Annotated in this window: 57 protein-coding genes and 2 tRNA genes (1 of these 59 running past the window's edge); 39 read left to right on the top strand and 20 right to left on the bottom strand. The window is 68.6% G+C overall.

The annotated features are described in order from the left end of the window. Together ACZ1DY_RS37740 and ACZ1DY_RS37735 are read right to left on the bottom strand one after the other, a co-directional pair. Positions 1–1,201: the 5' portion of a GGDEF domain-containing protein gene (locus ACZ1DY_RS37740; protein ID WP_126736467.1), read on the bottom strand. It extends 548 nt beyond the left edge of the window; 1,201 of the gene's 1,749 nt are visible here — the first part of the coding sequence; its start codon is at positions 1,199–1,201; the stop codon falls past the left edge of the window. Between the two features lie 43 nt (positions 1,202–1,244). Further along, positions 1,245–1,316, bottom strand: a tRNA-Gln gene (locus ACZ1DY_RS37735). Positions 1,317–1,490: 174 nt separating this feature from the next. Here ACZ1DY_RS37735 and ACZ1DY_RS37730 point away from each other — a divergent pair. After that, positions 1,491–2,441 (top strand): acyl-CoA desaturase, encoded by a 951-nt coding sequence (locus ACZ1DY_RS37730; RefSeq protein ID WP_257484332.1) that lies wholly within the window; start codon positions 1,491–1,493, stop codon positions 2,439–2,441. Between the two features lie 98 nt (positions 2,442–2,539). Continuing rightward, positions 2,540–3,133, top strand: a complete 594-nt coding sequence (locus tag ACZ1DY_RS37725) for a TetR/AcrR family transcriptional regulator (RefSeq protein ID WP_037318732.1) — start codon at positions 2,540–2,542, stop codon at positions 3,131–3,133. A 2-nt stretch (positions 3,134–3,135) separates the two neighbouring features. On the opposite strand, the gene ACZ1DY_RS37720 is transcribed toward ACZ1DY_RS37725, so the two are convergent. After that, positions 3,136–3,528, bottom strand: a complete 393-nt coding sequence (locus ACZ1DY_RS37720) for an NUDIX hydrolase (protein WP_465482499.1) — start codon at positions 3,526–3,528, stop codon at positions 3,136–3,138. A 3-nt stretch (positions 3,529–3,531) separates the two neighbouring features. Beyond that, complete coding sequence (locus ACZ1DY_RS37715; RefSeq protein WP_465482498.1) at positions 3,532–4,053, bottom strand: isochorismatase family protein; 522 nt, start codon at positions 4,051–4,053, stop codon at positions 3,532–3,534. 32 nt (positions 4,054–4,085) lie between these two features. Between ACZ1DY_RS37715 and ACZ1DY_RS37710 the strand changes: the two genes are divergently transcribed. Beyond that, positions 4,086–4,811, top strand: a complete 726-nt coding sequence (locus ACZ1DY_RS37710) for an SDR family NAD(P)-dependent oxidoreductase (protein WP_465482497.1) — start codon at positions 4,086–4,088, stop codon at positions 4,809–4,811. On the opposite strand, the gene ACZ1DY_RS37705 is transcribed toward ACZ1DY_RS37710, so the two are convergent. From ACZ1DY_RS37705 to ACZ1DY_RS37695, 3 genes are read right to left on the bottom strand one after another with little or no spacing between them, the layout of a single operon-like run. Then, positions 4,808–5,992 (bottom strand): PQQ-dependent sugar dehydrogenase, encoded by a 1,185-nt coding sequence (locus ACZ1DY_RS37705; RefSeq protein ID WP_465482496.1) that lies wholly within the window; start codon positions 5,990–5,992, stop codon positions 4,808–4,810. The genes ACZ1DY_RS37710 and ACZ1DY_RS37705 overlap by 4 nt on opposite strands. Positions 5,993–6,013: 21 nt before the next feature. Further along, positions 6,014–6,676 carry a response regulator gene (locus ACZ1DY_RS37700; protein WP_257484337.1) on the bottom strand — a complete coding sequence of 221 codons (663 nt, stop codon included), beginning with the start codon at positions 6,674–6,676 and terminating at the stop codon, positions 6,014–6,016. Continuing rightward, entirely contained in the window at positions 6,673–7,839 is a 1,167-nt protein-coding gene (locus ACZ1DY_RS37695) for a sensor histidine kinase (RefSeq protein WP_465482495.1), read from the bottom strand. The genes ACZ1DY_RS37700 and ACZ1DY_RS37695 overlap by 4 nt, the downstream gene beginning before the upstream one ends. 131 nt (positions 7,840–7,970) lie before the next feature. Between ACZ1DY_RS37695 and ACZ1DY_RS37690 the strand changes: the two genes are divergently transcribed. Further along, a complete protein-coding gene (locus tag ACZ1DY_RS37690; RefSeq protein ID WP_465482494.1) occupies positions 7,971–8,600 on the top strand; it encodes a class I SAM-dependent methyltransferase in 630 nt (209 codons plus the stop codon). Here ACZ1DY_RS37690 and ACZ1DY_RS37685 read toward each other — a convergent pair. Next, positions 8,527–9,291 carry a helix-turn-helix transcriptional regulator gene (locus ACZ1DY_RS37685; protein ID WP_257484340.1) on the bottom strand — a complete coding sequence of 255 codons (765 nt, stop codon included), beginning with the start codon at positions 9,289–9,291 and terminating at the stop codon, positions 8,527–8,529. The two genes, ACZ1DY_RS37690 and ACZ1DY_RS37685, sit on opposite strands and share 74 nt — an antisense overlap. An 86-nt stretch (positions 9,292–9,377) precedes the next feature. Between ACZ1DY_RS37685 and ACZ1DY_RS37680 the strand changes: the two genes are divergently transcribed. The 9 genes from ACZ1DY_RS37680 to ACZ1DY_RS37640 all read left to right on the top strand — a co-directional run bounded on the left by ACZ1DY_RS37680 (position 9,378) and on the right by ACZ1DY_RS37640 (position 20,281). Continuing rightward, positions 9,378–10,292: an LLM class flavin-dependent oxidoreductase gene (locus ACZ1DY_RS37680; RefSeq protein WP_465482493.1), complete on the top strand. Its 915-nt coding sequence runs from the start codon at positions 9,378–9,380 to the stop codon at positions 10,290–10,292. A gap of 56 nt (positions 10,293–10,348) precedes the next feature. Then, entirely contained in the window at positions 10,349–13,903 is a 3,555-nt protein-coding gene (gene mfd / locus ACZ1DY_RS37675) for a transcription-repair coupling factor (protein WP_465485763.1), read from the top strand. Positions 13,904–14,059: 156 nt separating this feature from the next. Next, a complete protein-coding gene (locus tag ACZ1DY_RS37670) occupies positions 14,060–15,064 on the top strand; it encodes a hypothetical protein (RefSeq protein WP_465482492.1) in 1,005 nt (334 codons plus the stop codon). Beyond that, positions 15,061–15,984: a nucleoside triphosphate pyrophosphohydrolase gene (locus ACZ1DY_RS37665; RefSeq protein ID WP_465482491.1), complete on the top strand. Its 924-nt coding sequence runs from the start codon at positions 15,061–15,063 to the stop codon at positions 15,982–15,984. The genes ACZ1DY_RS37670 and ACZ1DY_RS37665 overlap by 4 nt, the downstream gene beginning before the upstream one ends. A gap of 182 nt (positions 15,985–16,166) precedes the next feature. Beyond that, complete coding sequence (locus tag ACZ1DY_RS37660) at positions 16,167–16,709, top strand: RNA polymerase sigma factor (RefSeq protein ID WP_465482490.1); 543 nt, start codon at positions 16,167–16,169, stop codon at positions 16,707–16,709. Further along, the gene (locus tag ACZ1DY_RS37655; protein ID WP_465482489.1) at positions 16,706–17,521 is read left to right on the top strand and encodes a zf-HC2 domain-containing protein; all 816 of its coding nucleotides are present in this window, start codon (positions 16,706–16,708) and stop codon (positions 17,519–17,521) included. Before ACZ1DY_RS37660 ends, ACZ1DY_RS37655 begins: the two co-directional genes overlap by 4 nt. Positions 17,522–17,538: 17 nt before the next feature. Further along, a complete protein-coding gene (locus ACZ1DY_RS37650) occupies positions 17,539–18,342 on the top strand; it encodes an ABC transporter ATP-binding protein (protein ID WP_257484345.1) in 804 nt (267 codons plus the stop codon). Then, positions 18,339–19,712 (top strand): hypothetical protein, encoded by a 1,374-nt coding sequence (locus ACZ1DY_RS37645; RefSeq protein WP_465482488.1) that lies wholly within the window; start codon positions 18,339–18,341, stop codon positions 19,710–19,712. The genes ACZ1DY_RS37650 and ACZ1DY_RS37645 overlap by 4 nt, the downstream gene beginning before the upstream one ends. An 8-nt stretch (positions 19,713–19,720) precedes the next feature. After that, positions 19,721–20,281 carry a hypothetical protein gene (locus tag ACZ1DY_RS37640; protein WP_465485762.1) on the top strand — a complete coding sequence of 187 codons (561 nt, stop codon included), beginning with the start codon at positions 19,721–19,723 and terminating at the stop codon, positions 20,279–20,281. A 16-nt stretch (positions 20,282–20,297) separates the two neighbouring features. Here the strand turns inward: ACZ1DY_RS37640 and ACZ1DY_RS37635 are convergent, their stop codons facing one another. Beyond that, the gene (locus ACZ1DY_RS37635) at positions 20,298–20,627 is read right to left on the bottom strand and encodes a putative quinol monooxygenase (protein WP_465482487.1); all 330 of its coding nucleotides are present in this window, start codon (positions 20,625–20,627) and stop codon (positions 20,298–20,300) included. Between the two features lie 64 nt (positions 20,628–20,691). Between ACZ1DY_RS37635 and ACZ1DY_RS37630 the strand changes: the two genes are divergently transcribed. Then, positions 20,692–21,051, top strand: coding sequence for a MerR family transcriptional regulator (locus tag ACZ1DY_RS37630; protein ID WP_465482486.1), 360 nt, complete (start codon positions 20,692–20,694; stop codon positions 21,049–21,051). Positions 21,052–21,165: 114 nt separating this feature from the next. On the opposite strand, the gene ACZ1DY_RS37625 is transcribed toward ACZ1DY_RS37630, so the two are convergent. Then, entirely contained in the window at positions 21,166–21,576 is a 411-nt protein-coding gene (locus ACZ1DY_RS37625; RefSeq protein WP_257484348.1) for a PPOX class F420-dependent oxidoreductase, read from the bottom strand. 129 nt (positions 21,577–21,705) lie between these two features. Here ACZ1DY_RS37625 and ACZ1DY_RS37620 point away from each other — a divergent pair, with 129 nt between their 5' ends. After that, entirely contained in the window at positions 21,706–22,410 is a 705-nt protein-coding gene (locus tag ACZ1DY_RS37620; protein ID WP_465482485.1) for a lysozyme family protein, read from the top strand. Here the strand turns inward: ACZ1DY_RS37620 and ACZ1DY_RS37615 are convergent. Further along, complete coding sequence (locus ACZ1DY_RS37615) at positions 22,383–23,303, bottom strand: NAD(P)/FAD-dependent oxidoreductase (protein ID WP_465482484.1); 921 nt, start codon at positions 23,301–23,303, stop codon at positions 22,383–22,385. The genes ACZ1DY_RS37620 and ACZ1DY_RS37615 overlap by 28 nt on opposite strands. Positions 23,304–23,357: 54 nt before the next feature. Here ACZ1DY_RS37615 and ACZ1DY_RS37610 point away from each other — a divergent pair, with 54 nt between their 5' ends. Then, a complete protein-coding gene (locus ACZ1DY_RS37610; protein WP_034305561.1) occupies positions 23,358–23,927 on the top strand; it encodes a helix-turn-helix domain-containing protein in 570 nt (189 codons plus the stop codon). A 30-nt stretch (positions 23,928–23,957) separates the two neighbouring features. Here the strand turns inward: ACZ1DY_RS37610 and ACZ1DY_RS37605 are convergent, their stop codons facing one another. Next, on the bottom strand, positions 23,958–24,371 hold the full coding sequence (locus tag ACZ1DY_RS37605; RefSeq protein WP_125674103.1) for a tetratricopeptide repeat protein: 414 nt from the start codon (positions 24,369–24,371) through the stop codon (positions 23,958–23,960). Between the two features lie 72 nt (positions 24,372–24,443). Between ACZ1DY_RS37605 and ACZ1DY_RS37600 the strand changes: the two genes are divergently transcribed. The 12 genes from ACZ1DY_RS37600 (at position 24,444) to ACZ1DY_RS37545 (ending at position 37,424) form a co-directional block, all read left to right on the top strand. Further along, positions 24,444–24,920 (top strand): VOC family protein, encoded by a 477-nt coding sequence (locus ACZ1DY_RS37600; protein WP_126736447.1) that lies wholly within the window; start codon positions 24,444–24,446, stop codon positions 24,918–24,920. Between the two features lie 160 nt (positions 24,921–25,080). Next, positions 25,081–26,367 carry a phosphopyruvate hydratase gene (gene eno / locus ACZ1DY_RS37595; RefSeq protein WP_126736446.1) on the top strand — a complete coding sequence of 429 codons (1,287 nt, stop codon included), beginning with the start codon at positions 25,081–25,083 and terminating at the stop codon, positions 26,365–26,367. A 186-nt stretch (positions 26,368–26,553) separates the two neighbouring features. Beyond that, positions 26,554–26,916, top strand: coding sequence for an FtsB family cell division protein (locus ACZ1DY_RS37590; protein WP_091598626.1), 363 nt, complete (start codon positions 26,554–26,556; stop codon positions 26,914–26,916). An 18-nt stretch (positions 26,917–26,934) separates the two neighbouring features. After that, positions 26,935–27,450 (top strand): DUF501 domain-containing protein, encoded by a 516-nt coding sequence (locus tag ACZ1DY_RS37585; RefSeq protein WP_185927323.1) that lies wholly within the window; start codon positions 26,935–26,937, stop codon positions 27,448–27,450. A 185-nt stretch (positions 27,451–27,635) separates the two neighbouring features. Then, on the top strand, positions 27,636–28,793 hold the full coding sequence (locus tag ACZ1DY_RS37580; protein WP_465482483.1) for a lytic transglycosylase domain-containing protein: 1,158 nt from the start codon (positions 27,636–27,638) through the stop codon (positions 28,791–28,793). A gap of 22 nt (positions 28,794–28,815) precedes the next feature. Next, positions 28,816–29,769 (top strand): Ppx/GppA phosphatase family protein, encoded by a 954-nt coding sequence (locus tag ACZ1DY_RS37575; RefSeq protein WP_037342450.1) that lies wholly within the window; start codon positions 28,816–28,818, stop codon positions 29,767–29,769. A gap of 257 nt (positions 29,770–30,026) precedes the next feature. Further along, positions 30,027–31,646, top strand: a complete 1,620-nt coding sequence (locus ACZ1DY_RS37570) for a peptide ABC transporter substrate-binding protein (RefSeq protein WP_465482482.1) — start codon at positions 30,027–30,029, stop codon at positions 31,644–31,646. A 116-nt stretch (positions 31,647–31,762) separates the two neighbouring features. Beyond that, positions 31,763–32,689 (top strand): ABC transporter permease, encoded by a 927-nt coding sequence (locus tag ACZ1DY_RS37565; protein ID WP_126736441.1) that lies wholly within the window; start codon positions 31,763–31,765, stop codon positions 32,687–32,689. Beyond that, positions 32,682–33,635: an ABC transporter permease gene (locus ACZ1DY_RS37560; RefSeq protein WP_192743503.1), complete on the top strand. Its 954-nt coding sequence runs from the start codon at positions 32,682–32,684 to the stop codon at positions 33,633–33,635. Before ACZ1DY_RS37565 ends, ACZ1DY_RS37560 begins: the two co-directional genes overlap by 8 nt. A gap of 6 nt (positions 33,636–33,641) precedes the next feature. Then, positions 33,642–34,634: an ABC transporter ATP-binding protein gene (locus tag ACZ1DY_RS37555; RefSeq protein ID WP_257484351.1), complete on the top strand. Its 993-nt coding sequence runs from the start codon at positions 33,642–33,644 to the stop codon at positions 34,632–34,634. Next, entirely contained in the window at positions 34,627–35,625 is a 999-nt protein-coding gene (locus ACZ1DY_RS37550; RefSeq protein WP_257484352.1) for an ABC transporter ATP-binding protein, read from the top strand. The genes ACZ1DY_RS37555 and ACZ1DY_RS37550 overlap by 8 nt, the downstream gene beginning before the upstream one ends. Before the next feature lie 98 nt (positions 35,626–35,723). Further along, complete coding sequence (locus ACZ1DY_RS37545) at positions 35,724–37,424, top strand: S8 family serine peptidase (RefSeq protein ID WP_465485761.1); 1,701 nt, start codon at positions 35,724–35,726, stop codon at positions 37,422–37,424. Positions 37,425–37,486: 62 nt separating this feature from the next. On the opposite strand, the gene ACZ1DY_RS37540 is transcribed toward ACZ1DY_RS37545, so the two are convergent. Then, entirely contained in the window at positions 37,487–38,983 is a 1,497-nt protein-coding gene (locus ACZ1DY_RS37540) for a S10 family peptidase (protein ID WP_192743499.1), read from the bottom strand. A 28-nt stretch (positions 38,984–39,011) separates the two neighbouring features. Between ACZ1DY_RS37540 and ACZ1DY_RS37535 the strand changes: the two genes are divergently transcribed. From ACZ1DY_RS37535 to ACZ1DY_RS37505, 7 genes are all read left to right on the top strand, one after another. After that, positions 39,012–39,692: an endonuclease V gene (locus ACZ1DY_RS37535; protein ID WP_465482481.1), complete on the top strand. Its 681-nt coding sequence runs from the start codon at positions 39,012–39,014 to the stop codon at positions 39,690–39,692. Beyond that, positions 39,689–40,381 (top strand): uracil-DNA glycosylase, encoded by a 693-nt coding sequence (locus tag ACZ1DY_RS37530; RefSeq protein WP_034305522.1) that lies wholly within the window; start codon positions 39,689–39,691, stop codon positions 40,379–40,381. The genes ACZ1DY_RS37535 and ACZ1DY_RS37530 overlap by 4 nt, the downstream gene beginning before the upstream one ends. 84 nt (positions 40,382–40,465) lie before the next feature. Continuing rightward, entirely contained in the window at positions 40,466–41,794 is a 1,329-nt protein-coding gene (locus ACZ1DY_RS37525) for an NAD(P)/FAD-dependent oxidoreductase (RefSeq protein ID WP_007028829.1), read from the top strand. Between the two features lie 131 nt (positions 41,795–41,925). Beyond that, positions 41,926–41,999: transfer RNA gene (locus ACZ1DY_RS37520), tRNA-Leu, on the top strand. 63 nt (positions 42,000–42,062) lie between these two features. After that, entirely contained in the window at positions 42,063–43,298 is a 1,236-nt protein-coding gene (locus ACZ1DY_RS37515) for a sulfite oxidase (protein WP_465482480.1), read from the top strand. 61 nt (positions 43,299–43,359) lie between these two features. Next, positions 43,360–43,779, top strand: a complete 420-nt coding sequence (locus tag ACZ1DY_RS37510; protein ID WP_257484356.1) for a winged helix-turn-helix domain-containing protein — start codon at positions 43,360–43,362, stop codon at positions 43,777–43,779. Between the two features lie 40 nt (positions 43,780–43,819). Beyond that, complete coding sequence (locus tag ACZ1DY_RS37505) at positions 43,820–44,656, top strand: alpha/beta fold hydrolase (RefSeq protein ID WP_465482479.1); 837 nt, start codon at positions 43,820–43,822, stop codon at positions 44,654–44,656. Between the two features lie 16 nt (positions 44,657–44,672). Here ACZ1DY_RS37505 and ACZ1DY_RS37500 read toward each other — a convergent pair whose 3' ends face one another. Beyond that, positions 44,673–45,320, bottom strand: coding sequence for a response regulator transcription factor (locus ACZ1DY_RS37500; protein ID WP_192744119.1), 648 nt, complete (start codon positions 45,318–45,320; stop codon positions 44,673–44,675). Between the two features lie 30 nt (positions 45,321–45,350). After that, a complete protein-coding gene (locus ACZ1DY_RS37495) occupies positions 45,351–46,550 on the bottom strand; it encodes a sensor histidine kinase (protein ID WP_465482478.1) in 1,200 nt (399 codons plus the stop codon). A gap of 223 nt (positions 46,551–46,773) precedes the next feature. Here ACZ1DY_RS37495 and ACZ1DY_RS37490 point away from each other — a divergent pair, with 223 nt between their 5' ends. Both ACZ1DY_RS37490 and ACZ1DY_RS37485 read left to right on the top strand, forming a co-directional pair. Beyond that, the gene (locus tag ACZ1DY_RS37490) at positions 46,774–47,325 is read left to right on the top strand and encodes a DUF4190 domain-containing protein (RefSeq protein WP_465485760.1); all 552 of its coding nucleotides are present in this window, start codon (positions 46,774–46,776) and stop codon (positions 47,323–47,325) included. Between the two features lie 77 nt (positions 47,326–47,402). Next, positions 47,403–48,530, top strand: coding sequence for an acyl-CoA dehydrogenase family protein (locus ACZ1DY_RS37485; RefSeq protein WP_465482477.1), 1,128 nt, complete (start codon positions 47,403–47,405; stop codon positions 48,528–48,530). Positions 48,531–48,639: 109 nt separating this feature from the next. Here the strand turns inward: ACZ1DY_RS37485 and ACZ1DY_RS37480 are convergent, their stop codons facing one another. Then, positions 48,640–49,086, bottom strand: coding sequence for a heavy metal-responsive transcriptional regulator (locus tag ACZ1DY_RS37480; RefSeq protein WP_465482476.1), 447 nt, complete (start codon positions 49,084–49,086; stop codon positions 48,640–48,642). A 129-nt stretch (positions 49,087–49,215) separates the two neighbouring features. Here ACZ1DY_RS37480 and ACZ1DY_RS37475 point away from each other — a divergent pair, with 129 nt between their 5' ends. Together ACZ1DY_RS37475 and ACZ1DY_RS37470 are read left to right on the top strand one after the other, a co-directional pair. Next, positions 49,216–50,013, top strand: a complete 798-nt coding sequence (locus ACZ1DY_RS37475; protein WP_126736495.1) for a TIGR03084 family metal-binding protein — start codon at positions 49,216–49,218, stop codon at positions 50,011–50,013. 97 nt (positions 50,014–50,110) lie between these two features. After that, complete coding sequence (locus ACZ1DY_RS37470) at positions 50,111–50,752, top strand: histidine phosphatase family protein (RefSeq protein WP_465482475.1); 642 nt, start codon at positions 50,111–50,113, stop codon at positions 50,750–50,752. Here the strand turns inward: ACZ1DY_RS37470 and ACZ1DY_RS37465 are convergent. The 4 genes from ACZ1DY_RS37465 to ACZ1DY_RS37450 all read right to left on the bottom strand — a co-directional run bounded on the left by ACZ1DY_RS37465 (position 50,749) and on the right by ACZ1DY_RS37450 (position 55,139). Next, a complete protein-coding gene (locus ACZ1DY_RS37465) occupies positions 50,749–51,954 on the bottom strand; it encodes a cytochrome P450 (protein ID WP_257484363.1) in 1,206 nt (401 codons plus the stop codon). The genes ACZ1DY_RS37470 and ACZ1DY_RS37465 overlap by 4 nt on opposite strands. A 35-nt stretch (positions 51,955–51,989) precedes the next feature. Further along, a complete protein-coding gene (locus ACZ1DY_RS37460; protein WP_126736427.1) occupies positions 51,990–52,694 on the bottom strand; it encodes a TetR/AcrR family transcriptional regulator in 705 nt (234 codons plus the stop codon). Between the two features lie 110 nt (positions 52,695–52,804). Then, positions 52,805–53,752 (bottom strand): CE1 family esterase, encoded by a 948-nt coding sequence (locus ACZ1DY_RS37455; RefSeq protein ID WP_257484364.1) that lies wholly within the window; start codon positions 53,750–53,752, stop codon positions 52,805–52,807. A gap of 145 nt (positions 53,753–53,897) precedes the next feature. Beyond that, complete coding sequence (locus ACZ1DY_RS37450; RefSeq protein ID WP_465482474.1) at positions 53,898–55,139, bottom strand: glycoside hydrolase family 3 N-terminal domain-containing protein; 1,242 nt, start codon at positions 55,137–55,139, stop codon at positions 53,898–53,900. Between the last annotated feature and the right edge of the window lie 143 nt (positions 55,140–55,282).

Genomic DNA, 55,282 nt, shown 5'->3' with positions numbered 1-55,282 from the left:
GGAGGGCCTGCTGGGTGATCGCGCCGTGCTCGGCGGACAGGCGTTCGTGTTCCCGGCGCGCGTTGAGCGTGGCGATCTGCGATTCCCGCAGCGACCACATCTCCGTTTCCAGGATGGTCGCGTAGTCGATCAGCGACTGGCTCGCCCCGGACGCGTAGTCCGGGGTGGTGTCGAGCCTGGCGAGCTCGCGGGCGAGGTTCAGCCGCATCGACGGCAGCGAACCGTCCTCGTTGTCCTCGCGGACCTCTTTGAGCACCTGCAGGGCGTCCTCGCGGCGGCCGTCGTTGTCCAGGCAGCGGGCCAGCGCGATGGCGATGATCTCGCGTTCGTGCGGGAACACCAGTTCCGGATGCAGCAGGGAGTTCAGCCGCTCGATATGCGACGAATCGGGCGACGCCAGCGCGGCGGCCGCGGCGAGCACGCCGACCTGGTCGATCGCGGGCACCCCCGCCTTGCGCGGGAAGAGCGACTCGGTGAACGGACCTTCGGCGGCCTGGGCCATCGACGCCGCGGTGCGGAACTTGTCCGCGCCCTCGTCGTAGCGCTCGATGCGCTCGAGCCGGAGACCCCAGCCCAGCAGCATCTTGACCCGGTTGATCAGCTGGAGCGCGATCTCGTGCGGGCTCGCGCTGTCGCGGATCGCCTGCGCGGCGCGGGCGATGGCCTCCTCGGCCGCCTCGTAGACGCCCAGCTGGTTCAGCACCAGCCAGCAGTCGACCAGGGTCGTGGACAGCATCCGGTCCCAGTTGCGCCTGCCGACCTGGCGGTCCGGGACCGCGGAATCGTCGAGGATGGCCAGCGCCCTGGCGATCTCGGTGAGGGCGGCGTCCTCCTGTTTGGCGATCACCAGCCGACGGCCGCGCATGGCGTGCGCGTCGGCCCGCATCAGCGCGAGACCGTGCCGCCTGGTGTGCGCGAGCATCTCGTCGAGCCGGGGCTCGGCTTCGGCGGCGAGGCCGCGGGTGACCAGCCTGGCCATCGCCGAGTAGCGCAGCAGCTGGGCGACCAGCAAGGGTTCGCCGCGGCGCTGCGTCTCGTCGAGGAGTTCGTCGAGGCTGGTGACGATGTCCAGCTGCTCGGCGAAGCTGACCCGCTGGATGGCCGCCCCGAGTTCGCGCGCGCGACCGTAAAGCCAGGCGTCGGACATCTCCGCAAGCGCCGGCCGCCTGCCACTGGTCGTCGCGTCCTCGGTCAGCCGCACACACCCCCACCGTTGAAAACGCCGCTGGTCATCTGTTCGTCTGCTCCGCCGCCAGGATTCGAACCTGAACTGTCAGAACCAAAATCTGAAGTGCTGCCGATTACACTACGGCGGATCGATCCTGGTCAGGATAGCCATGCCGGGGACCTCCGCGTGCGCCCGGGGGTTGCCTCACCTTCGCGGGCACTCCACAGCGGGCGAAACCTCCTGTACCGTAACTTACGGCATCGTAGGTAAGGTCACCCTTAGGGATACCCTCAAGGGCTGCTCGTAGAAAAGAAGTGACTGCATGACGGCTACCCTGGACCAGTCCCAGAAGCCCGCGAAGGGCCCCAAACCGGTCACCGAAGGACAGCGGTCGAGCGCTGTGCAGCTTTCGGTCTACCTGGGGGTCATCTTCCCGCTCGCCGCGTTGCTCGCGGCCGTCCCGTTCGCCTGGGGCTGGGGACTGACCTGGGTCGACGTCGGCCTGTTCGTGGTCTTCTACGCGATCAGCGGGCTCGGTATCACCGTTTCGTACCACCGCTACTTCACGCACGGCTCGTTCAAGGCCAAGCCGTGGCTGCGCGTCGCGATGGCGATCGCCGGCAGCATGGCAGTCCAGGGCCCCGTGATCACCTGGGTCGCCGATCACCGGCGCCACCACGCCTTCTCCGACCGCGACGGCGACCCGCATTCGCCGTGGCTGTTCGGCACTTCGCCGCTCGCCATCGCCAAGGGTTTCTGGCACGCGCACATGGGCTGGCTGTTCGACCGCGACCAGACCAACGCGGAGCGGTTCGCGCCGGACCTGGTGAAGGACCCGGCCATCAAGAAGGTCGACGACCTGTTCTGGCTGTGGAGCCTGCTCACCCTGGTGCTGCCCGCGATCCTCGGCGGACTCATCACCTGGTCGTTCTGGGGCGCGGTGACCGCGTTCTTCTGGGCCGGGCTGGTGCGCGTCTGCGTGCTGCACCACGTCACCTGGTCGGTCAACTCGGTCTGCCACATGATCGGCGAGCGCCCGTTCGCGGCCCGCGACAAATCGGCCAACTTCTGGCCGCTGGCGATCTTCTCCTTCGGCGAGTCGTGGCACAACCTGCACCACGCCGACCCCACGTCGGCGCGGCACGGTGTGCAGCGCGGTCAGATCGACATTTCCGCGCGGCTGATCTGGATCTTCGAGAAGTTCGGCTGGGCCCACGACGTGCGCTGGCCGACCCCGCAGCGTCTCGCGCGCATCGCCACTGAAAGCAAATAGCGAGGTCGCGTTAGTCTTCTGCGATGGCGGGGAGAAGGCGGACCAAACGTGAAGCGGTCACCGGGGCGCGTCCTGCCGCCCCGGTGGCCCGGGTGCGGATGACAGGGACCGAGCGCAGGCAGCAGCTGCTCAACGTCGCCAGAGCCCTGTTCGCGGAGAAGGGTTTCGAAGGCACGTCCATCGAGGAGATCGCGCATCGCGCGAACGTCTCCAAACCGGTGGTGTACGAGCATTTCGGCGGCAAGGAAGGCATCTACGCCGTCGTCGTCGACCGCGAGACCCAGCTGCTGCTGGACCGGATGGTCTCCACCCTCCACGGTGGACACCCGAGGGTGATGCTGGAGCAGGCGGCGATCGCGTTGCTCTCGTACGTCGAAGACTCGCACGACGGCTTCCGCATCCTGGTGCGGGATTCGCCGGTCGCGAGTTCGACGGGCACGTTCTCGACGGTGCTGAACGACATCGCCAGCCAGGTCGAGCACATCCTCGCGCAGCAGTTCGCCGCGCGCGGCTACGACGAGAAGCTGGCCGCGCTGTACGCGCAGGCGCTCGTCGGGATGGTCGCGCTCACCGGGCAGTGGTGGCTCGACGCCCGGAAGCCGAAGCGCGACGAGGTCGCCGCGCATCTGGTCAATCTGGCTTGGAACGGTCTGTCCAATTTGGAGCACAAGCCCAAGTTGCGGCTGTACTGAGTTCAGCGCAGGAGGCCGGTTTCCCGAAGGTGGTCGAAAATGATCTTGTCGACCGCGGACACCCGGTCCCTGTCCTCGTAGCCGAGCCACGCGACCTCGTCGATCTCGCTGCTGGCCGTGAGTGTTCCGCCGAATTCGGCCGTGTAGCAGGTCATCCGGACCAGGAGACCTGTCGCGTGGCCGTCGGCTTGCGCTTCGAAGACCCCGGCGGGCTCGATGCTCGCCGGATCGATCTCGACGGTCAGTTCCTCACGGATTTCGCGGATCAAGGTCTCCGTGTCGGTTTCGCCGGATTCGCGTTTGCCGCCGGGCAGATAGAACACGGACTTCCCGCGTGAGCGAGTGCTCAGGATCCGGCCGTCCCGCAGGTGCAGCCAAGCGATCTTGTCGATCATGGTTCAGCCCAGCGCCGCGGCGGTCTCGGCGGTCGTGAGCACTTCGCCCAGCCGCGGGAACACCTTCGTGACCGCCGATTCGTGGGAGATCGCCGCGATCCCCGCCATCGCGTCCGAAACGGCGATGGTCTCGTAGTCGTGGTCGATCGCGGCCCGCAGCGTCGATTCGACGCCGTATTCCGTGGCGATCCCGGCGAGCACCAGTGTCTTCACGCCGAGTCCGCGCAGGAGTTCGTCGAGTCCGGTGCGGTAGAAGGCGCCGATCGTGTTCTTGGTGATCAGGTGCTCGCCGTCGCGAGGCGTCAGTTCGGCGACCAGTTCGCTGCCGGGCGGCTGCTCCTCGACGCCCGGCCGGTGCGCGCGCACGTGGACGATCGGTGAGCCGGCCGCGCTGAAGGCCTCGCGCAGCAAGACCGCGTTCGCCACGACCTCGGTTCCTTCGATCGGAACGGTCTCCATCGCGACGATGCGGGTCTGGAGGTCGATCAGGACGAGCGCCGTCGTCGCCGGGTCGATCTTCGTCATGCGGGGAAGCCTAGTGTCCCTATCCTGGAGGTATGGGGAAGAACAGGGAAGTAGTGGTCACCGGCGGCGGAACCGGGATCGGGTACGCGGTCGCGGCGGCGTTCGCCGCGCGGGGTGACCGGGTGACGATCACCGGCCGTCGCGAACAGGTCCTCACCGAGGCCGCGGCGCTGCTCGGCGCGAACCCGGTCCCGTTCGACGCGGCCGATCCGGACGCGGTGGAACGGGCGCTGGCCGACTTGCCGGAGCGGGTCGACGTCCTGGTCAACAACGCGGGCGGGAACACCGATTTCCGGAACGGGCAGGCGGAAGACCTGAAATCCTTCGCGGCGAACTGGCAGGCCAACCTCGACGCGAACGTGTTCAGCGCCGTGCTGGTCACCCGTGCCTTGCGGGAAAGGTTCGCCGACGGCGCGCGGATCGTCACCATCGGCTCCATCGCCGCGCGGACGGGAGCGGGTTCCTACGGTGCGGCCAAGGCCGCGCTGGAGGCGTGGAACGTCGACGTGGCAAGGGAATTCGGGCCGCGCGGGATCACCGCGAACATCGTCGCGCCCGGACTGGTCGGGGACACCGAGTTCTTCCAGGGCAAGCTTTCCGACGAACGCCGGGAGTGGCTGATCGGCAACACGCTGACCAAACGCGCCGGCGAGCCCGCGGACGTCGCCGAAGTGGTGGCCTTCCTGGCGAGCCCGGAGGCCCGGCACGTCACCGGCCAGATCGTCCACGTCAACGGCGGCGCGCACCTCGGCCATTAGACGCCGGGGGTGACCTTCAGCAGCTTGTCGTCCTCACCTTCCGAAGTCGTGATGTAGAGCGAGCCGTCGGGCGCGCTTCGGACGGCGCGCAGCCTGCCGAACTTGTCGTCGAACTCGGGCGGCAGGGTCACTTCGGTGACCTTGCCCGCGTCGTCGAGGCGGAACAGCAGGAGCTTCTGGCCTTTCAGCGCGGTCACGGCCAGCGAGCCTTCGAGCGCGCCCCACTGCGTCCCGGTGAGGAACTCCGCGCCGCAGATGGCCTCGGTGATCTCACCGGTCGTCCACAAAGGACTGACGGCGTCCGGGAAGCGCTGCTTGTCGGTCATCGGGACGCTTTCGTCGTAGCTGGTCTCGGTGCCGCCCTTGGACGGGTCCCAGCCGTAGTTCTTGCCCGCGGTCTCCAGGTTGACCTCGTCGTCGATCGTCGGCCCGTGCTCGGCGGTGAACACCTGCCCCGTGCCAGGGCGGACCGTGACGCCCTGGACGTTGCGGTGCCCGTAGGTGAACACGCGCTGTTCGTTCGGATTCGCCGACGAGATGAACGGGTTGTCCGGCAACGCGTTCCCGGTCTTCGCGTCGACGCGCAGCACCTTGCCGCCGAGACTCGTCCGGTCCTGCGGATGCTGCGGGCGGGCGGTGTCGCCGGTGCCGACGAGCAGCGCGCCGTCCGCGCCGAACGTGGGACGGCAGCCGGAGTGCCTGCCGCTGGGGTTCACCGGCAGCCCGGTGAGGAGGTCCTTGACCTTCGTGGCGCTCGCGCCGTCGTCCGACAGCCGCCAGGTGACCAGCCGGATGTCGACGGCGGTGTCACCCTCCTTGTGGGTCTGACAGGTGATGAACTCGCGCGACGTCGCGAAGTCCTTGCTGATCACCATCCCCATCAGGCCGCCTTCGCCGCGGACGTGGACGTCGGAGAAGTCGGCGGCGACGTCGCGTTTCGCGCCGCCCTCGATCAGGGCCAGCTTCCCGGGACGCTGGGTGACGAGGATCTTCCCGTCCGGGAGGAAACCGACGTCCCAGCCGTGTTCGAGCCCGGCCGTCACCTGCTCGACCTTCAACGCCGCCGCGGCCGGCTTCGAAGTGACCGGTGGCGCGCTCTGCACCGACTCGCTCGAAGCCCCGGAACAGGCCGTGACCAGCAAGGACAACGAGGCGAACGCGACGACGGCGGAAGTGCGCATGTCTTCAGCATGCCACCGTGCTCAACCACCAGCGCGAACCAAACCGCTTTCGTAGGCGAACACGACCGCATGCACCCGGTCGCGAAGTGAGAGCTTCGCGAGAATCCGGCCGACATGGGTTTTCACCGTCGTTTCGCCGATGTAGAGCTTCGCGGCGATCTCGCTGTTCGCCAGGCCGCGCGCGATGAGCGCGAGGACGTCCTTCTCGCGTTCGGTCAGCTTCTCCAGCCGCTTGCTTTCGCCGCCGTCACGGGCGTCGTCCAGGTAGCGGTCCAGCAGGCGTTTGGTGACCGAAGGCGAGACCATCGAATCCCCGCGAAGCACTCCTCTGATCGCGACGAGGATTTCTTCGGCAGGGGCGTCCTTGACCAGGAATCCGCTGGCGCCGGCGCGTAACGCCGCGTACGCGTATTCGTCGAGATCGAAGGTGGTGATCATCAGGACACGTGTCCCGGGCAGCTCCGCGCAGATCCGCTCCGTCGCCGCGACGCCGTCGAGCACCGGCATCCGGACGTCCATCAGGACCAGATCCGGCCGCAGCCGCAGCGCTGTTTCGACCGCTTCGGCGCCGTTGGCGGCTTCGCCCGCGACGGTCAGGTCCTCCTGGCTCGTGACGATCATGCCCATCCCGACGCGGACCAGTTCCTGGTCGTCGCAGATCAGCACCTTCACCGGGGGCGTCATCCGGCCTCCACCACCAGACTCGCGGCCACCCGGTAACCACCGTCGCGGGTCGGCCCGGTGTCGAGTGTGCCGTGGAACATCTCGACCCGCTGCGCCATCCCCGCCAGGCCCCGCCCCGAAGACGGCAGCCGCGGCGCGGGCGGACCGGAACCGCCGGTGTTCGTCACCTCGATCCGGACGTCGCGGCGCGGGCCGTCCTCGCTGAAGTCGATTTCGACGGTTCCGCTCGCGTCGCCGGGCGCGTGTTTGATCATGTTCGTGAGTGCTTCCTGGACGATCCGGTAGGCCTGGAGCGCGGCGCTGGGCGGCAGCCCGTCGGCGTCACCGGTGACCCGGAGCCCGACTTCGCGGCCCGTCGCGCTCACTTGCTCGACCAAATCGCGAAGTTCGGCGACGGCGGGCTGAGGACTTCGAGCGGTTTCGCCCGCGTGGAGGACCTCCAGGAGACGGCGTAATTCGGCCAGCGCGTCGCGACCCGCCTTGCCGATCGTGTCGAGTGTGCGGTCGACGGCTTCGGGGTCCTTGTCACGCATGAGCTTCGCGCCCTCGGCGTTGATCACGATGACACTGACGCTGTGTGCGAGGACGTCGTGCAGTTCCCGGGCGATGCGAGTGCGCTCTTCGGCGACCGCGGCCCGCGCGCGGGCGTCCTGTTCGGAGGCGGCCAGTTCCGCCTTCACCGTTTCCTCGTCCGAGAGACGTTGGCGAGCGCGGAAGAACTCGCCGAGCGCCCAGGCCGCGACGTGCAGCGGGATCGTCGCGACGATCGCGATCTCCGGTCCCTGTTCGGTGGTGGCTCCCCAGGTGAGACCCCAGGCGACGTCGAGGGTGACGATGACGACGGCGATCAGCGCGGCGAAGCGGCGGTTCCCCGCGCGGACCAGCGTGTAGAGCGCGACGGCCATCGCCAGTTCGCCGCGGCCGCGGTCGTAGGCCCAGATCTCCACCAGGTACTGCGCGGTCACGCCCGCGACGACCAGCACCGCGACGATCTCGGGATGACGCCGCCGCCAGAGCAGCGGCACGAGGAAGAGGTACGGCACGAGCAGGATCGCCTTGGGGACCGGCGACGACCCCGTCGGCGCGAGGAAGACGAACCACGCGAAAAGCGGCAGGTCGGTCACCCACGGGTGGGCGCGGATCCGTTCGGACAACCTGAACACGTCCCGAACGTAACCGCGGCGGACGGCCGAGCGCGTCGTCCTGGGGTACCCCCGGCGTCCTCCCGCGGGTGGACGGGGCCGGACGTCGCGGCCGACGCGGGGCCACGGAACCCGTTCCTAGCGTCGGGATCATGTCGATCACCAGGGAATTCCTCCGCCATCCGATGCTCACCGGGGCCGTCGCGGCCAGCTCTCCGAAACTCGCCGAAGCCATGACGACGGGCCTCGGGCTGGAAAACGCCCGGCTCGTCGTCGAGCTGGGGCCCGGCACGGGAGTCTTCACCGGGGCCGTCCTCAGCCGGTTGCCGCCGGGCGCCCGGCTGGTCGCCGTCGAGATCAATCCCCGGCTCACCGGGATCCTGCGGGAGCGGTATCCGGAAGTCGAAATCGTCCAGGGATCCGCCGAGAACCTGGACGATCACGTGCGCGAAGCCGCCGACGTCGTGGTTTCCGGTCTGCCGTGGACGGTCATGACGACGGACCGCCAGGAACGGATCCTCGACCGGGTGACCGAAATCCTGGTCCCGAACGGCCGGTTCACGACCTTCGCCTACGTGCACGCGGCGTGGGCACCGCCGGGCAGGCGATTCGCCGCCGCGCTGCGTGATCGGTTCGCGGTGACCGGGCGCTCGCCGGTCGTCTGGCCGAACCTGCCGCCCGCGTTCGTGCACCGGGCGGCACTGCCGGTCAGCGCGTCAGGATCGCGGCCGTCTCGGCGTCGGCGGGAAGGAAGGTCTCCAGTTTCAATTCCGACACCGTGACGTCGGCCGCGGTCGCGAACGTCGTGATGGCCGTGATCAGCCGCAGCTCGCCCGCCGAGGTGGACAGGCGCATCGGCACGGCGAACCCGAGATGATCGGGGCCGGGCGGCCCCGGCTCCGGAACGTAACCTTCGAGTTCGGCCAGCAACGCGGTGAGCTTCTCGTCGGGCGCGTGCGCGATCTCCTGCGTCAGCCGCTCCAGGATGTGTCGCGCCCAATCCGCGAGGTTCCGCACCCGAGGCGCCATCCCCTTCGGATGCAGCGCGAGCCGCAGGGTGTTGACCGGTTCCTCCAGCAGTTCGGGCGCCACGTCCTCGAAGAGCAGGTCCAGCGCGTCGTTGCGGGCGACGAGCACGCCGTAACGGTCGACGACGATGGCCGGATACGGCCGGTGTCCGTCGAGCAGCCGCCGCATGCCGTCGAGGACCGGCTTCAACCCGGGATCGTCGAGTTTCGTTTCGGGGAAACCGGGGGCGTATCCGGCGGCGAGCAGCAGGCCGTTGCGCTCGCGGAGCGGGAGTTCGAGCGATTCGGCGACGCGCAGCACCAGGCCGCGGCCGGGGATCGACCGGCCGCCTTCCAGGAAACTCACATGCCGTTGGGTGGTCCCGGCCCGGAGTGCCAGTTCCAGCTGGGACAGCCGCCGACGCTCGCGCCAGCCCTTCAGCGCGGGGCCGAATCCGGAAACCATGGTCGTCATCTTGGCCGAGCCGCCGTCGGCGCCGCCATTCCCTCGAAGGAATTGAGACGATTCCCGGCCGAGGCGATGCTCCCGGCATGAAATTCGGTCTGGTCGTCCCTACTTATCGGTCCATCCTCGACGCCGGGCGCACCGCGCCGGAAATGGTCGCGATCGCGGTCGAAGCCGAACGTCTCGGCTTCGATTCGGTCTGGGTCGGCGACACGCTCGCGAAGGCGCCCATCGATTCGTTGACGTTGCTCGGCGCGTTCGCCGCCAGAACCGAGCGGGTCACGATCGGCACGGCCGCGCTGCTTCCGGCGTTGCGGGATCCGCTGCTTTCCGCGAACGCGATCCTCTCGCTCGACCTGCTCAGCCAGGGCCGGATCACGCTCGGCGTCGGCGCGGGGTTCGCCGGCCGCAGCGAACCCGAGTTCGCCTTCACCCGCGTTCCGTGGGAACGCCGCCGCGCCCGGCTCGACGACATCGTCGCGTTGTGGCGGCACGTCTGGAGCGGGAAGAGTGGTTCGTTCCACGGCGAGGTGCTGCACTACGACACCCTTCCGGAGTACTCGGAACCGCACCGTCCGGGTGGTCCGCCGGTGTGGCTGGCCTCGTTCACCCCGGGCGCGCTCGAACGAGTCGGGCGGCTTTACGACGGCTGGCTGCCGTATCCGCCCGACGTCGCGGACTACGCCGACGGGCTCGCGAAGATCCGCGAAGCAGCCGTACGCCCCGTGACGCCCGCGTTGTTCGCGACAGTGCTCATCGAGAAGGACCCGGTGCGCGCCCGCGAGCGGCTGGAGGACTACGCACAGCGGAATTACGGCGTTCCGCTGGACTTCGTCGAGAAGATCCAGATGCAGATCGCGGGCAGCCCGGAGCAGGTCGCCGATCGGTTGCGCGAATACCAGGACGCGGGCGCCGAACACGTGCTGATCCGGATCGCGACGCAGGAACCGGCCGAGTTCGACGAACAGCTTCCAGTGGTCGCCGGCGCCCTGCCCCGGTAATCGCGCGGCGGACTGTCGGTGCCCCCACGTAGGCTGGGACGGTGACAAACGCTCCATTGTCCGGACTCCTTCATTCCATCCTTCCCGATCCGGCCCTGCGCGGGGTCGTCGAGCGGGCCGGTGCCCCGGTGCTCGAGCTCCAGGGCGCGATCGCCACCCGCCAGCTGGTCGTGGGCGCCCTCGCCGCGGACGAGGGCGCCGGCCGTCCCGTGCTCGCGGTGACCGCGACCGGCCGCGAGGCCGACGAATTGACCGCTTCGCTGAAGTCCTTCCTCGGCGACGGCGCCGTCGCCGACTTCCCGTCGTGGGAGACGCTGCCGCACGAGCGGCTGTCGCCCCGGGCGGACACCGTCGGGCGGCGGCTGGAGGTGCTCCACCGGCTCGAGACGGGGGCCGACGACCTGCGCGTCGTCGTCGCGACCGTCCGCAGCCTCATCCAGCCGATGGCGCCCGGGCTCGGTTCGCTCGCGCCGATCGACCTGGTGGTCGGCGAGGAACAGAGTTTCGAAGGCCTGCTGGAGCGGCTGGTCGAACTCGCGTACACGCGGGTGGACATGGTCGAGAAACGCGGCGAGTTCGCCGTGCGCGGCGGCATCCTCGACCTGTTCGGGCCGACGGCGCAACATCCGGTGCGGGTCGAGTTCTGGGGCGACGAGGTCAGCGAGATCCGCGCGTTCGCGGTGTCGGACCAGCGGTCGCTGCCGGGGGAGATCCGGCATGTCAGCGCGCCGCCGTGCCGTGAGCTGCTGCTCACCGAGCCGGTGCGCGCGAAGGCCGCCGAGCTGGCGACGACGTACGAGGCGGACGCCCAGCTCACCGAAATGCTCACCAAGCTCTCCGGCGGTGTCCCCGTCGAGGGCATGGAGGCGCTCATCCCAGTGCTGTGCGAGGGCGAGCTGGAGCTGCTGACCGACGCGATGCCCCAGGGCACGCACGTGCTGCTGGCCGATCCGGAGAAGATCCGTGCCCGCGCGGCCGACCTGGTCCGCACTGGGCAGGAGTTCCTCGAAGCGTCCTGGACCACCGCCGCCGCGGGTGGTCAGGCGCCGATCGACCTCGGCGCGTCCGCGTACCGGGACCTCGCGGGGATCGCGAAGCACGCTCAGGAGACGAAGCGCCCTTGGTGGACGCTGACGCAGCTGGCCAGTGACGACCCCGACGTCTACCGCGTCTCGATCGAGGCCGCGCCGAACTACCGCGGCGAGGTCGAGCGCGCGACGACGGATCTGCGCGCGCACACGGCCGCGGGCGGGACGGCGGTGCTCGTCGTCGCCGGGCACGGCACGGCGGCCCGCGCCGTCGAGCAGCTGTCGGCGGGGGACGTGCCCGCGTCGCTCGCGGAAGGCATCACCGGTCCGCTCACGCCGGGCGTCGTGACGGTGACGTGCGGCGGTCTTTCGGACGGCTTCGTCTCGCCGGAACGCGCGCTGGTGGTGCTGTCCGAATCGGATCTCACCGGCCGGGGCTCCGGCGCGGGGACGTCCACAAAGGACTTCAGTACGAAGATGCCGTCGCGGCGCCGCAACGCCGTCGATCCGCTCGCCCTCAAGGCGGGCGACTACGTCGTCCACGACCAGCACGGCATCGGCCGGTTCGTCGAGATGGTGCAGCGCACCGTCGCCGGCGCGACCCGCGAGTACCTGCTGTTGGAGTACGCCTCGTCCAAACGCGGGCACCCGGGGGACCGGCTGTTCGTCCCGACCGACCAGCTCGACGAGGTCTCCCGCTACGTCGGTGGCGAGCTGCCGACGCTGAACAAACTCGGCGGATCGGACTGGAAGAACACCAAGGCCAAGGCGAAGAAGGCGGTCAAGGAGATCGCCGCCGAGCTCGTGCAGCTCTACGCGGCGCGGCAGGCCGCCCCCGGGCACGCGTTCGCGCAGGACACCCCGTGGCAGGGCGAACTCGAGGACGCCTTCCCGTTCACCGAGACCAACGACCAGCTCGCCGCGATCGACGAGGTCAAGGCCGATATGGAACGCGGCGTCCCGATGGACCGCGTCATCTGCGGTGACGTCGGCTACGGCAAGACCGAGATCGCGGTGCGCGCGGCGTTCAAGGCGGTGCAGGACGGCAAGCAGGTCGCGGTGCTGGTGCCCACGACGCTGCTCGCGCAGCAGCACCTCAACACCTTCACCGAACGGATGAGTTCGTTCCCGGTGAAGATCAAGGGGCTTTCGCGGTTCACCTCGAAGCCTGAGTCGGACGCGATCCTGGAACAGCTCGCTTCCGGCGATGTCGACATCGTGATCGGCACCCACCGCCTGCTGCAGACCGGGATCCGGTACAAGGACCTCGGCCTGGTGATCGTCGACGAGGAACAGCGGTTCGGCGTCGAGCACAAGGAGCACATCAAGGCGCTGCGGACGCACGTCGACGTGCTGACCATGTCGGCGACGCCGATCCCGCGGACGCTGGAGATGTCGCTCGCCGGGATCCGTGAGATGTCCACGATCCTGACCCCGCCCGAGGACAGGCACCCGATCCTGACCTACGTCGGCGCCTACGACGACAAGCAGGTCGGCGCCGCGATCCGGCGTGAACTGCTGCGCGACGGCCAGGTCTTCTACGTGCACAACAGGGTTTCCTCGATCGAGAAGGCCGCGAAGCGCATTCGCGAACTGGTGCCGGAGGCGCGCGTCGTCACCGCGCACGGGCAGATGAACGAGGACAAACTCGAAAAGATCATCCAGGGTTTCTGGGAGAACGAGTACGACGTGCTCGTCTGCACCACGATCGTCGAAACCGGGCTGGACATCTCGAACGCCAACACCCTGCTGGTGGAACGAGGTGACCTGCTGGGCCTCGCGCAGCTGCACCAGCTGCGCGGCCGGGTCGGGCGCGGGCGTGAGCGCGGGTACGCGTACTTCCTGTACCCGCCGGAGGCCCCGCTCACCGAGACGGCGCACGACCGGCTGGCGACCATCGCGCAGAACACCGAACTCGGCGCGGGCATGGCCGTCGCGATGAAGGACCTGGAGATCCGCGGCGCGGGCAACATCCTCGGCGCGGAGCAGTCCGGGCACATCGCGGGCGTCGGTTTCGATCTGTACGTGCGGCTCGTCGGCGAAGCGGTCGACGCGTTCCGCCGTCACGCGGGCGCGGACATGCCGGAGGAAGAAGAACTCGCCGACGTCCGCGTCGATCTTCCGGTGGACGCGCATATCCCGCACGACTACGTGCCGGGCGAGCGGCTGCGGCTGGAGGCGTACCGCAAGATCGCCGCCGCTCCCGACCAGGCCGGGCTCGACGCCGTCCGCGAGGAACTGGTCGACCGCTACGGCCAGCCGCCCGCCCCGGTGCGGAGGCTGCTCGCGGTCGCCACGTTCCGGCACACCTGCCGCGCGGCCGGGGTCACCGAGGTCTCCGCACAGGGCACGTCGATCCGGTTCGCGCCGCTGCCGCTGGCGGATTCGCAGATGGTGCGGCTGAAGCGCTTGTACCCCAAAGCTCTCTACAAGGCGGTGACGAACACGGTCTCCGTGCCGAAGCCGACGGAGGGCCCGGCGGGCGGGCGGATGGGCGCCCCCGCGTTGCGAGATGAGGAACTGCTGGACTGGTGCGCGAAGCTGCTGACGAATCTGATGAAGTCGCCGGCACCCGTCGCGTGATCGGAGCCGTGACTCGCGTGCGGGAAGGCGGAACTCGCGTGATCGGAGACGTAACTCGCGTGCGGGAAGGCGGAACTCGCGTGCGGGGCCGAGCCCGAATCGCGACTTACGACCTGGTTCTCTCGCCGGGGCCGGTATGAGAGGGTAGGCCCTGTGATGCGGATCATGGGGCGCCGTCGCGCGCTGGTCGGGGTTCTTGCCGGTTCTCTCCTTCTCGCCGGATGCAACGCCGGACCCGGGCAGGTCGGTGCGGCGGTGATCGTCGACGGCAGGACCGTTTCGGTGGATCGCGTGCAGCAGCTGATCGACAAGGCGGTTCGTGAGCACCCGTACGGGCAGCAGCTCGCCAAGGAGCACAAGCTCGACCTCGTCGGCCGCGAGATCGTCCGCCAGGAGATCCTGCACGACCTCACCAAGCGTGCCGCCCAGCGGGAAGGCATCGGGGTCGACGAATCCCTCGTGGTGAACGCGTTGCAGAACGATCCGCTGGCGAAGCCGATGGAGGCCAACCCGCAGGACGACCCCGAGCTCAGCGTCGAGCAGCTCGTGGCGCGGGTGCGGGACCACCGTGAGGCACTGGTCGACGCGGCGCTGCAGACCCAGCTCGCGATGAAGTACCTGGACAAGCTCACCGTCACGTTCGATTTCAGCTCGGTCTCCTCGACCGACGCCACCGGCGCCGACTCGGACCGGCTGCGCGAGCAGGCGATCGAGAAGGCCCGCCGCTTCGCCGCCTCGCCGAACGCGGCCGCCGAGCTGATCGCGCAGGACCAGCAGACGTCCGACACACAGGCGGGCACCGGCCAGAAGCTGCCCGCCATGCAGTCGCCCGCGACCGCGGCCACCGTCCTGTTCGGTCTCGAACCCAACACCGTCGCCGCCTTCCAGCCGACACCGCAGCAGCCGCTCTGGGTCGTCGTCGTGATGCGTGAGCGGACCGCGGACAAGCCCGTCGCGTCGGATCAGGCCGCCCGGCCCACCCCTCAGCAGCTGGCCAAGGTCGGTGTCCGGCTCCTCCAGTCGTACCTCGGCCAGGTCGACCTCAAGGTGAACCCGCGCTACGGCGTGTGGGATGTTGTCGAGATGGACCTCGCGCCCAACGAAGCTTCGAAGAAGGGCATCGTGCTGCTTGTGCACGGTGCCGCCCCGCAAAACCCGTGACCGCTGCCGTCGTCGTGATCGCCCGCGGTGCGACACTGCCCGCCGCGGCACTCACGATCCTGCGGAGCAGCGGTGCCGTGTACGCGGCTTCCGATGTCGATCCCGAGGTGTTCGGGGTGCCCGCGCTCGGCGAGACACAGGCGCGAGACCTCGTGCTCATCGCCGGTTCGCGAAGGGAACCGAAGGCCGCGGCGCTGATCAGGGCCGGAGCGCGGGTGATCGAAGCGCCCGTGCCGCCGCTGGTCGAGGCCGCCGAGGTGATGGACCGGCTCCGCTCGCCGGGTGGCTGCCCGTGGGACGCCGTCCAGACGCACGAGTCGCTGCGTCAATACCTGGTCGAGGAGACCTACGAGCTGCTCGACGCGATCGAAGAGGGCGACCGTGTCGCCTTGCGCGAGGAACTCGGTGACGTCCTGCTCCAGGTGCTGTTCCACGCGCGCGTCGCGGCCGAGGACGCGGACGATCCGTTCGGGATCGACGAGGTCGCTTCCGAACTGGTCGCGAAACTCGTCGGACGTCATCCGCACGTCTTCGCCGACGCTCCCCGGGTCGAGACCGTCAGCGACCAGAACCTCAAATGGGAAGAACTGAAGCAGGCCGAGAAGAGCCGTCAGTCCATTGTGGACGGTGTCGCGCTCGGCCAGCCCGCCGTGGCCCTCGCCGGGAAGCTCGGCCAGCGCAGCGGCCGGGCCGGGATCCCGCTCGATCTGTTCCCCGGCGGTTCCGAAGCGGCCGCCCAGCTGTTCCGGGTGGCCGCGACCGCGCGCCGTGCGGGGATCGATCCCGAAGGCGAGCTCCGTGCCGTCGCGAAGCGGTTCGCCCGCGACATCCGGGACGCCGAGCAGGCCGCGCGCGATGCCGGCCTGGAACCGACGACGCTCGAGGCCGACGGCTGGCGCAAGTTCTGGCCGGCTCCCTGAGGAGTACGGGCCGTCGCTCACATCCGGCCGAGTGTGTCGCGAAAGCCACTTTCGCGACGTCTGACGTCCCGAAAGTGGCTTTCGCGACATGGTCGGCGCCGGACCGAGCCGCCACGGAGGCGCTGTGACACAGGACACAATCGGGTGAGAACCGTTTCGGCGATCTCGGCGTCTTGCCGGATGTGAAAGGAACGGAACCGGACGAAGAGCAGCTCGTCCGCCGCACGGCCAAAGGTGACCGCGCGGCGTTCGAGGAGCTCTACCGCCGCACGTCGCCGTGGCTGGCCGTGCGCCTGCGCCGTCGCTGCGCCGACGAACAGATCGTCGCCGAGGTGATGCAGGAGACCTACCTCGCGGTATGGCGCGCGGCGGGCGCGTTCGCCGGTTCCGCCGTCGGCGGGAGCGCCGTGGGCTGGCTGTGGACGATCGCCGCGCGCCGGCTGGTCGACGCCTTCCGCCGCCGCGCGCGGCACGCGCAGCCGCTGCCGGTCGCGGAAACCACCGTCGCGCCCGCCGCCGAGGACGAGGCGCTGGCAGGCGCGGTCGGCGACCACGTCGGCGACGCGTTGCGCCGTCTCGCTCCCGAACTCCGGCAGGTCCTGCAGGCGATGGTGCTCGACGGGCTGACCGTCCGGGAGACCGCGGTCCTGCTCGGCCTGCCGGAAGGAACCGTCAAAACCCGCGCCAGGCGGGCTCGGATCGCGATGCGGGAGGCGCTGTCGTGAACAAGGAACACGTGTCCGAACAGCTCCTCGCCGGTTACGTCCGCGGGGACGATGGCTTGGCCGGTGACGAGGTCTGGGCGGTCGAAGCCCATCTCGAAAAGTGCGCGGTATGCCGGGGGAGACTGTCCGCGCTCAGCCTTCCGACGGTGTCCGCGCTGGTGGACGACGTCTGGGCGGGGCTGGGGCCGAAGCTCGCCGAAGCGGGCCCGAGCCCGATGCGGAGGCGGTGGGCCGGACGGCTGCACACCTGGGTGACGCCGGTGATGCTGCCGTGGCTGGTGATGATCGTCCTGATCCCGGCACTGGGCTTCCTGCTGGACTCTCTCGGGTTCACCGAGTCGAAGGGCTACTCGTTCGTCCAGCTCTTCTCGCCGGTGCTGCCGGTGCTCGGGGTCGCGGTGTCGTGGGCGAAGGGGCTCGATCCCGCATACGAACTGGTCACTTCGACGCCGAGGGCCGGGCTCTACCTGCTGCTGCGCCGGACGACGGCGGTCCTCGCGGTCGTCTTGCCGATCCAGGGTCTTTCGAGCTGGCTCGCCGGCGGCGGATTCGGGCTCGGTCTCCTGCCGAGCCTGGCCTTCACCACCGGGACGCTCGCGCTCGGCGGTGTGATCGGAGTGACGCGGGCGGCCTACGTCCTCACCGGGGTCTGGATGGCGGTGATCCTGGCGCCCGCGGTGGCTTCGCAAGGGCGCGCCACCGCGCTCGAACCCCGGTTGCTCCCGGTGTGGGGCGCGATCTTCGCGCTGACCGCGGTCGTGGTGGTGCTCCGGCGGAGCGTCTTCGGCCTGCTCACCGGATCCGAACGATGAACGAAGGGGAGAACATGATGCGTGCTGTCGGGGCCGCGGAGGTCGCACCGACGACCTACGCGTGGCAGATCAAGGCGGAGGGGCTGAAGGTCCGGGTCGGCAAACGCAAGTTCGCCGTGAACGGGCTCGACCTGGAACTGGGCACGGGGGTGCACGGTCTGCTCGGCCCCAACGGGGCGGGGAAGACCACGCTGATCCGGGCACTGGCGACGGTGCTCCGGCCGGCGGAGGGAGGGCTGGCGCTGCTCGGTGAATCCGTCGGGGGGTTCACCGATCAGCGCCGCCTGCGCCGCCGGATCGGTTATCTGCCGCAGAACTTCGGTTTCTACAAGCGGTTCACCGTCCGCGAGTTCGTCGAGTACATCGCGTGGCTGAAGGAGATGTCCAAAGAGGACATCCCGGCCGCGGTGCAGCGGTCGATCGAACGGGTCGGCCTCGCCGATCGCGCGGACGACCGGATGAAGACGCTGTCCGGCGGCATGGTGCGGCGGGTCGGGATCGCGCAGGCGATCGTGAACGATCCGGACGTCCTCCTGCTGGATGAGCCGACCGCCGGGCTCGACCCGGCACAACGCGTGCGATTCCGGGACCTCCTCCAGGAGATCGGGCGCGACGCCTGCGTCGTCGTCTCGACGCACCTCGTCGAAGACGTCGCGACCGCCTGCACCGACGTCGTCCTGTTCGAAAACGGGAAACTCGTCTTCCAGGGCACGCCGGACGAGCTGGCCGCGGCCGGGAGCGAGGAGTACGTCGGCGACAGCCCGATCGAGCGCGGCTACTCGGCGCTGCTGGGGCACGAGCCGGGGAAGGGGAACTGGTGAACACGCGCGTCCTGCGGACCGAACTCCGCCGTTCCATCGCCCCTTGGGCCACGCTCGCGATCCTCGTCGTCGCGTTCGGCTTCCTGTATTCGTTCAGCGGTCCGTGGTCGAAGGCGCCGCTCGCCTGGGACGAGAACTGGGTGCCCGCCGCGAGGTGGAGCCGGTTCCTGCTGGTCTTCCTGGTGCCGATCGCGATCGGTGCCGGGGTCATCCAGGGCATGCGGGACAGCCGGTCCGGGATGGCCGAGCTCCTCACCACGATGCCGCGGCCCGGCTGGCACCGCGCCGCGAAGCTCGCCGGCGCGCTGGGCGGCCTGCTGGTGCTGGGCTATCTGCTGATCTTCGCCGTCGGCGCCGTGCAAGTGATCTTCAGCGGTGCGTTCTTCACCTTCGGCTGGCTGCCGATCGTCGTGGTCGGCGGGCTCGCGATGCTCGCGGGAGCCTGGATCGGATTGGGGATCGGCCGGTTGCTGCCGCATCCGCTGACCGCGCCCGCGGTGGCCGTCGCCACTTTCGTGATCATCCTCGTGATGCAGATCGGCGGGTCGCAGGGCAGCGTGCTCGTGGGAGCTGTTCCGGCATGGGCCTCTTCGCTCTCTCCCGCGATGGACGTCACCAACGATCCGTTCATCACCACCGCGAGCCGGGTGGATCTCGGCCAGGGGGTCTGGCTCGCCGGGCTGGCCGCGACCGGATTCCTCTTGCTGGCGGCCCGCTCCAAGCGCTCGAAGGCGCTCTCCGTCGTTCCCGCGGTGGTGGCGGTCGCGGTCGCGCTGCCCATCCTGCCCTCGACCTACGCCGAGGCCGAGACCGTCGACCCTCGCGCGACGGCGATGATCTGCGACGGCCCGGTCTGCGTTCCTCGCATGCTCGAACGCGACCTCGCCCGTATCGCCGGACCTGGCAAAGAAGCGTTGCGGCTCTTGGGAACACTGCCGGACGCGCCGGTCAGGGTCGCGGCTTTGAACCGGTGGCTGGACTACGACGAGATGCCGCCGCGCGCCGCCGACACCGTCTACGTGGACCTGGTGGATTGGTCCGTCCGTTCGGTCCTGAATTCGGACGACATGACGCGGACGCTGGTCGCCGGCGCCGGGACACCGTCCTGTTACACCCTCCACGGTGGCGACAGGTCGTTCATGGACGAACTCACCGCGAGGTCGATCACGTCGAGCTGGTTCCTCGGTGAATGGCAAATGCTCAGCGGCTCGTGGCTGAGCGAAGAGACGAAGAACGAGGTCCTCCGCGATTGGGAGACCTTCCGTGCCCTTCCGCCCGATGTGCAGCGAGAGCGGATCATCGCGCAGCGGAAGGCGGGGCTGACCTGCCAGGGCAACCAGCTCGGCATCCTCCTCGGTGGCGCCCGATGAGGTGGGCGGTGCTGTACGCGCGTTCGCGCGCCATGCCCGCGTCGTTCGCGGCGCTGGCGGCGAGCATGGTGCTGATCTGGTTCCTGGCGCGGGACCGCTGGTCGGAGATCCCGGTTTCCCTGGCGCTCCTGGTGGCGATCGCGGTGACCGCCATCGGCCTCAGCGGGCAGGACATCGATCTCGACCGGACCGCCGCGATCCGCTGGGCGCCTCGCCGCCTCATGCATCTTCTGCTGATCGGAGGACTCGGCGCCGGTGCCGTGCTGCTGCCGCGGCTGTGGGAGGCGGACCGGGTCCCGGTGGAGATCATCGTGCGGAACGCGAGCGGGCTGCTCGGGCTCGCGGGGCTCGCCGCGGTGCTGTTCGGCGGGGCCTTCGGGTGGACGCTGCCGCTGGCCGGGTTCGCGGTCGCGTTCGTGGTCTGGGCCACCACGTCGAGCACGGAGAGCGCGCAGCTGGTGATCACTTGGCCCTTCCAGCCCGCCGGGGTCGCCGAAGCCACGTGGACCGCCGTGGTGCTCGCCGTGGCCGGTTCGGGGGCCTACGCGGTCTACGGTGCCCGTCGCTGACCGCACCGGGGTTTCCTCAATCACCGACCACGGTGGCCGGATAGGAACTCCTCATCGCGCCGAAGTAGACCTCTGGCGCTCCGTCGATGTGCTCAGGCAGTTCGTCCATGAAGGCGCGCAGCAGCGGGGTCGCGTTGTGCCGGTCGAGGTCCTCCTGCGAACGCCAAACCTCGTAGAGAAAGAACCGGCCGTCTTCCTGTTCGTGGAGGTGGTACTGAAGGTTGCCCTCGTGCCCTCGAGACGGCTCGACGAGGTCCATCAGAAGCTTCCGGAACTCGTCGGCGTGTCCGGGCTTGGGGGTCAGGAAACCGTAGAGCGAAAGGGGTGCGGTCGAAGTCGTCGTCATGCGATCAACGGTAGAATCTGACATCAGTGTCAGGTTCAAGCCGCTGCCCTATGAGGTGGGTCACATGAAGATCGGGGAGCTGTCCCGCGAAACAGGCGTGGCCGTCCGCCTCCTCCGCTACTACGAGGCCCAGGGGCTGCTCGCCTCCCGTCGCAGCGAAGGCTGTCACCGCCATTACGACTCCGCGGCCCCCGTCGCCGTCGCCCGCATCCGCACCCTGCTCGCCGCTGGTCTTCCCACCAAGGTCATCCGCGAACTCATGCCCTGTTTCGTCGGTGACGGCACAGAACTCCAAGCCTGCGTTGTCGACCATCTCAGAACCCAGTACGCCGAGCTGGACTCCCGCATAGCCGACCTCACCCAGGCTCGCGCCGCTCTGGGCGACATCCTCGAAGCCTCCAGCCGAGCGCTCACCCACGCCTAGCTCGGTGGTCAAGGCGCAGAACAGAAGTACGTGATGGCCCCCTTCCTTGCGCCTGACGCGAGCAAGGGGCCATCACGTACTTGAAGGGGCCCACGACCCCGGCTCTGACCTCCGTCAGACGTTTCGGTTGTGCGGAACGAGATCGAGCGGGTCGTGGTCCGGGTCGTCGACACCGAGGCTGATGATCCGCGACGGGTGGATCCGGATCACCGCGCCGTCGAGATGGCCGTCGGGGGTGCGGGCGCCGGTCAGCGCCTCGGCCCGGCCGCGGATCTCGAGGCAGCGGATCCTCGGCGGATCCTGTGAAGGCATGTCGTCCACCACGAACGCGGCCTGCCCGTTCGCGGCCACGTTCCGGAACTTCTTGCTCTTCGCCAGTTCGTAGCCGGTGATGTCGATCGTCTTGGTCTCGGTGTTGTAGGCGTAACCGACGGGGCTGACCTGCAGCGTGCCGTCCGGCTGCGCCGTGGCGAGCCGTCCGAGTCCCTGGGTGGCGAGGTAGTCGAGTTCCGCTTCACTGAACATGGAAAGCAGTGTCATACCTCCACTTATCTGGAGGTCAAGGGGCACCGGTCGCCGATCCGTTCTACCGTCGGTCCGCTTCGTAAGCCGATTGGGGCATCGCCCGGAAGTGTGGCGAAGTAACCTGACCGGGTGGCCGAAACCGCCCAGAGCACCGAAGCCCCGGAGCATGCCGCCCGCCCTCTGCCGCCGTACGTGCCCAGGCTCGCTTTCGCGGGTGGGCTCGTGCTCACGGGCGTGGTGCTGATCATGACCGTCGGGGTGAACCGGCCAGGAGGCGAGGAGCCGCCTCCGCCGGCTCAGCCCCAGCCCGCGCTCACGGTTCCCGACCAGAAGCCCCAGCCGGGGGCGGCGACACCGCGTGCGGGGCTCGCCGCGCCGCCCGACCGGCCCACCGTTTCCGACGCGGCCGAACTGGAGACCTGGGCGAACCGGGTGGCGGCGAAGACGCGGCTTTCCGTCGCCGACCTGTCCGCCTACGGCCGGGCCGAGATGTGGCTCCGCCGGCAGAAGCCGGGCTGCCACCTCTCGTGGGCGACCCTCGCCGGGATCTCCCACGTCGAAACGGCGCAGGGCAGGCCCGGCCCGATCACGCTCCCGGCCGACGTCTGGGCCAAGCACTCAGCCCGCGCCAGGAGCGACGGCAAGCAACCGGATCCGAAGGACCTCGACGACGCCGCCTTCGTCACCGCCCGCTACCTGTGCGCCGCCGGTGACGACGTCGCCACCCCGGACGGCTGGTGGAAGGCGATGCGGGTGTTCAACCCGGCGGTGCCCTACGTCCAGGAGGTCTTCAGCGCGGCCGACACTTACGCGGACGCCAGCGTCGCTCCCTGATCTTCGAGCACCAGGTCGAAGTTGAGCGCCGACGCCATCCGGTAGGCGTCGCCCGCCGCGACGACCAGCTGCGCCATCGGATCGACGACGTTCCCCGCCGCCCAGACGCCGTCCACGTTCGTGCGGCCCTGCGCGTCCACCGCGATCGAGCCGCTTTCGGTGCGCGCGCAGCCGATCTGGGCGAGCAGCCGGTCGTGCGGGACGAACCTCGGGCCGACGAACACGACATCGCGTTCGACGAATTCCCCGTCGACGAGCCGGACGCCGGTCAGCCGGTCGTCTTCGACGGCGAGCTCGGACACCTTCCCGTCGACGATCCGGATGCCCAGCCCGGTCAGCTTCGCCCGGTCTTCGGCCGAGAGCTGCTGCGTATGCGTGAAGAAGGTCAGGTCCTTGCTCCACTGCCAGACGATCAGCGCCTGGTGGACCGACTTCTCCGAGGTGGCGAGCACGCCGAAACGCTGATCGCGCACCTCCCAGCCGTGGCAGTACGGGCAGTGCAGCACGTCGGCGCCGAACCGCTCCGCGACGCCGGGGACGTCCGGCAGTTCGTCGGCCAGCCCGGTGGTCACCACGATCCGGCGACCGCGGATGACCCGGCCGCTCGCCAGCTCCACCGCCTTGTCGTGGCGTAGCCGGTGGACGACGTCGTCGACGATCTCGACGCCGTAGGCACGGACCTCGTCACGGCCTATCTCCAGTAGTTCCTTGGGTGGAATGCCGTCCCTGGTCAGGAAGCCGTGCGCGTGCGCGGCGGGCGCGTTGCGCGGGGTGCCGCCGTCGATCACGACGACCCGGCGCCGTGCCCTGCCCAGTACCAAGGCCGCGCTGAGACCCGCGACGCCACCACCGATGATCACCACGTCGAATTCGTTGTTCATGGTGCCGAGCATCCGGATCTTCGCGCGGATGGGCAAAGTTCATTGCCGATTTGGCAAACTGGAAGCATGCAGGACATCGAACGGCGGCTCGCCGAGGTCGGCCCGAAGCTCAAGCAGCTCCGCAAGGAACGCGGCACCACCCTCTCCGCGCTCTCGGAGGCGACGGGGATCTCCGCCAGTACGCTCTCGCGGCTCGAATCGGGCACCCGGAAGGCCACGCTGGAGCTGTTGCTCACCTTGTCGGCGGCCCATCAGGTGCCGCTCGACGAACTGGTCGGCGAACCCGAACCCGCCGACCCGCGGGTCCGGATGAAACCGCAGAAATTCGGCAGGTTCACCGCCTGGGCGCTGACCGCGCAACCCGGTCAGCCGCAGGCGTTCAAACTGCTGATCCCGGTCGAGGACATCGAGCCCGTGCAGCGCACACACGAGGGCTACGAGTGGATGTACGTCCTCAGTGGACGGCTGCGGGCGCTGCTCGGCGACCGCGACTTCACGATGGGGCCCGGCGAGGCCGCGGAGTTCGACACGCGGGTGCCGCATTGGTTCGGCAGCGCGGGGCCGGGGCCGGTGGAGCTGCTGGTGCTGTTCGGCAAGCAGGGGGAGCGGGCCCACCTGCGGGCCAGGTCGAAGTGAGAGCAAAGGTCCCTTGCTCCCGCCGCCGGGTCAGTCGCGCAACGCGATCCGCGCGCTGACCTCGCTGATCGCTTCCAGATACTCCGGGATCGGGTGCATCGCCGACGCTATCCGCATCTGCGCGAGCGCCTCGGTCAACCGGCCGAGGCGCTGGAGGGTCCGCCCGAGCACGAACCGCGCGTAATGATCGGTGGGGTCCAGCTCCAGCACCCGGGTGAAGGCGCGTTCGGCCCGCCGCAACTGTGCGGAGTGGAAGTAGGCGCGACCCGCCAGCAACTGAACACTCGGTTTGTCGGTTTCGTCCTCCAGCAAGGGCTCGAGGGCCTTGAGGGCGTCGAGCGGCCTGCGGCTTTCGACCAGCGCTTCCGCCTGCCGGAAGGCGCGGAACCGGGACTCTCCGGACGAGTCCTCACCGGGTTCTGGGGCGGGTTCGGCATCCATCATGGTCCGCTCCACGATACCCCTGGGCAGGGTCGTTCACGAGGAGCTGAAACGGTCATGGTGGACTGTCCTGCCATGAGCAGTGCCGAAGAATGCGAGCCCGGCTACCTCGGTCTGGCGCCGTACCTCTACTACGTCGATGCCACCGAGGCGGTCGCGTGGCTGGTCAGAGTGTTCGGGTTCACCGAGGAAGTGCGCTTCGCCGACGCCTCCGGAGAGGTGTTCCAGGCCACTCTGTGCGCCGGCCCGGCCAAGATCCAGCTGGCCGGGGTCGGCCCCGAGTACTGGCAGGCGAAAGGCGTCGACGGCCCGGTCGGGCAGCTGAACATCGTGTACGTCCCCGACGTCGACGCGCAGTACGAGCGCGTCCGCGCCGCGCTCGGCGACGACGCCGACATCGACGCGCCCCAGGATCAGCCCTACGGCGCCCGCGTGTTCACCGTCTCCGACATCGGCGGCAACAGCTGGACCTTCTGGCAGCAGTTCTCCGACACCGTCGAGCTTCCGTCGGGCTGGAAGGAAGTCCGGGCGGACGAACCGGTCACGGAGTAGGTACTGCGGAGCGAAGCTCCTCCGTCGAGGGTGGCGGTGGGGAGGAAGGTCGGAAAGCCCGGTCGGCGGCTGCTGTGGCGCGTGCCTCCAACGGGTGAACTGCGGTGACGGCTAGGCTGGGCCCGGTCACCGCAGGCACAACCCACATGAGGAGCATGGCGTGGCGCTCATCGAGCAGGTAGGCGCTCGCGAGATTCTGGACTCGCGAGGCAACCCGACGGTCGAAGTGGAGGTGGCTCTCGACGACGGCACGCTGGCGCGGGCCGCGGTCCCCTCGGGTGCGTCCACCGGCGAACACGAAGCCGTCGAGCTGCGTGACGGCGACACCGGCCGGTACAACGGCAAGGGTGTCGAGCGCGCGGTCGCGGCCGTCCTGGACGAGATCGGCCCGGACCTGGTCGGCACCGACGCCGTCGACCAGCGCATCGTCGACCAGAAGCTGGTCGACCTCGACGGCACGCCGGCGAAGTCCCGCCTCGGCGCGAACGCCATCCTCGGTGTTTCGCTCGCCGTCGCGAAGGCCGCCGCGGAGTCGGCCGAGCTGGAGCTGTTCCGCTACCTCGGCGGGCCGAACGCGCACGTGCTGCCGGTGCCGATGCTGAACATCCTCAACGGTGGCGCGCACGCCGACACCGATGTCGACATCCAGGAATTCATGATCGCGCCGATCGGCGCCGAGTCGTTCCGCGAGGCCCTGCGCTGGGGCACCGAGGTCTACCACTCGCTGAAGTCGGTCCTGAAGGGCCGCGGCCTGGCCACCGGCCTCGGCGACGAAGGCGGCTTCGCGCCCAGCCTGAAGAACAACCGCGAGGCGCTCGACCTGATCCTTCAGGCGATCGAGAAGGCCGGATACGCCCCGGGCCGCGACGTCGCGCTCGCGCTCGACGTCGCCGCGACGGAGTTCTTCTCCGACGGCGCGTACACCTTCGAAGGCGCGAAGAAGAGCGCCGAGCAGATGTCGGCCTACTACGGCGAGCTCGTCCGCGACTACCCGCTCGTGTCCATCGAGGACCCGCTGAGCGAGGACGACTGGGACGGCTGGGTCCAGCTGACCACCGAGCTCGGCGAGAAGGTCCAGCTGGTCGGCGACGACCTGTTCGTCACCAACCCGGACCGCCTCGAAGAGGGCATCACCCGCCGCGCCGCCAACGCGCTGCTGGTGAAGGTCAACCAGATCGGCACCCTGTCGGAGACCCTCGACGCGATCTCGCTGGCCACCTCGTACGGCTACAAGTCGATGATGAGCCACCGGTCCGGCGAGACCGAGGACACCTTCATCGCCGACCTCGCCGTCGCGACCGGTGTCGGCCAGATCAAGACCGGCGCCCCGGCGCGCGGCGAGCGGATCGCCAAGTACAACCAGCTGCTCCGCATCGAGGAGACTCTCGCCGACGCGGCGCGCTACGCCGGCGACCTCGCGTTCCCGCGGTTCAGCACCGAGGGATAACGAACCATGGCGGACCGGGGGAGGGCGCGGACCCGTCGTAACGGGCGCGCGGACGGCGGCGGCTCCAGCAGGGGCCGCCGACCTGAGAGCGCCCGTCGCACGACGACGACGGAGGTCCGCGCCCGAACCCGGCTGCGCCGCAGCCTGGCGGCGAAACGGGCATCGGGCGCCGCGAAGGTGCTCGGCATGTCCACCACCCGCCGGGCCGCGGTGGTGGCGATCGTGGTGTGCGCGCTCGCGTTCACCATCGCCGTCCCGCTGCGCACGTACCTCAGCCAGAAGTCCGAGGTCACCGAGCAGCAGCAGCTGCAGTCCGAACTGCAGCGGAGCGTCACCCAGCTGGAAGGCCGCAAGGCCGAGCTGAGCGATCCGGCGCAGATCGAGGCGGAGGCGCGTAAGCGGTTCGGTTTCGTGAAGCCCGGCGAGACGCCGTACATCGTGCAGCTCCCCGAAGACAAGGCGCCCGAGCAGGGGCAGCCGCAAGGTCAGCAGCCGGTGCCCGCGGGCTCCTGGTACGAGAAGCTGTGGGATCAGGTCGCGGGCGGCTGAAGTGCGCCCTTTAGCCTTATGGGTGTGAACAGCACGGAAAAGTCTTCATACGAGCCTGTGACCGACGCCGACCGCGAGATCATCGCGGAACAGCTCGGCCGGGCCCCCCGTGCGCTGCGCGCCGTCGCCGCGCGCTGCCCGAGCGGCCACCCGTCGGTCGTGCAGACGAGCCCCCGTCTCGACGACGGCACGCCGTTCCCCACGCTCTACTACTTGACCTGCCCGAAGCTGACTTCCATGGTCGGCACGCTCGAGGCGTCCGGGCTGATGAAGGAGATGACCGACCGGCTCGCGGAGGACCCCGAGCTGGCGGCCGCCTACCAGCGGACCCACGAGAGCTACCTCGCCGAACGCGACGCCATCGACTCGCTCGGCCACGAGGTCAGCGCGGGCGGGATGCCCGGCCGCGTCAAATGCCTGCACGTCCACCTGGCGCACACGCTGGCCGTCGGCCCCGGCGTGAACCCGTTCGGGGACGAAACGCTCGCTTTGCTCAAAGAGAACGGCTGGCCGTCCGGCGACTGCCAGGGGTAACACCGGCCCGCGGTGTACAGATAGTTCCTCCAGGTGGGTTAATTCACCGGATGTCGACCAACTGGTCTTCCCCTATGGGGTGAAACCGGTCACCGCATGCGGCAGGCTGGGCACCAGGTGTGGGGGTGTCGGGGTGAGTGAGTACCGGGTCGCCGAGTCGTGATCCGCCGGGAGGGTTCTGAGTTATGCGCGTGAGGCACGTGCCAGGCGCGGTGACAGGTCATGTCAGGAGACTCTGTCTCCGGCACCGCACGATCGCCGCGGTGGCCGGAGGTGTCCTCGCCATCGTCCCGGCCTGTGCCGCGGTCGTCGGTACCGGCAGCTGGGCCGCGACGGCGAGCACGGTCCAGTCCGGCACCGTCGCCCTCGTCGGCGGCTACGACCCGAAGAACCCGCTCGTCCAGCAGATCGGCGTCGACGGCAGCCTGCCGAACGCGCCGACCCCGCTCCCGCTCCCCGCGGACGAACTCCCCGAGGGACCGCTCGGTATCCCGGTCACCGCGCTCGCCGCGTACCGCAACGCCGCCGACATCCTCATCGCCGAACAGCCCGGCTGCCACATCGACTGGGCTTTGATCGCGAGTATCGGCCGCATCGAGTCCAATCACGCACGCGGCGGTTACGTCGACGCGAAGGGCAACACCCTCGAACCGATCCTCGGCCCGCAGCTCAACGGCGCCGGGCCGTTCGCCGCCATCCCGGACACCGACGGCGGCAAATTCGACGGCGACACGGTGTGGGACCGCGCCGTCGGCCCGACGCAGTTCATCCCGTCGACGTGGAAGGGCTACGCCTCCGACGGCAACGGCGACGGCGAGTCCAACCCGAACAACATCTTCGACGCCGCGCTGGGCACGGGCCGGTACCTGTGCTCCGGCGGGCTCGACCTGTCCAAACCGGACCAGCTGCGCGCGGCCGTGTTCCGCTACAACAACTCGGACACCTACGTGAACACCGTGCTGATCTGGGCCGAGGCGTACCGCACCGGTGTGCTGCCGACGCCGGACAGCAAGGTGCCCATCGGCGCCCCGAACGCCGGTGCCGCTCCGCCGCCCGCGTCCGTACCGTCGCCTCCGGTGCCGTCGACGCCGCCCGGTTCGGTGACGCCGCCGCCGTCGTCGAGTTCGCTGTCGCCGAGCAATTCGGGCTCGTCCTCGTCGCCGACGACGAGCACGAAGCTGCCGGCCTGCCCGACGGTCACGGTGACGGAGACGCACCCGACTTCGAGCACGAGTCCGACCACCACGACCCCGGCTCCACCTTCGACCTGCTCGTCGCCGACGACGACCACGACGACCACGACGGTGACGTCATCGGACGCCAGCGGTACCAAGACGCCCTGATCGCATTGTCTAAGCTCGGGGCATGCCTCGTGTTGCCGCGATCGACTGTGGGACCAACTCCATCCGCCTGCTCGTCGCCGAGCTGACGCCCCGCCACGACGGGACGGTCGACCTGCGCGACCTGCACCGCGAGATGCGGATCGTCCGCCTCGGCCAGGGCGTGGACGCCACCGGCAAGCTGGCCCCCGAGGCGCTCGAGCGCACCCGCAAGGCGCTGGCCGACTACACGATCGCCGCGCGCCGCAAGGGCGTCGAAAAGGTCCGCATGGTCGCGACGTCCGCGACCCGCGACGCGAGCAACCGCGACGAGTTCTTCGCGATGACGCGCGAGGTGCTCGGCACCGAGGCCGAAGTCATCAGCGGGGACGAAGAGGCGCGCCTGTCCTTCACCGGCGCGGTCGGCGAGCAGGACCCCGACGACGGCCCCTTCGTGGTGGTCGACGTCGGCGGCGGCTCGACCGAGCTCGTGGTCGGCACCTGGGACGGCCGCCAGGCCGAGGTCATCGCGGCAAAGTCGGTCGACATCGGCTGCGTGCGCATCACCGAACGCGCGCTGAAGTCCGACCCGCCGACCGCGGCCGAAATCGCCGAAGCCCGTGAGCTGGCCGCCAAGGTCCTCACCGAGGCCTTCGACGTGGTGGACGTGTCCACCGCCAAGACGTGGATCGGCGTCGCCGGGACGGTCACGACCCTGACCGCCGTGGCGCAGGGCCTGTCGGAGTACGACTCCGAGCGCACCCACCTTTCGAAGCTCTCCCACGCCGACATCGACCGCGTCGCGCAGTCGCTCCTCACGGCCGACCACGCGACCCGCGCCGCGAACCCGGTGATCCACCCCGGCCGGGTCGACGTGATCGGTGGCGGCTCGGTGATCGTGCAGGTGCTGGCCGAGCAGTTCGCCACGCGCGGTGGTCCCGACGAACTGGTGATCTCCGAGCACGACATCCTCGACGGGATCGCGCTGTCGCTGGCCTGACAGTCGGGTTTTCTCTTACAGGAAGCCATTTCTTTAGGTGATCAAGCGGTGACCTCCAGTCCGGATTGGGCCGTTCGGCGCAGCGTGGTTCCTACCAACGTTGTGCTCTAACCGGGTGGTCCGGGAGACCGTCACACATTTGCAACACCAACGCACTGTGATCGGCTTCACCTGTCCCATAGCGTCGTCTCACCTTCTGGACGGTGGGGCGCGACCAGCGCTCGCCGGACTATCCGACGACGAGAGTTGGAGTGGACATGCGGGCTTCACGCGGGTTCTGGGGAGCGACGGCGGTGGTGGCCACGGCGGCCATGCTGCTGACGGCCTGTGGAGGTGGTGGCTCCAGCGAGAACAAGGGGTCCGGCGCCGTCGACGCCAACGCGTCGGTTTCGGTCTACGGCACCGAGCCGGAGAACTCGCTGATTCCCGCCAACACCAACGAGCTCGGTGGGTCCAAGGCCCTCAAGCCGGTCTTCTCGGCGCTCGTCGGCTACAAGTCCGACACCGCCGAGCCGTACAACCTGATGGCCGAATCGATCACCACGACCGATTCCAAGGTCTTCGACATCAAGATCAAGAAGGGCTGGAAGTTCCACGACGGGACCGAGGTCAAGGCCAAGAACTTCGTCGACGCCTGGAACTACAGCGCGAACGGCAAGAACGGCATGCAGAACGCGTCGTTCTTCGAGCAGATCCAGGGCTACGACGAGATCAGCGCCAAGGAACCGGCCGTCCAGACGATGTCCGGGCTCAAGGTCGTGAACGACTACGAGTTCCAGGCCACCCTCAAGGGGCCGTTCTCCGTGTTCGCCACCAAGATCGGCTACCTCGCCTTCGCGCCGCTGCCGGACAAGTTCTTCGCCGATCCGGAGGCGTTCGCCAAGGCCCCCATCGGGAACGGACCGCTGAAGTTCGTTTCGCGCACGCCGAACCAGAACATGAAGCTCACGCGGTTCGACGAATACCAGGGTGAGGACAAGGTCAAGTTCAAGGACCTGGAAGTCCGCATCTACACCAGCCAGGAGACCGCGTACCAGGACCTGCTGAGCAACCGCCTCGACTTCATGGAGGCGCTCCCGCCCGCGGCGAAGGCCGGTGGCAAGTACAAGACCGACCTCGGTGAGCGTCTGGTCGAAGGGAAGCTGCTCGGCATCAGCGCGCTGGCCCTCCCGTACTACGTCCCGGGTTACAACAACCTCGACCTGCGCAAGGCGATCTCGCTGGCCATCGACCGCGAGCAGATCGTCAAGACCGTCATGAACGACACCTACGCGCCCGCCGACGGCTACGTGTCGCGCGGTATCGAGGGCTACCGGCCCGGTGTCTGCGGCGAGTTCTGCAAGTTCGATCCGGTGAAGGCCAAGGAGTACTTCGCGAAGTCCGGTTTCACCGGCAAGCTGACCATCGCGTCGAACGCCGACGGTGGCCGCAAGGAGCCGCTGGTCGCGGCGTGCAACAGCATCAAGAACGCGCTCGGCGTCGAATGCGACTTCGTGCCGGCGACCGACTTCGGGCAGTGGCGCAGCATCGTCAACAACCGCCAGCTGACCGGCATGGGCCGCTCCGACTGGTCCGCCGACTACCCGTCGATCGAGAACTACCTGAACCCGCGCTACAAGAGCACCGGTTCGTCGAACGACTCCACGTACAACAACCCGGCCGTCGACGCGCTGCTGACCCAGGCGGACCAGACCGCCGACAAGGCGGCCGCGATCAAGCTGTACCAGCAGGCCGAGGACCTGATCGCGAAGGATCTGCCCCAGATCCCCGTGTGGGAAGAGAAGGGTGTCGGCGGCAAGTCGAACCGGCTCAAGGTCGCGAAGCTCGACTTCGGTCGTCTCGCGGACTACTCGTCCATCGAGGTCGCGGCGAAGTAACGCACTTCGCAGGCTCCGTGCGGTCGTGAGTGGCGTTTCGGGTTAGAACCCGAAACGCCACTCACGACCCGCTGGACCGAAGGCTCCCACCACGCGATCTTCAGGACGGCACGCCCATGCCCCAGTACATCCTCCGACGACTACTTCAACTCATCCCGGTCTTCTTCGGCACGACGTTCCTCATCTACGCCCTCGTGTGGGCGGTGCCCGGCGACCCGTTCGCCGGCAAATGCGGTCAGGTCGCCTGCCCGCCCGCCTACATCGAGATGATGACCGCGAAGTTCAATCTCGACGATTCGATCTTCGTCCAGTACTTCAAATACCTCGGCAACCTGTTCACCGGCGACTGGGGCGAGACCTTCAACGGCGTCTCGGTCGGCGAACTGATCGGGAACGCCTATCCGGTGACGGTCCGGCTCGCCCTCATCGCGGTGGCCATCGAAGCGATCATCGGCCTGTCCGCGGGCATCCTGACCGGCCTGCGCGGCAAGGGTTTCCTCGACAACCTCGTGCTGATGTCCACCACGTTCCTGATCTCGATCCCGGTGTTCGTCACCGCGATCGTGCTCCAGATCGTGCTCGGTTCGGAACTGGGCATCATCGACGCGAGCGTGTCCGAGGACGCCACGATCGGCGAGCTGATCGTGCCGGGCATCGCGCTCGGCAGCCTCTCCATGGCCTACATAGCCCGGCTGACCAGAACGAGCATCGCCGAGAACCGGCACGCCGACTACGTCCGCACCGCCGTCGCGAAGGGGCAGCCGCGCAGCCGCGTCGTCGGCGTGCACCTGCTGCGGAACTCGGTGATCCCGGTGCTGACCTTCATCGGTACCGACATCGGCGCGCTCATGGGCGGGGCCATCGTCACCGAAGGCGTGTTCAACATCAACGGCATCGGCGGGCTCATCTTCCGCGGTATCCAGAACCGGGAGGGCGCCACCGTCACCGGCGTCGTCGTCCTGCTGGTGGTGGTCTACCTGCTGGTGAGTCTCATCGTCGACCTGCTCTACGCCGTTCTCGACCCGAGGATCCGTTATGACTGACCCCAACGTGGCCGGCGGAGTGTCCTCTGTGGACGTCGCCGGCGCCGGTGTCGCCGACGATTCCGCGGAGGCGCACAAACCGCGCAGCCTCGGCGGCGACGCCTGGCGGATGTTGCGCAAACGGCCGTCGTTCATCATCTCCGCCGTCATCATCACGCTCGTCGTGCTCATCGCGATCGCGCCCGACCTGTTCAGCTCCCGGCCCGCCGGGTTCAGCGATCTGCTCCACGCCAACGAAGGACCGTCCGCGGACGCCTGGTTCGGTTACGACAACCAGGGTTACGACGTCTACGCGCGGACGATCCACGGCGCGCGGGCGTCACTGCTGGTCGGTGTCTTCGCGACGGTGCTGACGATCCTGATCGGCTCGGTGGTGGGGATCATCGCCGGGTACTACGGCCGTCTCGTCGACAGCCTGTTCTCGCGGGTGGGCGACATCTTCGCGGCGCTGCCGTTCGTGCTCGGCGCGATCGTCATCCTGACCACGTTCAACGCGCCCGGCTCGAACCCCGGGGTGGTCACGATCATCGTGCAGGTGGTCGTGTCGATCGCCGCGCTGAGCTGGCCGGTGGCGATGCGCATCATGCGGTCGGCGACGCTGGTGGCCAAACAGCTCGACTACGTCAAGGCCGCGCGCGGTCTCGGCGCGAGCACGCCGCGCATCGTGTTCCGGCATCTGCTGCCGAACACGGTCGCGCCGGTGCTGGTCTACGGGACCATCGCGCTCGGCGCGTTCATCGGCGCGGAAGCGACGCTGGCGTATCTCGGGGTCGGCGTGCGGCCGCCGGTCGTCTCCTGGGGCGTGATGATCAGCGACGCGCGGGACTACTTCCGGGTGAATCCGCACATGTTGTTGTTCCCCGCGGGGTTCGTGACCATCACCGTGCTCGCGTTCGTCATGCTCGGTGACGGCATCCGCGACGCGCTCGACCCGAAGGCCCGGTGATCGTCCGTGACCGACGAACTGCTGCTGGAGGTGGAAGACCTCCATGTCGAATTCCGCACGTCCGACGGCGTCGCGACCGTGCTCAACGGCGTCGACTACTCCGTGCACGCGGGGGAAACCCTTGCCGTGCTGGGAGAATCAGGCTCCGGTAAGAGCGTGACCGCGCAGACGGTGATGGGCATCCTCGACAGCCCGCCCGCCGTCGTCACCGGCGGCGCGGTCCGTTACCGCGGCGAGGATCTGCTCACCGCCACCGAAGAGCGGCGGCGTGAGGTGCGGGGCGGGGAGATCGCGATGATCTTCCAGGACGCGCTCTCGGCGCTGAATCCCGTGTTCACCGTGGGATTCCAGATCGAGGAACAGCTGCGGGTCCGGCTCGGCATGTCCAAAAAGGACGCGAGGAAACGGGCGATCGAACTGCTCGACACCGTGCGCATCCCCGCCGCCGCCCGCCGGGTCCGCGAGTACCCGCACCAGTTCTCCGGCGGGATGCGGCAGCGCGCGATGATCGCCATGTCGCTCGCGCTCGACCCGGATCTGCTGATCGCGGACGAGCCGACGACCGCGCTCGACGTCACCGTGCAGGCCCAGATCATGGACCTGCTGGCGGAGATCCAGGCCGAACGGCGGATGGGGCTGATCCTGATCACCCACGACCTGGCGGTGGTCGCCGAGGTCGCCGACCGGATCGCCGTGATGTACGCGGGCCGGATCGTCGAACAGGCCGACGTCACCGAGCTGTTCCGTTCGCCGGGGCATCCCTACACCGAGGCGCTGATGGCCTCCTTGCCGCGGCTCGACCTCAAAGGACAGACGCTGGAGACCATCAAGGGCCTGCCGCCGAGCCTGCTGAACATCCCGCCCGGCTGCCCGTTCCATCCGCGCTGCCCGCGGGCGGAAAGCCGCTGCGAGACCGAACGGCCCGCCCTGCACAACCTCGGCTTCGGCCGGGTCAGCGCCTGCCACTTCGCCGACGAGGTGGTGAGCGACCGTGTCTGAGCCCATTCTGCGCGTCGAAAACCTGGTGAAGTACTTCCCGGTGCGGGCCGGGATCCTCTTCAAGCGCACCATCGGGCAGGTGAAGGCCGTCGACGGTGTCTCCTTCGATCTCATGCCGGGCGAAACGCTCGGTGTGGTGGGGGAATCCGGGTGCGGAAAGTCCACTTTGGCCCAGGTGCTGATGCGGCTGGAAGAACCCACCGGCGGGCTCGCGACCTTCGAGGGTCGCGACATCTTCGCGTTGCGGGGAGCCGAACTGAGGAAGCTGCGGCGCGAGATCCAGATCGTGCTGCAGGATCCGTACACCTCGTTGAACCCGAGGATGACGGTCGGCGACATCATCGGCGAACCCTTCGAGATTCACACCGAGGTGGCGCCGAAGGGATCGCGGGCGGCGAAGGTGCGGGAGCTGCTCGACGTCGTCGGGCTGAATCCCGAGCACATCAACCGCTATCCGCACCAGTTCTCCGGCGGGCAGCGTCAGCGCATCGGGATCGCGCGGGCGCTGGCGTTGCGGCCGAAGGTGATCATCTGCGACGAGCCGGTTTCCGCGCTCGACGTTTCGATCCAGGCGCAGGTGATGAACCTGCTCGGTGATCTGCAGAAGGAATTCGGCCTTTCCTATGTGTTCATCGCACACGATCTGTCGGTTGTCCGTCACCTTTCCACGCGGGTAGCGGTGATGTATCTCGGCAAGATCGTGGAAATGGGGACCGAAGAAGAGATCTACGAACATCCGTCGCATCCCTATACGCAGGCGCTGCTGTCCGCGGTGCCGGTCGCGGATCCGGCGTTGCGCGGGCAGCGGCAGGTGATCCGCCTGGAAGGCGACGTGCCGAGCCCGCTGGATCCGCCGTCCGGCTGCCGGTTCCGCACGCGGTGCTGGAAGGCGCAGGACATTTGCGCGGAGCAGGAACCCGAATTGATCACCCGGTCCGGCGGGCATTTGTCCGCCTGTCATTTCGCGGAGGAGAAAACCGTCGTCCCCTGACTTTCGTAGGGACTTCGTTGCTACGCAGGGATCGCTGACGTAGTTTGCCCGAATAGTTTTCCTTCAGGAGGCAGGAAGTGAAGAAGTCCAGATCTCTCGTGATCGCGCTCGCGGTACCGCTGTTCGGCGCGATCGTGGCCGCGCCGACGGCTTCCGCGCAGCCGCAGCTCTCCGGGGCGGCGACCGAGTTCTCGGTGCTGGCTCGGGACGGCCAGAGCGTCGCTTCGGTGGAAAGGGCGGTCCGCGCCGCCGGGGGCACCGTCGTGACGAGCAACGCCGCGGTCGGCCTGGTCACCGCGACCGCGCCCGCCAACGGTTTCGCCGAGCGCGTCTCCGCGGACCGGGCGGTCTTCGGTGCCGCCAAAGCGAAGGCGATCGGCACCGCGCCGAAGCAGGGCAAGGCGAAGGACAAGCAGGGAGGTGTCGAGAAGGAGGGCCGCGGCGCCGCTTCGGCCAAGAAACCGGTGCAGGCGAACGCCGTCGGCATGGACCCGCTCGACGATCAGCTCTGGGGCCTCAAGTCCGTCCGGTCGGACCTTTCGCGTACCAAGCAGCCGGGTGACAAGCGGGTGAAGGTCGGCGTCATCGACACCGGTGTCGACGGCAGCCACCCGGACATCGCGCCGAACTTCGACCGCGCGGCGTCGCGGAACTTCACCAAGGACATCGTCACCGACGTGAACGGCGCCGTCGTCGACGGGCCGTGTGAGTTCCGTGGCTGTGTCGACCCTGCGGACCACGACGACAACGGGCACGGCACGCACGTCGCCGGCACCATCGGCGCGGCCGCGAACGGTTTCGGTGTCTCGGGGGTCGCCCCGAACGTGACGCTGGTGAACCTCCGCGCCGGGCAGGACTCGGGCTCGTTCTTCCTGCAGCCGACCGTGGACGCGATCACCTACGCCGGCGACGCCGGTGTGGACGTCGTGAACATGAGCTTCTTCACGGATCCCTGGCTGTACAACTGCACCGCGAACCCCGCGGACTCGGCCGAGCAGCAGGCCGAGCAGCGCACCATCATCGAGGCGACGACCCGTGCGCTGAACTACGCGCACCGCAAGGGCGTCACCCAGGTCGTCTCGCTGGGCAACCAGCACAGCGACCTCGGCGCCCCGCAGCCCGACGCGTCGAGCCCCAACTACCCTTCGAACAGCACGCACCCGCGGCAGATCGACAACGCGAGCTGCCTCTCGCTGCCCGTCGAGGGCCCGCACACGATCGGTGTCTCGTCCTTCGGGCCGTCGCAGGCGAAGGCGGACTACTCGAACTACGGCGTCGAGCAGATCTCGGTGTCCGCGCCCGGCGGATACTTCCGTGATTACTTCGGCACCCCGTGGCACCGCACGAACGAGAACATGATCCTTTCGACGTACCCGCGCAACGTCGGTGTCGCGGAGGGCATGATCGACGCGGACGGGAACCTCACGCCCGACGGTGTCGCCGCCGGTATCCAGAAGGCGACCGCCGCCGACGGCCGCGTCGGCTACTACCAGTGGCTGCAGGGCACGTCGATGGCGTCGCCGCACGCTTCGGGTGTCGCCGCGCTGATCGTTTCGCAGTACGGCAAGGGTTCGCGCGACTTCGGGATGAACCCGGACGCGGTGCAGCGGGTGCTCGAAGGCACGGCTTCCGACATCGCCTGCCCGGTGCCGCGGACCGTCGACTACCTGGACGAAGGCCGGGACGCGTCGTTCACCGCGACCTGCACCGGTGACGCTTCGTTCAACGGCTTCTACGGCCACGGTGGCGTCGACGCCTGGTCGGCCGTCACTCGCGGGGCGCAGTACCTGCGAGGCTGATCTTTGTGGCTCGTGAGTGGTAAGGACGGTTCTAACCGTCCTTACCACTCACGAGTCTCCGGCTACTTCCCGGAAGCGGTCTTGATGAACTTCGCCAGGTCCTTCGCCTGCCGCACCCGCGACTCCTCGTGCACGTACATCATGTGCCCGGCCGGGTAGTACGCCGTGTCGATGTTCTCCCGCAGCTCCTCGGGAATCTGCAGGCGTGCCAGCACATGCTCCGAAGCGAAGTACGGCGTCGCGCCGTCGTAGTGGCCGAAGGCGACGTGCACCCGAAGGTGCGGGTTCGCCCGCATGGCCGACGCGAGCGAGTCCACAGAGGACACCGAGCGGCCCTCGAAGTCCGAGTACGACCAGGCCTTGAAGACGTCGGTCGACAGGACCTCGTACGGCAGGTCGTTCTCGTAGCCGAGTTCGGCCCGCACGTAGTGGTTGAGCCCGCCCGTGTAGGCGCCGATGATCCGCGAGATCGACGGGTCGTCGCTCATGTGCTCGCGTCCGCCGTCGGGTTCCCAGGTGGTGAACCGGCCGTCCATCCGGCCGACGACGAGACCCTTGTCCCGCAACAGCTCGGTAAAGTACCGCACGTGCTCGATCCGCAGGTTGACCCTGTCCACATAGGACTCGCTCAGGCCGGTCAGGGAAGCGAGCGTCGCCACCGCTTCGGCACGGTCCTGTGTGGACAGACGCGCGCCGCGCGCCAGAGCCCAGGGGAGTTCCTTGGCCGCGAAGTCCTCGGCGTCGGCGAGGACGTCGTCGAGCGGGCGGTCGCCGTGAAGGCCGTGGTAGTGCGCGATCGCCGCGTACGTCGGCACGTAGAGCGAGTACGGCAGGTCGTTGCCCTCGGTGAACCGCAGCGTGCCCAGGTCCAGCACGGACGAGATCAACAGCAGCCCGTTCAGGTACATGCCGTGGCGTTCCTGGAGATGCGACGCCAGCCCGGCCGCGCGGAGCGTGCCGTACGACTCGCCTGCGAGGAACTTCGGCGACAGCCAGCGCTGTTTGCGCGAGACCCACAGCCGGATGACCTCGCCGATGGACTCGATGTCGGCGGTGTACCCGTGGTACTCCTTGGCTGCCTCGCCGTCCACGGCGCGTGAATAGCCGGTCGACACCGGGTCGATGAACACCAGGTCGCTGTGCGCCAGCAGGGTTTCCTGGTTGTCGGTCAGCCCGTAGGGCGGCGCGACCGGGTCGTCGACATCGCCCGAAAGCACCCGGCGCGGGCCGAGCAGCCCCATGTGCAGCCAGACGCTCGCCGAGCCGGGCCCGCCGTTGAACGCGAACGTGACCGGGCGCGAGCCGGGCTCCGCGTCGTCGAGCGTGTAGGAGGTCACGAACACCTCGGCCTTGGCCTTGTAGCCCTCGGACTTGCCGTCGGTGATGACCTCCTTCCGCAGCACGATCCGCCCGGTCTGGGCGGTGTAGGCGAGCTTCTTGCGCTTGAGGGTCAGCGTGTGCTTCGTGGTGACCAGGTCGTCGGTCGGCTCGACCTTGGTTTCCACCGACGGGGTGTCCTTCTCGTCGGCGGCCTTCTCATCGGGATTGGTGTCCGGCATGCCTCCAACTTACTGGCAGTCTGTAGGTGTGGACATCGTCACGGCGCATGATCGCCCGAGCACGCCCCAGGAGGCGATCGGGATCCAGGAAACCCTGCGTGGCCTGGTCGAACTCGAAGATCGCTGTCCACAAGAGATCGTCACGGTCACCGGGCTGGACGTCGCCTACGACGAGGAAAGCGGCCTCATCGCGGCCGCCGCGGTCACCCTCGAAGCCGACGGATTCCGCGTCGTGGAAAAGCGGTCCGTCGTTTCCCGTATCTCGTTCCCGTACGAACCGGGCCTTTTCGCGTTCCGCGAGCTGCCGCCGCTGCTCGACGCCCTCCGCGCGCTCGACCACGTCCCCGATCTGCTGGTCTGTGACGGCCATGGCCTGGCGCATCCGCGCCGGTTCGGGCTCGCTTGCCACGTCGGCGTCGTGACCGGTCTGCCGTCCGTCGGCGTCGGCAAGACCCGGTTCGTCGGCGAACACGACGAGCCGGGCCTCGAACGCGGCTCGCGGGCGCCCCTGCTGGACGACGGCGAGGTCGTCGGCGCGGTCCTGCGCACCCAAGACGGGGTGAAGCCCGTTTACGTCTCCGTCGGCCACAAGATCTCGCTGGACAACGCGTGCCGCCAGGTGCTGCGGCTGTGTCCCGCGTTCCGTCAGCCGGAGACCACCCGGCAAGCCGACCGTCTCGCCCGCGACGCGCTGAAAGAGGCGTTATGAGGTTCCGCTCGCTCGCCGAACTCGACGCCGAGGTCGTCGGCTGCCGCGCCTGCCCGCGGCTGGTCGCGTGGCGCGAGGAGATCGCCGTGGTCAAACGCGCGGCCTTCGCCGGCGAGACCTACTGGGCCCGGCCGGTGCCCGGCTTCGGCCCGCCGGACGCGTCGCTGGCGATCGTGGGTCTGGCCCCTTCGGCACATGGCGCGAACCGGACCGGCCGTCTGTTCACCGGTGACCCGTCCGGTGACGTCCTCTTCAAGGCGCTTCATCGGGTCGGAGTCGCGTCGCAGCCGACGTCGACCCATATCGGTGACGGCCTCGAGCTCCGCGGGACCCGGATGGTCTCCCCGGTGAGATGCGCGCCACCCGCCAACAAGCCCACACCTGAGGAACGGGAAACCTGCCGATCGTGGCTCGCGGCGGAGCTCGAGTTGCTGAAACCGACGCTGAAGGCCGTCGTGGTGCTCGGCGCGTTCGGCTGGCAGGCGCTGCTGCCGGTGCTCGCGGAGGCGGGCTGGCCGGTGCCCGCGCCACGCCCGAAGTTCGGCCACGGAGCCGAACTGGAACTCGGCGACCTGCGCCTTTTCGGCTGTTATCACGTGTCGCAGCGCAATGTCCAGACCGGCCGCCTGACCCTTGACATGGTGTGCGACGTCCTCGCCTCCGCGACCTCGGCGGCCGGCCTGAACTGAATCGTTGCGGAAGGCGTGGCGACGCTGGTCACAGCCGGATGGGGTCTCCGAGCGATCTCAGCAGATGGGTGCGACTATAGAAATATGGCTGGTGTTAAGTCGGAACCGACACGGATCCTCGTCCTTGGTGGTGGGTACGTCGGGCTCTACACGGCGTACGGGCTCCAGAAGATGCTCCGGGCCAACGAAGCGTCCGTGACGGTCGTTGATCCGCAGCCGCACATGACCTATGCCCCCTTCCTGCCCGAGGCGGCGGCCGGTGCGATCGAACCGCGGCACGTGGTCGTGCCGCTGAGGCGCGTGCTCAAGCGCTGCCACGTGCTCACCGCGCGCGTGACGAAGATCGAGCACGAGCGCAAGGCCGTGACGGTCGAGGCCGCCGACGGGCACGTCGAGCAGTTGAACTACGACGTCCTCGTGGTCGCTCTCGGTGCCGTCGCGCGCATCCTGCCGATCCCGGGCCTGGTCGAGGAGGGCATCGCCTTCAAGACCATCGGCGAGGCGATCTACCTGCGCAACCACGTCATGACGAAGCTGGACGAGGCCGCCAGTACGCTCGATCCCGAGCAGCGCAAGCGCCTGCTGACGTTCACCGTCGTCGGCGGCGGGTTCGCCGGTATCGAGGCGCTCGCCGAACTCGAGGACATGACCCGGTTCGCGGTGGAGAACTACTACCCGAACCTCAAGGTCGAGGACATCCGCTGGGTGCTCGTCGAGGCGGCGGGCCGGATCCTTCCCGAGGTGCGCGAGACGCTCGGTGTGTACACCGTCGAGCAGCTCGAAAAGCGCGGCATTGAAGTCTATTTGTCGACAGCGGCGAAGTCGTTCGAGAACGGTCACGTCGTGCTTTCGGACGGCACCGAATTCGACACCGACACGATCATCTGGACCGCCGGGGTGAAGGCGAACCCGGTGCTCGCCAGCTCGGACCTGCCGCTCGACAAGCGCGGCCGCGTCGAGGCCACCGCCGCGATGCAGGTCGTCGGGCACCCCGACGTCTGGACCGCCGGTGACAACGCCGCCGTGCCGGACCTCTCGCGCACCGAGCAGGACCCGACCGCGACCTGCCCGCCGAACGCGCAGCACGCCGTCCGTCAGGCGCGTCTGCTGGCGAAGAACATCATCAAGGTGATCCGCGGCGGCAAGCCGAAGGACTACTACCACAAGAACCTGGGTGCGGTGGCCAGCCTCGGCCTGCACAAGGGTGTCGCCGACGCGCTGAACCTGAAGATCAAGGGCTTCCCGGCCTGGCTCTTCCACCGCGCGTACCACCTCAAGGCGATGCCGACGTGGAACCGCAAGATCCGCATCCTGTTCGACTGGATGCTCGGTGGCCTGTTCCGGCGCGAGGTCATCTCGCTCGGCCAGATCAACAACCCGCGCGAGGAATTCGACCGGCTGTCGAAGTCCTGAGTTCGTGATGCCGTGAAGGCCTCCTTCCCTGCCTTGAGCGTTGGGAAGGAGGCCTTCACCGCGTTAAGCCGTCGGCTCGAATATCGGCGTACTGAAGCCGCGCGCCAAAGGGCATCGCCTAGGCTGTCGGTGCCCCGGTAGCCCAACTGGCAGAGGCAGTCGACTTAAAATCGACACAGTGCGGGTTCGATCCCCGTCCGGGGCACAACCGGTTCCGCTCTGTGGACGTCCTGGTCCGCGCGGACCGACGCTGCCGACAATGATCCGCATGACCGGAATCGGCCTGACCGACGAAGCCACCTACGACCGCACTCGACTCACCCAGTGGTGTGAAGGAAATGGGGTTTCCAGGCGCGGTCTGCTTCGGCTCGCGGCGGGCGGCTCACTCGCGCTGACGGCTTTCGGTGCGCTTCCCGCTGGAACGGCGTCGGCGGCGTCGCCGATCGTGAAGCCCTTGCCGCCCGAGATCTTCGAGGTCTACGGCACCAACGCGGAGACGCGCTGGGAGGCACTGCGCGGCCAGGGCGAGTTGACCCCGGTCGAACGGTTCTTCGTGCGAAACCACACCGCCACACCGTCGATCGACGTCGGCACTTGGCGGCTGAAGCTGTTCGGGACCGGACTACGTGGAGGGCCGGTCGAGTTCAGCTACCGAGACCTGCTCGAATTGCCCGCGGAGACGATCACTTCCGCCATCGAATGCGCGGGCAACGGGCGGAGTTTCTTCACCAGCCAGCAAGGGCAGGCGGTGTCCGGCACGCCGTGGAAGCTCGGCGCGATCGGCGTCGCGCGCTGGCGTGGCGTCCGGCTTTCCACCGTGCTGGCCAAAGCGGGCCTGACGCGGCACGCGGTGGACGTCCTGCCGGAGGGGCTGGACGCCGACTACGTCACCGGCGGGGTGAACCTGGGGAAGGTGCGCCGCCCGCTCCCGGTCGCGAAGGCGTTGCAGGACGTTTTGCTGGCCTACGAGATGAACGGGCGTCCGCTCCCGCCGGATCACGGTCATCCGGTGCGGCTCGTCGTGCCGTCGTGGGCCGGGATCTCGTCGATCAAATGGCTGGGGCGTATCGAAGTCTCGGACACGCCACTGGTGTCGCCGTGGAACACGCAGTACTACCGGCTGCTCGGGCCGGACTATCCGGCGGAGGGTGCGCTCGTGACCCGGCAGGTGGTCAAGAGCGCGTTCGAACTGCCATGGAACGCCGAATTCGCGGCAGGCGGCAGGTATGTGCTGCGCGGCCGGTCGTGGTCGGGAAACGGGCGGATCCGGCGCGTCGAAGTCGACACCGGTGCCGGCTGGCGGAAGGCGAAGTTCGTGGGCGCGGCGGCCGATCGAGGCTGGCAACGCTGGGAGTTCCCTTGGCGCTCCGGCAATCCCGAGACCTACACCCTGCGGGCGCGGGCCACGGACATCACCGGTGCCACCCAGCCGGAGGTCACTCCGCACAACTCCCAGGGCTACCTGTTCGACGCCGTCGTCCGGCATCCGGTCCGGGTGGTGTGAGATGACGCGGTCGGTGGCGGTGAGAGGGGAACCCGCCGTCGAATTGACCTTGGAGTTACGGGTGAACACCGACCCGGAACAAGCCGCCGCGATCGCCGCGCGTCTGCTCGAGTCCTTTGAGGACACTGTCGGGGTGACCCTGACGACCAAGACCGTCCAAGCAGGCCAGGTCGTCGAATTCGCGCCACCGCTACGCATCGAACCCGGCTCGCGACGAGTGCTGATGCACGGCGAGGTACTGGAGTTCACCAGGCTCGAGTTCGACCTCCTGCTGTTCCTCGGCCGGAATCCGGACCGCGTCTTCGACCGGGTCACGCTGATGGAACAGGTCTGGGGCCTGACCGGCGGCAACGGGCGGACCGTGGACGTCCATGTCCGCAAGATCCGCGGGAAGCTGGAACCCGTGCTGACGCCGATCACGACGGTGCGCGGGGTCGGCTACCGGTTCGACGGGGCGGGCCAGGTGCTCATCGCGGACTGAGCCGTCATCCGGGCAAACCCGGGATGACAGGATACGAACCGTGACTCCGACTTACGTTTTCGTGCACGGTTCCAGCAGCGCCTCCTTCACCTGGGGCCCGCTGCAACGCGAGCTCGCGCTGCTCGGCCATCGCACCCTGGCCGTCGACCTTCCCGGACACGGCTTCGCCGCCGGTTTCCACGCCGCTTACCAGGCGCCGCAAGACCTCGAAGCGCTGGCCACGGCGCCGTCGAACCAGGCGGGCGTCACGCTGGCCGAGGCCGTCGAGCAGGTGGTGGCCGTCGTGCGCAAGGTCGCCGAGCACGGACCGGTCATCCTGGTCGGGCACAGCCGCGGCGGGCTCACGCTCACGGGGGTCGCGAACGCGGTCCCCGAACTGATCGACCGGATCGTCTACATCTCGGCATGGTGCTGCGTCGACGCGACGGTCGGCGAATACATGCAGGGACCCGAGTACGCGAGCAGTGCGCTCAACGACGTCGGCGGGGTCGTCGTCGCGAATCCCGCCGAGCTCGGCGCGCTCCGGATGAACTGGCGCACGGCCGATCCCGAGCTGCTGGCCGCGTTGAAGAACGCGATGCTCGAAGACGGCACCGAACAGGAGTTCTTCGCGTACCTCAACACCCTTGAGCCGGACGAGAGCCTCGACGCCGGAACCGAACTCGCCGTCGCCGCCGCCTGGGGCCGGATCCCGCGCACCTACATCAGGCTCACCGAGGACCGGTCGATGCCGCTCGCGCTGCAGGACCGGTTCATCAAGGAGGCGGACGCGCTCACCCCGGACAACCCGACCGACGTGCGGTCGCTCGCGAGCAGCCACGTCCGGTTCCTCATCCACCCGCAGGAGGCCGCCGCCGTCCTCGCCGGGCTCGCGTAGTTCGTCAAAGGGACCGTCAGGGAGCGACGAGCCCGGCTTCGTAGGCGAAGATCGTCAGCTGGACCCGGTTGGTCGCGTCGAGTTTCGCGAAGATCCGGGTGATGTGGGTCTTCACCGTCGCCTCGCTCAGGTGCAGGGCCGCGCCGATTTCGGCGTTGGTCCCGCCCCGCGCGACGGCGGTGACGATCTCCCGCTCGCGTTCGGTCAGGGTGCTCAGCCCGGTTCGCGCCCGATGACGGCGAGGGCTCGTCCTGGTCGCGACGAAGTGCCCGATGAGTTTCCGCGTCGTCCGCGGCGAGAGCATCGCCTCGCCCGCCGCGACCACCCGGACCGCATCGATGATCTCCTGCGGCGAACCTTCTTTCAGCAGGAATCCGCTGGCGCCGGCGCCGAGTGCGTCGAAAACGTATTCGTCGAGGTCGTAGGTGGTCAGCACGAGGACCTTCGGCGGATTGGGCAGCGCGGTGACGGCGGCCGTCGCGGTGAGGCCGTTCATCCGCCGCATCCGGATGTCCATCAGCACGACGTCGGGCGCGTGCATGGTCACCTTCGGCACGGCTTCGTCCCCGTCGCCCGCCTCCGCGACGACCTGGATGTCGCCCGTGCTGGACAGGATCATCGACAAACCGGTTCGTACGAGCGGGTCGTCGTCGACGAGCAGCACTCGCAGTGGGCGCTGGTTCACCCGGACAGGTTAGTGGTGTCCCCACGGTAGCCAAGCCCGGACGGCGAATGTGCCCTCGTCGGTGGGGCCGGCGCTGGCGTTCCCGCCGATCAGCGTGACCCGCTCGCCGATCCCGGTCAGCCCCGTGCCGGCACCGGGCGGCTTGCCCGCCGCGGCGGCCGCGGGCAGCGGATTGACGACCTCGACGGTGAGCCCGTTCCCGGGGCCTCCGCGCACCGAAACCTCGGCCGGCGCGCCCGGCGCGTGCTTCAGGATGTTGGTCAGCGACTCCTGGACGATCCGGTAGGCGGTCGTGCCGAGCAGCGCCGGCGCGCCGCCCGCGTCGTCGAGCAGGATCGTCACGTTGACGCCCAAGCCTGCCCGTCGCGCGTTGGCGACCAGCTCGGGAATGTCCGCCAGCGTCGGCTGCGGCGGCTCCGGATGGGATCCGTGCTCGCCGTTCTCACCGAAACCCTGGCCATCGCGCAGGACACCGATGACCTGCCGCAGATCTTCGAGCGATTGGCGGGCCGTCGTGCGGACGGTCTTCGCGGCTTCCGTCGTCGCGGGCCCCTTGCTGACCTCGAGCGCGCCGGCCTGCAGCGACAGCAGGGAAAGCCGGTGCCCGAGGACGTCGTGCATCTCGCGCGCGATGCGGGTGCGTTCCGCGCGGCGGGTCATTTCGGCGCGGAGCTCCGCTTCCTTGGCCTCGCGGATCGCGATCGTGCCCTGCATCCCGCGGACGACGCCGACGGTGAGCGGTACGGCCGTCATCACGACGGCGACCGTCAGCGTCCCCATCACCTGCACCGCGGACAGCTGTTTGCCGACGATCTGCCCGGCGATGGTCACATCGGGATGGCGGTTGGCGTCGCCGAACAACGCCCACGCCGTCGCGATGTAGACCAGCACGGATCCGGTCCACAGGAGACGGTCGCGGCGATGCGCGGCCAAAGCGGCGAGGGCGACCAACGCTGCCAGCGCGTCGGAGCGGAAGCAAAGCGGCGGAACCAAGGCGATGCCGAGGACGAGTTCCGGCCATTTGTGCCGCCAGCAGAGCATGACCGCCGCCGCGATCCCGGTGAAGAAACCGAGCGTGGACCACCACGTCGGGTCGAACTCTTTCGTCGCCGGAAGATAACCCTGGGCGCTGAAGACGAAAATGCTGCTGATCACGCACGCCGCGACCGCCACCACGGTGAGCACCACACCGAGCACACGCCTTGCCATGCGCTGAGCGTACGCAAGCAGGCCAGGCCGGCCACATCAGCGGAACCGATCCTTCGCAGCGCGCGAATTACGACTTTCGTCGTAACGGGTTCACGCGCCGAGGACGACGCGGCCGCGTCGCGATCACTGGTTGTATGCCGCCTCGTTCATCCCGTTGGAAAGGAAATCCCCCGTGACCCAGCAAACCCCCTACACGCCGGCCCCGCAAGCCCCCGCCAGCCCGATGCCGCCCCGCAACGGCATCGGTGTCACGGGCTTCGTCCTCGGCCTGGTGGGGCTGGTCTTCTCCCCGATCCCGTTCATCGGCGTCATCGCGTGGCCGCTGGTGATCCTCGGCCTGATCTTCTCGATCATCGGGCTGATCCGCGTCAAGAACGGCAAGGCCTCCAACAAGGGCCTCTCCATCACCGGTATCGCCCTGTCCGCGCTCGGGCTCGTGGTCTGCGTGGTGTGGATCTTCGTGTTCAACGCGGCTGTCGACGAGGTCAACAACGAAATCAACCGCACCGCGAAGGTCTCCTACGAAGTCACCGGTGACGCCACGAACGTCGAGGTCATCTACGGCGAGGTCCTGAACCCCACCACCGAGACCGTTCCGGCGCTGCCGTGGAACAAGGAAGTCGAGAACAAGGGCGTCTACAAGGGCGGGACGCTCACGGTGACCACCGGCGAGACCGGCGGATCCGTCACCTGCAAGATCACCGTCGACGGCGTGGTCGTTTCGACCAAGACCGCTTCGGGCGAATTCGCCATGGCCGCCTGCACCGGAGTGTGACGGCCGGACCGTGAAAGGCCTCCTTCGCCATTCTCGGGGTGGCGAGGAGGCCTTCGCGATTCCGGCATGATGCGGTCATGACCGAGCCCGTCCATCCGTTCGACCCGCCCGCCCACGAACGACACTGGATCGAAACCGTCACCGAACTGGCGAGGGACTTCGCCGCGAGTGCCGCCGAATTCGACGACACGGCCGAGCTGCCCATCGCCAACCTTCGTGCCTTGCACGCGACCGGCCTCGACAGGGCGACGTTGCCCGCGGAGCTCGGCGGCGAGGACCTCAGTTATCGGAGCTACGGCGAAATCGTCCGTATTCTCAGCGCCGCCTGTTCCTCCACCGCGTGTATCTGGGTGATGCACATCGGTGCCGCGGTCGGGTTGGCCCAGTTGTCCGCTCCCGACGTGGGCCGCTTCTACGCCGAAGAACTCATCACCGGCAAGCGGTTCGCCAACGCGCTTTCGGAACCGAGTAGCGGCAACATGTTCCTGATGCCGCAACAGACCGCGGAGCCTGCCGAAGGCGGATACCGGCTCACCGGCGCAAAACGGTTCGTTTCCGGCTGCGAGGCCGCCGACCACTTCCTGGTCAACGCGCTCGTCGACGGCGTGCCCACCTTCTTCGGCGTCTCGCCGGACGACACGATGACCTTCGTGCCCATCTGGGACACGATGGGCCTGCGCGCCAGCCGAAGCCAGCTCGTCTCCTTCGAAGGGACCCTGCTGCGGGAGGACCGCAGGTGCCCGCCTTCGGCCGAGCCGCGCCCGAATCACATCGCGGCCGGCCTCGCGTTCCTGTCGCTGGGGATCGCCGACGCGGCGGAGGAAGCTCTGATCGCGCACGCCCGGAGCCGCATCATCCCCGTGACCGGGCAGCCGCTCGCCGAAATGCAATGGCTGCAATTCGAAGCAGCGGACGTCCATGCCCGTCTCGAAGCCGCACGCGTGTACTCCCGGAACATGGCCTGGCTGGCGGATCGGAATTCGCCGGAGTTCATGCCCGCGACCATGACGGCGAAGGTGCTCGCGAACGACATCGCCCGCGATGTCGCCCAGCTGGCGCTGAAGGCGGGCGGCGGTTCGGGTTTCCTGCGCACGTCGCCGATCCAGCGGTTGTTCCGGGACGCGCAGGCCGGTGGCCTGATGGCCTATTCGGCCGAAGTCTGCAAAGACCGGATCGGGAGGACCGTGCTCCTGCCGCAGGACTGACCTCGGATGGCCGGCCGGGTGACGTCAAGCCCGGCCGGTCCCGCCGAAGCGGGTCAGCAGCAGCCGCTGCCGCAGCAGTCGCAATCGCACCAGTCGTCGTTCCGCATGATCATCCACCTCCTCCCTGGGGGGCACAGCCGGGCGGGCACCAGGCACCGGGAACCGGATCGGCGCAGTTCTCGCCGGACATCCCGGACAGCATGGAATTGAGTTCGGCGCGCAGTTCGCCGAGTCGCGCCATCTCCGCGTCGATTTCGGCGAGATGGCGTTCCAGCATGGTTTCGGCGGGTTCGCACGGGCATACGCCGGTGTCGCGCACGCTCAGCAGGTCACCGATCTCCGTCAGCGTCAGCCCGAGCCGCTGGGTGCCGCGGATGAACCGCAGCCGGTCGATGACGCCCTCGTCGTAGCGCCGGTGGGCACCGGTCGTCCGCGCGGGCGTGGGCAGCAGGCCGATGCGCTCGTAGTAGCGCACGGTGTCCGGCCGCACTCCGGCGCGGGAGGTCACCTCGGACATGGTCAACGCCGTCAGCGCCTTCGTCGCTTCGGTTCGCATGATGCGAGGGTAGAACTTGGACCCGGCTCCAGAATCAAGTCCGAAATCCGACGGGGCTCACGAAGAGAAGACGACGGCCGCGCGCGTCCGCATCATTCGAGAGGGTGGAAACGGCGAGAGGACGGCACGGTGACTGACTTCCGGAACGTGATCAGGGACCTCACCACGGAGGGTGAACAGGTCGACGCCCTGGTGGCCGGCCTCGACGACGCGGGATGGGATCTTCCGACGCCCGCGACGGGCTGGTCGGTCAAACACCAGATCGCGCATCTCGCGTTCATCTTCAAGATCGCCGGATTGTCCGCGGCCGAGCCGCGGGCCTTCGCCGAACTCGCGAAGTCGTCGATGGCGCGCGGGTTCGACGCCGCCGTCAACGCGGCCCTCGACGACTACCTCGGCGACCCCAACGAGGTCCTGCTGAGCCGCTGGCGTGCCGAACGCGACGCCGGTATCAAGGCGCTCGCCGCGGTCCCGGCGGACCAGGTCGTCCCGTGGCTCGTCAACCCGCTGCCGCCGGCCATCCTCGCCTGCGCCGGGATGATGGAACTGTTCGCGCACGGCCAGGACGTCGCGGACGCGCTGGGAGTGCGGCCGGAGCGGACGGACCGGCTCGCGTACCTCGTCGGCTTCGCCGTCCGGGTGCGGGACTTCGGCTACGAGGCGCGCGGCCTGACCCCGCCGGAGCAGGAGTTCCGGTTCGAGATCACCTCGCCGTCCGGGCAGCTGTGGACGTTCGGCCCCGAGGACTCGCCGGAGCGGATCACCGGGAGCGCCGAGGACTTCTGTCTCCTGGTCACGCGGCGCCGTCACCGCGACGACCTCGACGTCCGCGCCGAGGGCGCGCTGGCGGATCAGTGGCTGGACATCGCGCAGGCGTACCGAGGCCCGGCGGGCGAGGGGCGTTCGCCGGGACAGTTCGGCCGTTGAGAGTCCCGCCGCTTCCGCGGTGGATAGGGCATCTTGGAAGTCGCGATCAAGTCCGCTCGGTGCGATCGTCGACGCACAGGGGGTCTAGGAGGCGATCGTGACACGAGTGTGGCTGATCAGGCATGGGGAAAGCGAGTCCAACGCGGGACTTCCCGGCGGGGAGCCGGGGACTTCGGCGCTGACCGAACTCGGCAGGCGGCAAGCCCTCGAAATCGCGGAATCGCTGGCCGAACCGCCTCGGTTGATCGTGACGTCGCCGTTCCTGCGGGCGCGGCAGACCGCCGAGCCGACGATCGAGCGGTTCCCCGGCGCGGAGCGTGAGGAGTGGCCTGTCCAGGAGTTCACCTTCCTCGGCGAACTCCATGGACAGGTCACCACCACAGCCACCCGTAAGCCGTACACGGAGGCCTACTGGTCCCGTGCGGATCCGCACCACGCGGTGAACGGCGCGGAATCCTTCGCGGCGCTCTTCACCCGGACCCAGGAATTCCTGGCGCGACTGGGAGAACGCGAACCCGGGCCGATCGCGGTCTTCACGCACGGGCTCTTCATCCGCGCGGTCATGTGGTCCTTACTGACCGGGATCACCACGCCGGACAGCGAGGCCATGCGCGGATTCCGCACGTTCGCCGACACCTACCTCGTGCCGAACGGCAACATCACCGAACTGCGGTACACACCCGGGAAGCGAGCGCCACGAGTGGTGGTCCCGCTCGCCTCCCGGTACGCGGACCGTTAGGGCTTCAGCAACAGCTGGAGCTTGTTCACCCCGGTCATGTTCGGGCTCGGGATGAACGACGGCGGAGCGGCCGGATCGGTGCGCAGATCCGGGAAGCGGTCCAGCAGGATGTTGAGCGCCGTCTTGCCTTCCAGCCTGGCGAGCGGGGCGCCGATGCAGAAATGGATCCCGCGGCCGAAGGCCAGGTGCGGGTTGTGCGCCCTCGCCGGATCGAAGGTGCCGGGATCGGTGAACGTCCGCGGATCCCGGTTCGCCGCCGCGACCCAGATAGCGACCATGCTGTCCGGCGGGATCGTCTGGCCGCCCAGTTCGACCTCGGTCGTCGTGGCGCGGGCGACGAGTGCGAACGGGCTGAGGAAACGCAGCGATTCCTCGATGGCGGCGGGCAGCAGCGCCCGGTCCTCGCGGACGCGCCGGTACTCGTCCGGATGGGAATCCAGGCACAGCACCGTGTTCCCGAGCAGCATCGTGGTGGTGATGTGCCCGGCGAGCAGCAGCACGTTCGCGAAGTTGACGACTTCGTTCTGCGTGAGTTTCGCGCCGTCGACCTCGGCTTCGACGAGTTTGGTCAGCAGGTCCTCGCGCGGGTTCCGCCGCCGGTCGTCGACATGCCCGGAAAGGTAGTTCACCAGGTTCTTCACCTGTGCGGCCGTTTCCTCGGCCGCCTTCTTGTCCTCCTCGGTCTGCTTGATCAGGGACCGCTGCTGGCTGTTCCGCAGCAACGTGTCGACCCATTCCTTGAACAGGTCGCGGTCGCTCGCCGGGATGCCGAGCAGTTCGGCGATGACGATCACCGGCAGCGGGTAGGCCAGATGGGTCACCAGTTCCATCGAGTCCGCGCCGTCGACGGCGTCGAGGAGTTCGTTCGTCAGCGCGGCGATCCGCGGTTCGAGATCCGCCACCACCTTCGGGGTGAAGGCGTGGCTCACGAGCGTGCGCAACTTCTTGTGATCCGGCGGGTCCATCTGGAGCAGGTTGCCCTCGACGAACAGGTCCTTGTCCGGTGAGAGCTCCTCGGGGATCAGCCGGGTGGTGTCGGAGGAGAACACCTTGGGGTCACTCAGGGTCTTCAGCGCCTCGGCGTGGCCGTAGACGTTCCACATACCCGTCTCGGGGTCGAAACGGACCGGGTCGGCCGGGAATTCACCCCGAAGCCAGAACTGGCCTTCGTGGACGCCCCAGCTTTCGGCGATCGTGGTCATGACTTGCCCCCTTCTTCGGTGGTGGAGAGCCCGGATCAAGCGGGCTCTTCGGGGCCGTCCTTCCGGTAGATCCAGGCGCGATAGGACGAGATCAGCTCCTGGAACGCCTGGCTCACTTCGGCCGCGGTGGCGGCCACGTTCGCCGTGGACGGCGGCTCCGGCGGCTCGAGCGCCGTCCGGATGATGTGCGCGAGAGCGTCGGCCTTTTCTTCGGGTTCGAGGCCGGCGCCGTCGGTGGTGAAGCTGTCCATCAGGTAGAACCCCAGCGCCGAGGCGCGCAGGGAAAAGAGCAGGTGCGGGATGTCGTCGCGCAGCAGGCCCCGGTCCGTCATCGTCTTCAGGTACCGCTCGGTCACGACCGTGTCCTGATCCTGCAGAGGATGTTTCTTCAACCGGCCCAGCAGTTCGGTGTTGCCGGTGATGAGCGCGCCGAGCAACGGGTTCTGCTGGGTGTAGAGGAAGACAGCCCGATGGAACCGATGCGGGATGACTTCCGCCGGGTCTTCGTCCAGCCGGGCGAGGAGGTTCTCGGCGGCCCGGAGGGATTCACGCAGGAGCAACGCGTGGAAGAGGGTTTCCTTGGTGGGCCAGTGCAGGTAGATCGTGCCCTTCCCGATGCCCGCCTGGCTCGCGATGTCCTCGATGGTCACCTTGCGATAGCCCAGCCGCGACAGCAGGACGCCGGCCGCGTCGAGGATGCGATCGGCGCGGCCGGCGGTGCGGTCCGGACGTTCTGCCACGTGCGCTCCCAGCTCTCTCTGACTTTGTGACCAGATTTGCTCATCTGGTCATCCGGTCAGTTCGACGGTAGCGCCGGGTGTGCCGGTCCGGCAAGGGAATCGACGAGTTCTTAACGCAGACGGTGGGCGAGCAAGAACTTCCAGATGACCGGAGTCGCGTCGATGACGGTCGGAGTGGCGGAGTCGTTGTTCGGCGCGGTGCTCGGCCAGACGTGCCCGGCGCCTTCGATCCGGTAGTGCTGCAGCGAGCAACCGAGCCAGCGCTGAACGGTGACGTCGGTTTGCGGCGAATACCGGATCGGGTGCGGGAAGCAGCCGTTCCGGTCCGCCCACGCGGCGAGCCAGTCCGGCAGCGCCGGCAGACCCTTGGCGGGATTCCCGGTGTAAGGGATCGTCGCGTCGGCCGTTCCGTGGAAATCGAGAATCGGCGCGGGACGCGACGGATGGCATTCGCCGCCTTGCGGGTAGAACGCGCCGGCGACGGGTGCGAACGCGGCTATCCGGCCCGGCATCCGGCAGGCGAGGACGCCGACGAACCCGCCGCCGTTCGACTTGCCCGTCGCGTAGATCCGGCGGGGGTCGACGCACAGTTCGCGCTGGAGCGTGTTCAGCAGATCACTGGTGAAGAGCACGTCGTCGGCGGCCGCCGAATACGGCGCGCCGGTCCATGCCGATTCACCGTCCGTCCCGGGAAGTCCTTGCGGATAGACGGAAATCGCGTCATAAGCCGAGAATCCGGATAGTTCCTCCTGATATTTCGACGTGCGTTTGTGGCCATGGAACGACAACACCAGCGGGTACGACCGCGACGGCCGGTACCGAGCCGGAACGTGCACCGTGTACTCGCGGACCAAGCCGCCGGACGTCAGCGTCCGCAGCGTCGTCGTCCCGGCGGGAACCGGGGATGGACGCTGGCAGCCGGTCGTCCGCACCGGATGATCGATCGCCGATGGCACTGCTGGCACCGCTGACGCCGCCGGGACGGCGAACAGGCTCAGTCCGGCAGCGGCGGCGGCCGCCAGCGCGAGACGACGCAGGTATTTCGTGGGACCAGGCACGCGATCCTCCTTGATCGGGCGGCAGGGCGGTGATCAGGGTCACTCCTGCCGTCGGCCTGGTCAGCATTGTGTTCATTGAGTTTTCGGACCGCTTCGCACGTCACCCTGGGATCGGCTCGCCGAGGACCCGCGGGTGTCCGGCCGGTCAGCCGCAGGCGCGTTTCGCCGCGAGCACTCGCGTCAAGGCCTCGTCGACCCGGGCGGCCGGCAGGTCGCCGGACGCGAGCGCTTGCTCCAGGGTGGCCAGCACCGTCCCGACGTTGCCGCCGGAGGACCACAGCGCTTGATCCGCTCCCGCCTGCAGGGCCTTGAGCACGGCTGTCTGGAGCGGGTACTGCGCTGTGATCGCCTTCATCGCCCCGAGATCATCCGTGATCACCGGGCCGTTGAACGCGTAGTCCTTCCGCAGCAGCCGGTACGCCGGTGCCGACAGGGTCGACGGCGTGCCGGCGGTCAGGTCGGGGACGTCCAGGTGCCCGACCATGACACCGATCTCACCGTACTCGCCGATGTCGCGGTACGGCACCAGGTCGACCTTGCGCAGCGAGGCCAGCGGCGGCGTTCGTACCAGCCCCTTGTGGGAATCGCCGGTGGCATGCCCGTGTCCGGGGAAGTGCTTCAGCACCGGCTGCACCCCGGCGTCCCGCAGGCCCTGCGCGAACGCCAGGACGTACTTGCGCGCGACCTCCGGGTTCGCGCTGAACGATCGGTCGCCGACGATGTCGCGGTCCGGCTGGTCGGTGATGTCGGCGTCGGGCGCGTAGTCGACGGTGACGCCGCGGGCTCGCATCTGCCGTCCTCGCTCGGCCGCCTTCGCCCGTACCTGCGCCGGAGTCAGTGTCGAGGCCATCTTCCGGGCGCTCGGCATTTCGCCGTCGAGGGCGTCGATCCGCTGGACGCGGCCGCCTTCCTCGTCGATCGCGACCGACACCGGGACCTTCGCGGCGCGCTGCACCTCGTCCAGCGCGTGGTTCCGCAGCAGGGCCGTCTCGTTGCCGCCGAGGAAGATCCCGCCGACCTGCTGATCCCGCACCAGCTTCACCGCCGCCTGAGGGTCACCGGCGTTCACGCCGACCACCACCAGCTGGGCCAGCCGCTGCCGAGGGCTCATCCCGGCGATGACGGCTTCACAGCCTGGAACGGGTGCCTGCTCCGCCCTCGGTGACGGCGAGGGCGCGGGCCTGCTGGAGGCGGGTTGGCTTGAAGCGGCGCTGCCGCGAGGCGGAGGTACGGTGCCCGCCGGTTGCGCGGATCCGGCCTCGTCGTTCGCCGTACCGCATTGCACGCTGGTGGCCAGGACAGCGGCGGCTCCCAGGATGACGGCCGCCCATCGCTTCGTCGTCTTCGGTCGCCCGGAGTTCATCGGCTCGTTTCGTTCGTCGTCCATGCCGGTGCCGACGGTAACCCCAGTTGCCCTTTCGTACGCGCTCGCGTGCCCCTTTGGTGCGTGGCCGCGCCGGGCCGAACTTTTGGCCACACCTCCTTTCCGATCGTGTTCCCTCTGGTCAAACCGATGTTCGTGCTTGACAA

This window comes from Amycolatopsis sp. PSD-21 (assembly GCF_055561455.1).
Note: the sequence above shows the minus strand (reverse complement) of the source record. Positions and strands in the feature narration are given on the sequence as shown.

Bases quoted from the DNA above. Each gene is read 5' to 3' on its own strand.
- ACZ1DY_RS37650 (WP_257484345.1), top strand. From the start codon at position 17,539: ATGCGTGCTGTCGGGGCCGCGGAGGTCGCACCGACGACCTACGCGTGG.
- ACZ1DY_RS37575 (WP_037342450.1), top strand. From the start codon at position 28,816: ATGCCTCGTGTTGCCGCGATCGACTGTGGGACCAACTCCATCCGCCTG.
- ACZ1DY_RS37615 (WP_465482484.1), bottom strand. From the start codon at position 23,303: ATGCTCGGCACCATGAACAACGAATTCGACGTGGTGATCATCGGTGGT.
- ACZ1DY_RS37590 (WP_091598626.1), top strand. From the start codon at position 26,554: ATGTCCACCACCCGCCGGGCCGCGGTGGTGGCGATCGTGGTGTGCGCG.
- ACZ1DY_RS37670 (WP_465482492.1), top strand. From the start codon at position 14,060: ATGCGGATCATGGGGCGCCGTCGCGCGCTGGTCGGGGTTCTTGCCGGT.
- ACZ1DY_RS37625 (WP_257484348.1), bottom strand. From the start codon at position 21,576: ATGTTCAGTGAAGCGGAACTCGACTACCTCGCCACCCAGGGACTCGGA.
- ACZ1DY_RS37690 (WP_465482494.1), top strand. From the start codon at position 7,971: ATGTCGATCACCAGGGAATTCCTCCGCCATCCGATGCTCACCGGGGCC.
- ACZ1DY_RS37480 (WP_465482476.1), bottom strand. From the start codon at position 49,086: ATGCGAACCGAAGCGACGAAGGCGCTGACGGCGTTGACCATGTCCGAG.
- ACZ1DY_RS37525 (WP_007028829.1), top strand. From the start codon at position 40,466: ATGGCTGGTGTTAAGTCGGAACCGACACGGATCCTCGTCCTTGGTGGT.
- ACZ1DY_RS37630 (WP_465482486.1), top strand. From the start codon at position 20,692: ATGAAGATCGGGGAGCTGTCCCGCGAAACAGGCGTGGCCGTCCGCCTC.
- ACZ1DY_RS37465 (WP_257484363.1), bottom strand. From the start codon at position 51,954: ATGACCACGATCGCCGAAAGCTGGGGCGTCCACGAAGGCCAGTTCTGG.
- ACZ1DY_RS37710 (WP_465482497.1), top strand. From the start codon at position 4,086: ATGGGGAAGAACAGGGAAGTAGTGGTCACCGGCGGCGGAACCGGGATC.
- ACZ1DY_RS37700 (WP_257484337.1), bottom strand. From the start codon at position 6,676: ATGACGCCCCCGGTGAAGGTGCTGATCTGCGACGACCAGGAACTGGTC.
- ACZ1DY_RS37605 (WP_125674103.1), bottom strand. From the start codon at position 24,371: ATGATGGATGCCGAACCCGCCCCAGAACCCGGTGAGGACTCGTCCGGA.
- ACZ1DY_RS37565 (WP_126736441.1), top strand. From the start codon at position 31,763: ATGCCCCAGTACATCCTCCGACGACTACTTCAACTCATCCCGGTCTTC.
- ACZ1DY_RS37540 (WP_192743499.1), bottom strand. From the start codon at position 38,983: ATGCCGGACACCAATCCCGATGAGAAGGCCGCCGACGAGAAGGACACC.
- ACZ1DY_RS37600 (WP_126736447.1), top strand. From the start codon at position 24,444: ATGAGCAGTGCCGAAGAATGCGAGCCCGGCTACCTCGGTCTGGCGCCG.
- ACZ1DY_RS37585 (WP_185927323.1), top strand. From the start codon at position 26,935: ATGGGTGTGAACAGCACGGAAAAGTCTTCATACGAGCCTGTGACCGAC.
- ACZ1DY_RS37495 (WP_465482478.1), bottom strand. From the start codon at position 46,550: ATGGCAAGGCGTGTGCTCGGTGTGGTGCTCACCGTGGTGGCGGTCGCG.
- ACZ1DY_RS37715 (WP_465482498.1), bottom strand. From the start codon at position 4,053: ATGACGAAGATCGACCCGGCGACGACGGCGCTCGTCCTGATCGACCTC.
- ACZ1DY_RS37705 (WP_465482496.1), bottom strand. From the start codon at position 5,992: ATGCGCACTTCCGCCGTCGTCGCGTTCGCCTCGTTGTCCTTGCTGGTC.
- ACZ1DY_RS37515 (WP_465482480.1), top strand. From the start codon at position 42,063: ATGACCGGAATCGGCCTGACCGACGAAGCCACCTACGACCGCACTCGA.
- ACZ1DY_RS37530 (WP_034305522.1), top strand. From the start codon at position 39,689: ATGAGGTTCCGCTCGCTCGCCGAACTCGACGCCGAGGTCGTCGGCTGC.
- ACZ1DY_RS37610 (WP_034305561.1), top strand. From the start codon at position 23,358: ATGCAGGACATCGAACGGCGGCTCGCCGAGGTCGGCCCGAAGCTCAAG.
- ACZ1DY_RS37725 (WP_037318732.1), top strand. From the start codon at position 2,540: ATGACAGGGACCGAGCGCAGGCAGCAGCTGCTCAACGTCGCCAGAGCC.
- ACZ1DY_RS37730 (WP_257484332.1), top strand. From the start codon at position 1,491: ATGACGGCTACCCTGGACCAGTCCCAGAAGCCCGCGAAGGGCCCCAAA.
- ACZ1DY_RS37490 (WP_465485760.1), top strand. From the start codon at position 46,774: ATGCCGCCCCGCAACGGCATCGGTGTCACGGGCTTCGTCCTCGGCCTG.
- ACZ1DY_RS37720 (WP_465482499.1), bottom strand. From the start codon at position 3,528: ATGATCGACAAGATCGCTTGGCTGCACCTGCGGGACGGCCGGATCCTG.
- ACZ1DY_RS37685 (WP_257484340.1), bottom strand. From the start codon at position 9,291: ATGGTTTCCGGATTCGGCCCCGCGCTGAAGGGCTGGCGCGAGCGTCGG.
- ACZ1DY_RS37485 (WP_465482477.1), top strand. From the start codon at position 47,403: ATGACCGAGCCCGTCCATCCGTTCGACCCGCCCGCCCACGAACGACAC.
- ACZ1DY_RS37450 (WP_465482474.1), bottom strand. From the start codon at position 55,139: ATGGACGACGAACGAAACGAGCCGATGAACTCCGGGCGACCGAAGACG.
- ACZ1DY_RS37570 (WP_465482482.1), top strand. From the start codon at position 30,027: ATGCGGGCTTCACGCGGGTTCTGGGGAGCGACGGCGGTGGTGGCCACG.
- ACZ1DY_RS37560 (WP_192743503.1), top strand. From the start codon at position 32,682: ATGACTGACCCCAACGTGGCCGGCGGAGTGTCCTCTGTGGACGTCGCC.
- ACZ1DY_RS37680 (WP_465482493.1), top strand. From the start codon at position 9,378: ATGAAATTCGGTCTGGTCGTCCCTACTTATCGGTCCATCCTCGACGCC.
- ACZ1DY_RS37580 (WP_465482483.1), top strand. From the start codon at position 27,636: ATGCGCGTGAGGCACGTGCCAGGCGCGGTGACAGGTCATGTCAGGAGA.
- ACZ1DY_RS37635 (WP_465482487.1), bottom strand. From the start codon at position 20,627: ATGACGACGACTTCGACCGCACCCCTTTCGCTCTACGGTTTCCTGACC.